Here is a 57,671-nt window from a genome sequence, read left to right on the forward strand (position 1 = left end):
ACTAAGATAGCGCCGTCCATCTGCGCAGCACCGGTGATCATGTTTTTCACATAGTCAGCGTGTCCTGGGCAGTCAACGTGTGCGTAGTGACGTGCTGGAGTATCGTACTCAACGTGTGAAGTTGAGATGGTGATGCCCCGTGCTTTTTCTTCCGGAGCATTATCGATCATTGCGAAGTCTTTCGCTGAACCGCCGTACGTTTTAGCCAAAACGGTGGTGATTGCAGCAGTCAAAGTAGTTTTACCGTGGTCAACGTGGCCGATTGTACCGACGTTAACGTGCGGCTTGACGCGGTTAAATTTTTCTTTTGCCATGACAGCCTCTCATTTGGACAACATACGGTGGTTAAACACCAAATAAATTTAAACTAATCGGGGTATAGGTTCGATGGGGGCCGTGACTGGTGCTGATAGGCGGATTTGAACCGCCGACCTCACCCTTACCAAGGGTGCGCTCTACCAACTGAGCTATATCAGCACAATACAGATTATTGGAGCGGGTAGTGGGAATCGAACCCACATCATCAGCTTGGAAGGCTGAGGTAATAGCCATTATACGATACCCGCATGCCTTGAATCGGGCCACCTCAAACCATTCTGGACTCACCGCATTTTGACATGCAAAAAAGTGGTGGAGGGGGCAGGATTCGAACCTGCGAAGGCTGAGCCGTCAGATTTACAGTCTGATCCCTTTGACCGCTCGGGAACCCCTCCAAAACCAGATTTTTTAAGTTGGTGCCGGCACCAAGAGTCGAACTCGGGACCTACTGATTACAAGTCAGTTGCTCTACCAACTGAGCTATGCCGGCACCCCGGTTAGGTGGAGCGCATTCTATTGGATCGATTTTGATGATGCAATAGGAAAACGCATTTTTTTGCCGTTTATGTGACTGATTGGTCAAATAGCAAACGGATGACGCAAAATAATGGTTTCTGCGCGGTCTGGCCCTGTTGAAATAATATCCACTGGCGTGCCAGTGAGTACTTCAATGCGCTTGATATAAGCCAGTGCTGCTGTCGGTAAATCTTTATGCTCCGTAATACCCACAGTACTGGTGTCCCAGCCTGGTAACGTCTCATAAATTGGCTCTACCGTTTCATAATCCTCAGCAGCTAGAGGAGGATAATCTGTAATAGTGCCATCTGGCAACTGGTAAGCCGTACAAATTTTCAATTCTTTCAATCCGTCCAATACATCTAACTTAGTTAAGCAGAAGCCGCTTACTGAGTTAATTTGCACGGCGCGGCGTGCAGCCACAGCATCAAACCAACCGGTACGACGTTTACGTCCGGTCGTGGCGCCAAACTCGTGGCCTTTCACACCTAAGTGCTCACCCACATCACAGCTCAGCTCAGTTGGGAACGGACCGCTACCAACACGCGTGGTGTAAGCTTTGACGATACCCAATACATAGTCGATATAACGCGGGCCAAAACCTGCGCCAGTGGACACACCGCCAGCGGTGGTGTTGGATGATGTCACATACGGATAGGTACCATGGTCGATATCCAGCAAGGTGCCTTGAGCGCCTTCGAACATCAGATTCTCGCCGTTACGGCGCGCTTGGTCCAACAACGATGGAATGTCAGCCACCATCGGCTGCAATAATTTGGCTACTTCACGGCAATAGTCGAGTACTTCTTCAACATTCACCGCATCAACCTTGTAGTAATGCACTAAGGTGAAGTTATGGAATTCGACCACTTCACGGAGTTTTTCTTCAAAACGCTCGAAATTGAACAGGTCACCCACGCGCAAACCACGGCGTGCCACTTTATCTTCATAGGCAGGGCCAATGCCACGACCAGTAGTACCGATGGCTTTGGTTCCACGGGCTAATTCACGCGCTTTATCGAGTGCAACGTGATACGGCAAAATCAATGGGCAAGCTTCGCTGATCAGCAAGCGCTCACGCACGGGAACGTCGCGTGCTTCGAGCATTTCGATTTCAGTCATGAGGGCTTCGGGTGACAACACCACACCGTTACCGATCACGCATTTTACGTTCTCACGTAAGATACCTGATGGAATCAAATGCAGGACGGTTTTCTCACCTTCAATCACTAAGGTATGACCGGCATTGTGGCCACCTTGGTAACGCACCACGAGTGATGCTTTGTCGGTTAATAAATCGACAATCTTACCCTTACCTTCGTCACCCCATTGCGTGCCGAGAATTACGACGTTTTTACCCATGATGCTGATACCGATGCTCGTCTATGATTGAGAAATTCAGAATGATTGGATCAGAAAACCTGAAACCAGTGCTGCCGAAAAAACAGGCGGCGATCTTAGCAGAAGTTCGGCGCAGGCGGTAGCCTTGCCGTGCTCGCTACGATGAATTTATCGAGACACCGACGAGTGGCAGTTTACGCCTTGAGCTGCATCAGCACGTCGCGCAACAGCGCAAAGTCCTCAACGTCATGATACATCGCAAAACCGAAGCGTAATCGATTAGCTCGATAATCCGTGGCAATGCCGCGCTGATCGAGTTGTGCCGCGAGTTCGGTAACTTGCTCAGCCGTTGGCAACCGATAGGTATAAAAGTGACCATGATGATTTAGGTCGTGATGCAATAGCTGCTCACATTGTAATAATGGATGTTGCGCTTCAGTCAATGCGTCACGGAACGCTTGTTGCAGCTGTTGCACGTGCGCATGAATGGACGCTACGGTAATACCGTCCTTCTGCCACCAATCGAGCACTGCCTGCAGTCGATATAACGCTGTGTAGTCCATAGTCGCACCGGCAAATCGGAAGCCGTCAGAGGCATACTCCACTTGCGCCTGTTGAGGCTTGGCTAGATTCGCGAAATCGGCAAACCAACCGGTATATTCGGGACGTAAAGTACAGTTGCGCGGTACTGTCATGAAACAACAGCCCTCACCTGCTTGCAGATATTTATAACTCCCAGCCACATAGAAAATACGATCAGCCACATTAACTAGTGATGTCGGTATCGCACCGCAGCCGTGATAACCATCAACAACGATGGTGGCTTCAGCATGTGCATGCGCAATCCAATCAGTCAATTCAGGCCCAATGACTCCCGAGTTGTAAAAGACTTGGCTCGCAAAAATAAGCTGATGTTGGTGCTGCTTAACCGCTTCTAACCAGCGCGTTGCAAACGTATCAAACGGCTCCGTCGGGACCACCTGAACCTTGACTGTTGGGCGCTCTGAAAGCCTTCTGACTTGGCGTGAAAAGCTATGAAACTCACTATCCGTCGTCAAAATACTGAGCGGTTGCGCGGGGTCAAAACAACTCAACACACGATACAGTAGTTCATGGGTATTGGCAGCGAATACGAACTGCGACGGATCAGGCACCGACAGTAGCTCAGCTAACTGCCGTTGCACGGCAGGCACACGTTCGCCAAAGATCTGATCCCACTTATGGTCCACACCACGCGCACTGTCATCCCAGTAGGTTAACTGCGCCTCACGCGTGACATCAGGCCAATAATGATGACTATGCGGGGCACAGTGAAGGCGCGCGGTGTGCGCTGCAAAGAACCGAGAATACTGAGCTTTGAATGACATAAAGATCCGTTGTTCGTTGTTCGTTGTTCGTTGTTCGTTGTTCGTTTATATCATGATCGCGGAAATAAAAAACCCGTCACGATGGACGGGCTTTTCACTTTCGATTAACCATTAACGATTAACGAGTAACTTGGTTTACTCAGCTCGGAGGGTCTTCAGGTATTTGAAGAAGTCACTATCCGGTTCGAGTACCAACACATCGTTGCCGTTGAAGGCCGTTTGGTAGGCTTGCATGCTACGAATGAAGGCGAAGAACTCACGATCTTGGTTGTACGTGTTCGCATAAATCCCAGCTGCTTCAGCATCACCCTGACCACGAATTTCGCGGGCTTCACGCTGTGCGTCCGCCAACATAACGGTTACCCGAGCATCGACATCTGCGCGGATGAATTCCGCTTGCTCACGACCTTCTGAACGGTGCTCTGTTGCCACAGCTTGACGTTCTGCGCGCATCCGCTGGAAGATCGATTGACTGACTTCAGTCGGCAGGTTGATTTGCATCACCCGCACGTCAATTACTTCGATGCCCAGTTCTTGCGCACTATCGGCACCACGAATCAGCGCCTCACGCATCAAGTTGTCACGCTCACCAGAAACGATTTCTTTGATGGTACGGCTACCGAATTCGGCACGTAAACCACTATTGATACGGCGTGTTAAAAGCGCTTCTGCTTGTACTTGATTACCGCCATTCGTTGACAGGTAATAATTGGCAAAATCAGAAATACGCCACTTCACATAGGTATCAACAATCAGGTCTTTCTTCTCGCTCGTTACGAAACGATCTGGATTACCATCCAACGTTTTGAAACGGGCATCAAGCGTTTTGACCTGCTCAATGAACGGCAATTTAAAATGCAAACCTGGTTCAAACACAATCGGTAATCCGGTGTCCGCATCACGTTGTACTTTACCAAATTGCACCACAATGGCACGGTCGCCCTCTTTCACAACAAATAGTGATGAGAAGCCAAGGATGACCGCAACGATGACAAGTACTCCAATTAAATTTTTCATCGTTTACCCCCGACCACCAGAACGGTCGCTAACGCGGCCCGAACTGCTCTGTTGACTACTGCTTTGATTGCTACTCGAATTCGATTGTGAACGTGAGTTCATCATCGCTTCACTATCGTTCGAACGATTCTGCGTAGGACGATTACGCTGTTGCTCAAGTATCTTATCGAGTGGCAGATACATCATGTTGTTACTACCTTCGACATCGACAAACACTTTAGCGTTTTCAGCATAAATCCGCTCCAACGTCTCGAGATACAAACGCTGACGAGTGACTTCTGGTGCTGCTTTATACTGCGGTAGTAACTCGTTGAAACGTGCGACTTCACCTTGTGCGCGAAGCACGGTTTGCTCACGATAGGCTTGTGCTTCTTGCAGCAAACGACGCACTTGACCACGAGCCAGCGGCTCAATTTCACGTGCATAAGCTTCGGCTTCACGAATAAAACGCTGCTCATCCTCTTGTGCGGCAATAGCATCATCGAATGCATCTTTAACCGCTTCAGGTGGACGCGCTGGAAGCAAGTTCACATCAACAACTTGAATACCCAACTGGTAAGGCGCAATGATGGTTTCCAAAAGTTCGAGTGTTTGGGCACGGACATTTTCACGTCCAACCGTCAACACTTCATCCATGGTTGAATGACCAACCACGAAACGCAACGCGCTGTCGGTTGCTTGTTGCAAACTGTTATCTGCATCTTCCACTGCGTACAAGTAATCACGCGGATTTACCACGCGATACTGAACGTCGAGTTCAACTTGAACCACGTTCTCGTCTTGAGTCAGCATGAAACCATCAGACTGGAATTGACGCACATTACTTACGTCGACAGTCTCGACTGAATCAATGAATACTGGGCGCCAGTGCAACCCCGACTCAACCAAGTCACTGTATTGACCGAAACGCAAAACAACACCACGCTCCGCTTCTTTGACGGTATAGAAACCAGCAATGAACCACACAACCAACGCGAGCACGGCGATAATACCGAGACCTTTGGTAGGTAATCCACCAGAGCTGCTGCCGCTAGAGCGACCTGCCCCACCTTTATTACCCCCAAAGCCAAGCTTTGCGAGCAGGTTCTTTACTGCTTCATCGAGATCAGGCGGGCCTTGTTCACGGCCGCCTTGGTTTTTCCATGGGTCGCGGTCATTGTTATTGCCGTTCCCCGGTTGATTCCAGGCCATTGATTACTCCAACTCTGGTTCTGAATAATTCGTTTTTACGGGATGCATGTGCTGCGGCTATTCTACAAAGCCCTGCAAGCTATCGCCATACTCTTCTGCCACCTGTTTGCACAAACGTTGCCAATCAACGGCTGACATCCGCACTCCCAGTGCCAATTGACCATCTTCAGTCGAACTCTCTGAGGTGACACTTTTTAACGCGTACAGCTTACCACGTAATTTGCCCATTGAGGGTGGTATGCGCAAGGATACGTTAACCATGGCAGGACGCAAGCGTTGTACCAGTGCTTGTTGTAACAATTCGATTCCTGCACCACTCTGCGCAGATAACCACACACGTACGGGTTTGCCCTCGTCATCGGTGTCAATTCGTGCTACCCCATCATCGAGCTGGTCGATCTTGTTACAAACCAACAACTGCGGCACATCTAGCGCGCCAATTTCATCTAGAACTTCAGTAACTTGATGAATATTGTCCGCTTGTCGCTCATCATTGACATCAATGACATGGAGTAGCAAATCAGCTTGCTGCGTCTCCTGCAAAGTTGCTTTAAACGCAGCCACCAAATCATGCGGTAAATGACGAATAAACCCAACAGTATCAGCCAAAATAATGATGCCAACATCTGGCAGCTCTAGTTTCCGTAAGGTTGGATCGAGCGTTGCAAAGAGTTGGTCTGCGGCGTAGACGCCGGCTTCGGTAATGCGATTAAATAACGTCGACTTTCCGGCGTTGGTGTACCCCACTAAAGATACTGTTGGGATTTCCGCGCGTTGCCGTGCCCGTCGCCCTTGTTCGCGTTGCCGCTGGACTTTCTCAAGCCGAGCCTGGATATTTTTTATACGTCCGCGGATTAACCGGCGATCAGTCTCTAACTGAGTTTCGCCCGGTCCGCGCAGGCCGATACCACCTTTTTGCCGTTCTAAGTGGGTCCAACCGCGAACGAGGCGTGTTTGGATATGACGTAATTGCGCAAGCTCGACCTGCAACTTACCTTCGTGGGTACGTGCACGTTGGGCGAAAATATCGAGAATAAGCCCGGTTCTGTCGAGTACTCGACACGAACAAAGCTTCTCAAGATTACGTTCTTGGGTAGGAGTCAATGAATGGTTAAAAATAACCACGTTGGCGCCCAGCGCCTTCACGACATCGGCAATTTCTTCTGCTTTACCCGAGCCCACAAAATAGCGCGAGCTCGGTGTGCTGCGACTGGCAGTCACTACACCAACCGCTTCTACGCCGGCTGATGACACCAGCAATTTCAGTTCAGATAAATCTTCGCGATCGATTTCTTGGGGAAAGTCGACATGCACGAGGACAGCCTGTTCACCACTTTCATACCTATCAAACAAGCTATCGCTACTCCTCTTTCAATTAGTCTATTGCCTCTTCGCTGCCATCTTGCTGCGGGAGGTAATTCTGTGGGATTCGAGCAGGCACAACTGTTGAAATAGCGTGCTTATAGACCATTTGGCTCACTGTATTTTTCAGTAAGATCACAAATTGGTCGAATGACTCGATTTGCCCTTGTAATTTAATACCATTCACTAGGTAGATTGAGACGGGTACGCGCTCACGGCGCAGCGCATTCAAAAATGGGTCTTGTAACGTTTGCCCCTTAGCCATAACTTGCATCCTTTTTTTTTGTTATTGTTTTGTGACTGACCGTTCGAAACTACCCGTCATTGCCAGCCACATTAAATATAGAACATGCCGTCGAAATTAACAGCCTGTCAACATGAATTAATTGTCCAATGACTTGAATATAGGGCTGATTTGGCTCTTTTCAAGGTAAGGATTAGGTAAAGCTGTGCGGCTCTGTCTGACAATACGCGAACGCTTGTTCAATCAGATCATCGGCTTCACTATCAAACCACTGCACGTTGGGCCATTTTCGCAACCATGTAAGTTGTCGTTTAGCCAGTTGCCGAGTGGCAAAGATGCCGCGGTCGATCATTTCATCCCAACCAAAGTCACCATCGAGATACTGCCAAACTTGCCGATAACCAACACAACGTAAAGCAGGTAAATCAAGATGTAAATCAGACCTCAGTCTCAGTTGTTCGACCTCAGCAATGAGCCCTTGTTCCACCATTATGCGAAAACGTTGTTCGATGCGCTGGTGTAAGGTTGAGCGCTCACGCGGTGCCACTGCGAGTTGCAAGACAGGATACGTGAGCGCGCCGTGGCGCTCTTGCGTGAGTGCTGTCAGTGATTGACCCGTGCTTTGATACACTTCCAACGCACGCAATAAACGTTGTGGGTCGTGCGGATGAATCCGTTCTGCGCTCACCGGGTCAATGTCTTGCAATTCCTGATGCAAGACCGTCGCACCTTCTTGTTCCAAACGTTGCTGCAACGCTGCCCGCAGTTGCGGGTTCGAACTCGGCAACTTCGACATTCCCTCTAGCAACGCTTTGAAATACAGCATAGTCCCACCCACCAGCAGTGGGATGCGTCCAGCGGAAATGATCGCGTCGATCTCTCGCTTTGCATCGCGGGCAAATTCGGCTGCCGAATAAGCCTGCGCCGGGTCGCAAATATCGATCAGACGGTGCGGAGCTTGTGCGAGTTCCGCAGCAGTCGGTTTGGCGGTGCCAATGTCCATACCGCGATAAATTAACGCCGAGTCGACCGAAATGATGTCACACGGCAAGCGTTTCGTGAGCTCAATCGCGAGCCCTGTCTTTCCGGCCGCAGTGGGGCCATAGAGGCAAATCACATGGGGCTTCATGAGCGCACCGCCGGTGGCAAGGTCGGTAGTTGCACAGGCGTTAAGAACGTTGGCGCTGCAGCAAGTTGCTGCTGCCAACTCGTCAGCCAATGCTCAGCTTGAGTGACGCTGTATTCGCGTTGCACCATATGAGTGGCGAGCCAAAGCCAAAAGCTTTGCGGTAAATCCGACTCCGCGCCAGCCTGCTCGGCTAACGTCCGAATCAGATACGGAATACTTTGACTCACGTCCGATTGTCGCAAGGCTGCCGGCACTTGTTTGATAATGACTTGTTGCCGCGTTGACTCAAGTTGTACGCCGAGTCTGGCTAGCGAATTTCCTTCCAGTTCACCAATCATGGCCAAGATTTTTGCATCGGTCAGTTGCACCGGAATCAGCAGCGGCTGACCCGCAAGTCCTGTGGTCCACTGCTGTGCCAATTGGCCAGCTATGCAATGTTGTTGAACCTGCTGTAAATCTAATAAAAACAGAGGTTGGGTTGCGCTATCTTGCTGTTGTAACAACGCCATACGTTGCTGCACTACACTCAATACTTGCCACTGACCCATTACTGCCGCTCGCGGTCCCACGGGAACTGGCGATCGTGGTGCTGTTGATGCTTGCGAATAAAACTGCTGCGTGGCTCGCAATTCCGTCGCGGACGGTTTCACTGGCGCACTCATGATTCCGGGTAACGGCGATGCATGTCGCGGCTGCAGTTGTTCCTGTTGCTGCAGAAAATCTGCAGAGACTTGCGCATTGACGTCTTGATACTGGTGCTCCGCAGCGGCATGCGCAGCCCCTTGCGAGTTATCGGCAGCCGCGAGCGCACTGCGCAACCCATGCAAAACAAAGTCATGAATTTGACGCGCTTGATGGAAACGGACTTCGTGTTTCGCAGGGTGAACATTCACATCAACATCTTGCGCAGGCAGTTCAAGATACAGCACATAGGTTGGGCTGCGCTCTTCGCCAATACCCTGCTGCAAACTCTCGCCATACGCTTGCCGAATAGCGTGAGCCAGAAGGCGATCCTTCATCATGCGGCCATTGACGTAAAAATACTGTACGTCAGCTTGATGGCGACATGCGTGCACAGGCGCAATCCAACCACTGAGGCTGACGGAGCCCGCCTGCTCCTCGACTCGTAATGCGGTATCGGTAAAGCTGCTGCCACAAACCGAGCTGATGCGCTGCGTCGCATCAGCTTCAGCGCGGATGGCTGGATACAACCGCACTTGTTTCTGATTGTGCAACAAGTGAAATTTCACATCGAAGCGCGCCAAGGCGATGCGCTTCACCACTTCTTCAATATGCGCAAACTCGGTTTTGTCGGTGCGCATGAACTTGCGCCGAGCTGGGGTGTTGAAAAACAGGTCTTCTACCGTAACCGTAGTGCCGGTGGGATGACTCGCGGGCGCTAACTCTGCTCGCATATCCTGACCTTCAACCCAAGCTTCCCAGGCGGTGGCTTGAGTAGCCGGCTTAGAAGTTAACGTCAGACGCGCAACGGAACTGATACTGGCTAATGCTTCACCGCGAAAACCTAAACTTAGAATCGCTTCGAGATCAGCCAAGCTGGTAATTTTTGATGTCGCATGCCGACTCAACGCGAGCGCTAATTCGTCGCGCGGAATACCGCTACCATTGTCACGAATCCGAATCAGACGACGACCGCCTTGTTCAATTTCAATGATGATCTGATCAGCGCCTGAATCGAGACTGTTCTCGACCAGTTCTTTGACCACGGAGGCAGGTCGCTCAATCACCTCACCTGCCGCAATTTGGTTGGCAAGGCTGACTGGCAGTATCTGAATAGGCATGGTGTTCTCTATGGCGCTGATGGAATTTCGAGTACTTGACCGATTTTCAGCACATTACTACGTAAGTTATTGCGCTCTTTTATCGCGTTCACGCTGGTATTATAGCGCTGTGCCAGCACCGAAAGCGACTCACCCGACTTGACCACGTGCCGTGCCGCACGGTTCGTCGCGAAATAGGTTCCATCGGGTGGTTTCCGCGTAAAATAACGACGCACGCCCTGATAAATAGCTCGCGCCAACTGTTGTTGATGCTTGTTGCTGAGCAACAATTGTTCTTCGGTGGGATTCGAGATAAATCCCGTTTCCACTAACATGGACGGGATATTCGCCGAGGTCAAAACCGCCAAGCTCGCATGCTGCGGCTTGGTTTTATGCATCTTGGTGACGCGCTCCATTTCATCAATGATCTCTGTAGCCGCCTCATAACCGCTCGCCATTGCATGGTCCATAGACATAGAAATCAGCGTTTCACTCAAATAGCTGCTGCTGTCATCACTCGACGCGCTGACATCAACACCACCCAGCACCTCAGACAGCCGTTCTTTATTCTCTAACAAGCGTCCCATTTCGTTATTAGCACGCCGATTCGACAGGACCCAAACCGAACCGCCTCGCGGCTGTGGCGAGGTAAATGCGTCCGCATGAATTGATAAGAACATATCAGCCTTCACTTGCTCGGCCTTGCGTACCCGCGTGAGATGCTTCAGATAATAGTCATCCGTACGCACCAAATAAGCTTGCATCGCGGGGTCCGCATTGATGACGTCAGCCAAAGCGCGAGCGATTTTGAGGACCACATTTTTTTCGTAGGTGCCGGATGGCCCGATAGAGCCCGGGTCATCACCACCATGGCCTGCATCAATAGCAATGGTGACCTTGCGTTCTTGTAATTGACTTGCACTTAGAGCGGGGCCGCTACGCTCAATCGACCGTCCGGGTAGATCGACAACGAGTCGTTCGCCATAGGTATCGTTGGCTGCCAGCGCAAACACTTGCGGGTCGACCTTCTCGGTCAACTCAAACACAATGCGGGTGCTCGATTTACTTTTTGGAGTACTGGTCCGCAATTTCTGAATCAGCAAAGAGTCGACTTTCACCTTGGTTAAATCGACCTGACGGCCTGTATTCTCGAAGTCGATGACTAATCGGTAGGGCAAATTATCGTAGATGGTGAAATAGCTAAATTCTGGCGTCGACGCCATATCGAAAACTACACGCGTATTATCTGGCGCAGGCCAGACACGCACGTTTTCGATAGTATTCGCATTGGCTTGGACCGCTGTAGAAAATACTACAACGACCAGGCTCATAATCCCCAGAATCCACTGTTTCATCACAACATCTTTCAGTTCAAGGTAAGAAGTAATTCCTTACCTCTGTTGGTTAGCGCTTTTATTGTCAACGATCGTGCGGTACCCGCAAAATCAATTGTTATCGTTATATCGGCGGCAGGAAGATAACCGAAACCGCGTTGCGGCCACTCTGCCACTATCAGTGTATTTTTTGAGCCTTCTTCCGAAAGGTAATCGCGAATGCCCATAAATTCAAGTTCTTCTGGGTCTGCAAGCCGATACAAGTCGAAGTGATGCACGGTCCAATTCGGTAACTCGTAGCTTTCCACGAGAGTGTAGGTTGGGCTCTTTACCTTGCCGTCATGACCCAGTTGCTGAATCAGTCCACGTGAAAATGTGGTCTTTCCAGCACCTAATTCCCCGTACATATAAATAGTTGTGGCAGCTGCCTGCTGATCAAGGCTGGAACCCAGCCGACCAGCTAATGCCAACAAGGCTGCCTCATCGGCTAATGCAAAGGTTTTTATATCGGTCACGAATATAATTCTCTAGCTACTAGTTAATAGTGAACAGGTAATAGTTAATAGTTGGGCGCGTTGCGTAGTTGCCGAATAATCGGTAATAAATCGCTGGCTAGTGTACCACGCTCGCCGTCCAACGCAGCTATTTCTCCCGCTCGCGCATGCAACCAAACTGCCGCTGCTGCCGCTTCTACTGGGGTTCGTCCCACCAGTAATGTTGCTATGACTCCGGTTAAAACATCACCGGTTCCAGCCGTTGCGAGCGCTGAACTGCCGCGCCGGCAAAACCACAACGATTGTTGTGGCGCCGCCACTAACGTACCTGCTCCTTTGAGCACGACGGTCGCGGAAAAGTTCTCAACCAATTGTTGAATCGCTTGAACGCGATCATTTTGAATTACCGCTGCACTGCATCCCAATAACCTTGCTGCTTCAGCGGGATGTGGCGTCAGCACCGTATGCTGCGGCAAGGGCTGTGAGCACTGGTCTGCATGCGCCAACCAATTGAGGCCGTCGGCATCAATTACCATCGGCACATTGCGCTCAACACAGTGAGACATGACCTCTCGCCAAGTGTCACGAGCCCACGCGTTTTCAAGGTTAAAACCCAAACCCGGACCCAATGCAACGACAGTAGCTTGCTCGAGACGATGACGGCCTTCAGCAAACGATTCGACCATCAGTTCTGGTTGTGCTTGAGCAATAATGGCGCGTGAATCAGGATGACATAAAACGCTGACCTTACCTGCACCAGAACGCAGTGCCGCCTGTCCAGCCAAAATAGCAGCACCCGCCATACCCGGGCCGCCGCCAACAATGACAATATGACCAAAAGTCCCTTTGTGAACATTCTGCTGACTGACTTTACTTGGATGCACTGCTGAGTCAGTCCCTGAAACTTGCAACAGCCGTTCAGCAACGCCATCCGTGAGGATATGTCCTAAGCGTGATTGCTGCTGTTCAAACGCACGACCAACATCAAGGTCAGCAAGAGTTAAGTGGCCAACATAATCCACTGCCGCGCTGGTCAGCAATCCTGGTTTCCACGCGATCATGGTGACGGTGTCTCGCGCTCGTACAGCCAACCCCTGCGGTTGACCACTATCGCTATTGAGACCACTGGGAATATCTATGCTCAGTACTGGAACGGCGGATTGATTCAGCGTTTCTACCCAACGCTGATAGTGACCACTTACTTCGCGGTTCACACCGTTACCCAATAATCCATCGACAACCCAATCAAATTCATTCAAGGATAGCGTTTCGGCTAAATCGATGACTCGTCCGTCAGCCTCACGCCATGCCACTGCAGCCTGCTTGGCTAATTCGCTTTTCGGTTCGGCTGCTACCACGGTGACCTGATAATGCGCTTGTTGGGCGTAGCGAGCGACAAACCAGGCATCCCCACCATTGTTACCGGGGCCACATAACACCAAGATTCGCGCCGGCGCTGGACACACCTGTTGTAACTTCTGTACGCAGGCTTGTGCCGCCCGTTGCATCAACTGTTTCGCATCCAAGCCACAAGCTTCTGCTGCCGCGAGTTCACAGGTTCGAATAGTCGCCGTGGTGTAGACATTGTCCCGATTCATTTTAGTCACCGTTGCCTATTAGCGGCCGACGCGCCAGTAGATCGCGTTCCGAATAGGCTATGTTATAGTGCAGTCATGTTTGGTTAAGCTTAAGCGTAATGCTATGGATTTTCATCAATTGGCTGCAGATATTAAGCAGTGGGGTGCCGAATTAGGCTTTCAGAAAGTCGGCATTACAGACCTCGATCTTGCAGCTGAACAAGAGGCATTGCAGCGTTGGCTTGATGCCGGTATGCACGGTGAAATGGACTACATGGAGCGTCATCGGGAGCTGCGAGCGAATCCGGACCAATTACACCCTGGCGCGGTTCGCGCCATTTCAGTGCGCATGAATTACCTCCCCGCAGAAGCTGGCTTTGCACGCACCCTAAAAAATCCGCGACTTGGCTATATCAGCCGCTACGCACTCGGCCGTGACTATCACAAAGTCATGCGCAAGCGCCTAAAACAATTGGGCGAGCGGATTCAAGCAGCATGCGCGGATCTCGATTTCCGTCCTTTTGTAGACTCGGCGCCAATTATGGAACGGCCATTAGCCGTCAAAGCTGGGCTCGGTTGGACCGGCAAACACACCTTAGTACTCGATGAAAATGGTGGTTCTTGGTTTTTCCTCGGTGAGCTTCTGGTCAACTTACCATTGCCTGTTGATCAGCCGGTCGAAGAAAAATGTGGCACCTGCAAAGCGTGCATGACCATCTGCCCAACCCAAGCGATTGTCGAACCTTATGTTCTCGATGCACGACGTTGCATTTCGTATCTCACCATTGAACTGAAGAATTCGATCCCAGAAGAATTCCGACCGCTCATTGGTAATCGTATATACGGTTGTGACGATTGCCAGTTGATCTGCCCATGGAATCGTTACGCCCATCTCACCGATGAAAATGACTTTTCGCCGCGCGCGAATCTCTTAGCACCTGAGCTGTTGGAGCTGTGGCAATGGGATGAAGCAACTTTCCTTAAGCAAACCGAAGGTTCGCCAATTCGGCGCATTGGTTTTGAGCGTTGGTCGCGAAACCTCGCGGTTGCGCTCGGCAATGCCCCTGCTGATGATGACATTATCCAAGCACTCGAAGCACGTCGATCAGAAGCATCAGAAATGGTGCAAGAGCACATCGATTGGGCACTAGAAAGCCAGCGCAAAGCCGAGCACAAAACAGAGAAACAAGTCCTGCGCCTCGTCCGCGCCGTTGAACGTGGCCTCCCCCGCGACGCATGATTTCAGCAGTTAGGCTTGTACTTGATTGCGGCCTTGACGTTTGGCTTCGTAGAGGAGCTGATCGACTCGACCGAGAATGGCATCAGAGGTGTGGGTTTCGTGCGGAATGAATTCCGCAAGGCCGCTGGAGATCGTAAACTGAATTGTGCGTCCATGATATTTGATGGTGAGCTTTTCCACTTGTTTGCGCAGACGTTCAACAGCATGTCTTGCTTCACTCATGGGTGTTTCCGGGAACAGGATGGCAAATTCATCGCCGCCCATTCTTGCCGCAACATCGATGTCGCGTAGGTTTTTGCGAATCAATTGAGCAAATTCTCGTAAGACCTTGTCACCCAGCGCGTGACCAAAACTGTCGTTAAACCCTTTAAAATGGTCAATATCAATCAACGCCAGTGCAAAGGCTCGGTTCATCCGTTCAGCGCGCTTCATCTCGTTTTCTAACAGCGGAATAAACAACGAACGATTTCCGAGTGTCGTTAACGCATCGTGATGCGCTCGATACTGCCAAGACTGCCGTGCTTGTACTTCGGAGAGTAAATCACGTTGATAGAGTTCGGTTCCAAGCACCAGCACAATCAACGTGTAGAGGTAAGTGAGGAGATACAATCGTGACCATTCGGCGGTGGATAACAGAAACGGACCATAGTCACTTGCTGCTAACGCTACAGTAAAACCCACAGTAGCGGCCAAAGTCACATAAACTGATTCCTTTCGCCCCTGCACTGCTAAAAACATGAGTGCAGGCAAGATCAGAAATATAAAGCCCGCAAACATATCAAACGCAAGCCAGGTCATGCCCGTGCACATGATGAATAGCCCTGTGCATCTGGACGCTTCACCTAGGCTCATCGCGCGCCGATTTGTCCACGCCTGCAGCAACGACTGCGCCAACGGGACGAGCAGTAACATGCCAAGCGAATTCGTGACGATGAGTATCAGCCAGACCATCCAACTGGACTCGATCGAAAAGAATCCCGCGCTGACTAGGTTGACGAATAAGATTGTTGAATTGGCCGCCGTACTCACCAGGCAAACACCGAAAACAAACGGGAAGATATCTTGGAAGGATTGCAGACCTTCAGGTAAAAAACGCCGCATCAAAGCTGCCGCAAGCGCACTCTCAAAACCATTGGATAGAGCTGCAATAGTAGTGTGCAACCATACATGCTCAGTCAGAACTGCTGCCATGCCTGCGCTATTTGCAATAAAACTAGCGGCCACGACAAAGGGTACAGCCCAGTAGCCAAACCGCAGTACCATCAGTAAACCAATACCCGAGGGAAGCCAAATCAGTGCAATATTGCCGGGTTCGAGAGAAAATAGCAGAACAGCAAAACGAGCACTAAGGAAATAGATTCCCGAGGCGATTAGCAAATAGAGGAAGTTACGACCGGTTAACGGCACGATGGATCCCGACGCAGCATGCATTTTATCCTTATTGTTCTAAGGATCAGCGTAGTCTGTCAGGAGATTTTTACCAGTTTATTTGGTGTCGTGGCGCGACTTCAGTTGAGCCAGCGCGGCTAACCAAAAATCATTCCCCTTGCTGCGAGCAAACTCGATATTTCGCTCTGGAATCGACTCTGGTTCTTGATAATGCTGCAGTGCTTTTTCGACGCTACCTTCCCGCAAAATATGCAGTAATGGGTATGGCGCTCGATTGGTAAAGTTGGCTGGATCGTCTGTGGGCTCGCCGGCAAAACAGTAGTCGGGATGGAACGAGGCGATTTGATAAATGCCTTCATAATCATACTCAACGATTAAATCTTCTGCCGTTTCCACCAGCTGTAAGTACTGCTGAAAATCAGCAAAACCCTTCGTCAAAATGATGATCGTCGTTTCGATTTCTGGATGTCGATCCAGCACCATGCATTCCAACACCAGTTGCTCGAGGATATCTGCGGCAGATTCCGCGTCGCATTCCTGATAACGAATTGTATTACGTTCCACTTCACGCTTCGCAAATGGGCAAATGGAATGCTTCACAATAATTTCTTGAATCCAAGATCGGATGTGTTCGGTTGCTGACATAACGCTCATTCTAATGACGATATTAAGAAAGGGGGACGCTAATCCCCCTCCGTAGAACTATTTATTTTTCAGTAAATCACGAATTTCTGTAAGTAACTCTTGTTCCGGAGTCGGCTTCGGTGGCGCTGCTGGTGGTGCGGCCTCTTCTTTTTTCTTCATCGAATTCATTCCTTTGACTACCATAAAAATAGCAAAAGCAATGATGAGGAAGTCCAACAAGGTCTGGATAAATTTACCATAAGCGACCGTCACTGCGGCTTGGTCAGCAGTCGCTTCGCGCAGCACAATGGCGAGATCGGCAAAATCGACACCGCCAATCAACATACCAATCGGTGGCATGACAATGTCGGCAACGAAGGACGACACGATTTTTCCGAAAGCCGCGCCAATGATAATACCTACAGCCATATCAACGACGTTACCGCGCATCGCAAACTTTTTAAATTCTTGCATCATGCTCATGAGTGTTTTCCTTCTCAAACTTGCGCGAACCAAAGTTAGTCCGCAGTCTCTATATAAGTGGAAAACACTAATTGCGCAAGCAACTCGATTGGGTGTGGCTTACTCGGGCTTAAAAATACCAATCAATGAGCTGCTCGGTGTCGGTTTGCTTTCTGGGGATGCTTTCTCTGCTTCGCGGTCGGCAAAGTGATGACCGCAGTGTACGCATTCAACCTGTTCGTGCTCTTGTCCGTCGCGCGTTTCAATACGCAATAATAGCGTGTCTTGCGTTTTACATTGCGGACATTGAGCGCCCGCGATAAAGCGTTTCCGTGTAGTAGCCATATTCACCTCGGTCGGCATGCGGTATAATTGTCGCAGAATTTCACACGACATGCAGCCTTTCACTGGATAGTAACCATGATCACAATTCGCGACATGAGCCTCATGCGCGGCGGCACGGCGTTGCTCCAACAAACCAATATCACCATTTTCCCGGGCCACCATGTGGGTCTGGTCGGACGCAATGGCACCGGCAAGTCGTCACTGTTTGCGCTGCTGCGCGGTGAACTCCAAGTGGAACAAGGGAATTGTGACTTACCGGCGGCTTGGCGCATTGCCAGTGTGAAGCAAGAAACCCCAGCGTTAGATCAGCCTGCCTTAGAGTACGTGCTGGATGGCGATTCGGAGCTGCGCCACATGCAGCACAAGCTTGCCGAGGCAGAGCAGAATCACGACGGCAACGGCATCGGCCATTGGGCTGACCAACTCGCTACAATTGGCGGTTATGAAGCGGAATCACGCGCTGCTAGTCTACTGAATGGTCTAGGCTTTACCCCGGAGCAAGTTTATCAACCCGTCAAATCGTTTTCGGGTGGTTGGCGGATGCGGCTCAACTTGGCACAAGCTTTGATTGCTCGTGCCGACTTACTGTTGCTCGATGAACCGACCAACCACTTGGATGTCGATGCCATATTTTGGCTCGAAGACTGGCTGCAAAAATTCCCTGGCACCCTCATGGTGATTTCCCATGACCGCGACTTTTTAGATGCTATTGCGCAACAAATCGTTCTGATTGAGCATCAAACCGCAACCAGCTATAGCGGCAATTACTCAAGTTTTGAGCGCCAGCAAGCCGAGCAAATTGCGCAACAACAAGCACAGTTCGAAAAAGAACAAGCACAGCGTAAGCACTTACAAAGCTACATTGACCGATTTCGGTACAAAGCCAGCAAAGCCAAGCAAGCACAAAGTCGAATTAAAGCGCTCGAACGCCTGCAAGCATCGGCTCCGTTGCGCGCTGCCAGCGGCTTTCAATTTGCGTTCCGACCGCCGGTAGCATTGCCAAATCCGCTCCTCACGCTGAGCAAAGTGCAGGCAGGTTATGGCGACAAGGTGGTGCTGCAAAACATTCAATTCAACTTGGTTCCGGGAAGTCGTATTGGTCTGCTGGGTCGCAATGGCGCTGGTAAATCGACCCTCGTGAAGTTATTGGCAGGCGAGTTGAAGCCGCAAGCAGGCGTCTTTGAATTGAACCCTGCTGTGCGATTGGGCTACTTTGCCCAGCACCAATTAGAAACGTTGGATCCAGCCGCAACCCCATTGCAACACCTACAACGGCTCGATGAGCGAGCGACGGAACAACAGCTTCGTGATTTTATCGGCGGTTTTGGCTTTTCAGGTGACCAAGCAACACGCACTGTTGCGCCGATGTCAGGTGGTGAGAAAGCGCGGCTTGTATTGGCACTGATTGTGTACCAAAAGCCCAATCTACTGCTGCTGGATGAGCCCACCAACCATCTCGACAGCACTATGCGTGAAGCACTGGTCTACGCGTTACAGGACTTTGAAGGCGCGATGGTGATTGTGGCGCATGATCGGCACTTGCTGCGCACCACAGTGGATGAGTTTTATTTAGTGGCGAACCAACAAGTACAGCCGTTTGCAGGCGACTTGGATGCTTATCATGACTGGCTGCAACAACAGGCGAGTCAAGCCGCATCGAGCCAACGTCAAACTGAAACGAAGGTCGATAGAAAAGCTGAAAAGCGTAAAGAAGCCGAGCAACGACAAGCGCTAAAACCGCTCAAAGACCAAATCAGCCGCGCCGAAAAGCGGATGGCGGAGTATGAACAAAAACTCACGCAGCTCAATGAGAAGCTGGCCGACACGGGGCTTTATGAGGCAGCGCGTAAAGCGGAGCTAACGGACCTACTACAGCAACAAGCAGAACTGCAGAAAGGCCTCGCACAAGCCGAAGCTGAGTGGTTAGAAGCCGAAGAAGCCCTACAAGAGGCACAAGCAAACTGATGCAAATTCCATGGCAGGCGGTTGACCCTGAAACATTAGAGAGCTTAATCGAAGCTTTTGTATTGCGCGAAGGCACCGATTACGGCGAACAAGAAAAATCCCTCGCAGAGAAGGTCGAAGACGTGCGCGCCCAGCTACAAGATGGCCGTGCCGTGCTGGTGTGGTCAGAACTTCATGAAACTGTGAATATTATGCCTGCTGGAGAGGTGGGAGCAGACACTTAGCCTTTGGCTTTGTGTTTGATGAAAACATCGCGCCATGGCACCGCAGGGTCGCCCAAAATAATAAAGTTTGGATTCCCCAAATTGGATTCTCTGTTGTAGGTCAATGGCTCAAAATCTTCGCTGACAATAGAGCCTCCCGCCTCACCAACAATAACTTCTGCGGCTGCGGTATCCCACTCGCCAGTGGGTCCCACACGTAAAAAGCAATCAGCTTTTCCTTCGGCAATCAAACAAGCCTTCAGTGAGCAGCTGCCCGCTGGGTAGGTTGCTAAATCACGATCAGCCGACATGCGTTGGAGTACCCGTTCCCGTGGCTGCCGCCGACTAATAGCGAGCATCAAAGGTTCATGTTGCGGCTCTTGCAGGCGTCGAATGGCAATGGGACGACGACCATGAATGTCTTGCTTGTATACACCAGCACCGCGTTGCGCGGAGTAGAGTGCATCACCAGCTGGCCAGTAGATAACACCCAGCACCGGCTGATTGAATTCAACTAAAGCCACAATGACGGTGAAGTCACCGCTGCGCGCGATAAACTCTTGAGTGCCGTCAATGGGGTCAATCAACCAGTAACGTGGCCACTGCTTGCGCTCGGCAAAATCGAGATGACCGCTTTCTTCGGACAGCACGGGAATGTCGGGCGTTAATTTCTGGAGGGCGTCGACAATCAATCGGTTTGCCGCTAAATCAGCACTGGTTAACGGCGATTGATCATGCTTTTCAAGGGTTTCGTAAGCTTGCTCTTCGTACAATTCGAGAATGAGGTCTCCGGCACGAATAGCAATGTCTTCCGCACCACGTTGCCACTGCGTCAATTGCTCAGGCGTGGCCGCAGGTTCGTGATACCCACTCATTCGGCAAGCTCTCGCAAGGTCATGAGCAACGCAGCAATACTGCGCGCTTCGGTAAAATCTTCTTGTTCCAACAACGCATCCGCTTTACTCAGCAACCAAGGAACCTGCTCCAGTGGCTCTGGTTCATCCCCTTCGAGAGTTTCCGGGTATAGGTCTTTAGCGATAAAGATATGCATGGTGGCCGAGAAAAATTGCGGCGCCATAGTCACACTTTTCAGCGGAATGAGTTCTCGTGCGCCATACCCAATTTCTTCTTTAAGCTCACGATTGGCGGCCTCTTCTGGGGTTTCGCCGGGGTCGATTAAACCTTTGGGGAAGCCGAGCTGGTAGTTGTGCAATCCCGCTGCATATTCGCGCACCAGCATCAGGGTATCGGCGTCAATAAATGGAACGATCATCACCGCCCCACGACCGCTGCTTTGCATCCGCTCAAACTGGCGTTCCACGCCGTTGCTAAACCGCAAATCAATGGCTTCAATTTTGAGTAAGCGACTGCGCGCTACCACTTGGCGGGTTAAAATTTCGGGAATTTGCTTTGGCGCCATGCTGTTACCGCTTCCATAACATCGGATTTGTCATCAGTTATTGGTACTATAAGCTACTATAACGTGGTTAGGGAGTAAAACGATGACAAAAACGCAGAGACAATATGATGCGGTGGTGATCGGCAGTGGTCCAGGTGGTGAAGGCGCTGCGATGCAACTTGCCAAAAATGGCCGTAAAGTGCTGATGATCGAGAAGCATCAATCCATTGGTGGTGGTTGTACCCATTGGGGCACCATTCCATCGAAAGCGTTGCGCCATTCAGTCAGTCGTTTGATTGAATACAACACTAACCCATTATTTTCCGGCGAGCGCGTGCAACGCGGCCTGACCTTTGCCGAAATTCTCAAACATGCACAAGGTGTCATTCGCAAGCAAGTGCAATTGCGCAGTGGCTTTTATCAACGCAATGGTGTCGATGTGGTGCACGGTACCGCGAGTTTCGTCGACGCCCACGAATTACAGATCAAACAAGCCGATGGCACATTGGAATTTGTCACCACCGAACAAGTGGTGATTGCCAGCGGCTCGCGCCCTTACCACCCGAAAGACGTTGATTTCACGCATGAGCGCATTTACGACTCGGATACCGTACTCGACCTGAAGCATGAGCCAAAGAGCATCATTATTTATGGTGCTGGGGTGGTGGGTTGTGAGTATGCCAGTATCTTCCGTGGTCTGGGTGTGAAAGTTGATTTGGTGAACACGCGTGACCGCTTGCTATCATTCTTAGACGCCGAAATTTCAGACGCCCTGTCCTATCACTTGCGCAATAGTGGCGTGGTTATTCGTCACAACGAGGAATATGCTTCCATCAAAGGCACTGATGATGGCGTGGTGCTGATGACCGAATCCGGCAAGCGAATTGTCGCCGATTGTTTACTCTTTGCGAATGGCCGCTCCGGTAATATCGAAGACCTCGCGGTAGAGAAAGTCGGACTCGAACCCAACTATCGTGGCCAATTGGAAGTATCCAAGCACTATCAAACGTCAGTCGACACTATCTACGCCGTCGGCGACATCATTGGTTACCCATCACTGGCTAGTGCTGCCTATGATCAGGGGCGTATTTGCGCGACAGCCATGCTGCATGGTGATTGTGAGCAACGGTTGATCAGTGATATTCCAACCGGTATTTACACCATTCCGGAAATCAGCTCAGTGGGTAAAACCGAGGAAGAGTTGACGGCACAAAAGGTACCCTATGAGGTTGGTCGTGCACAGTTTAAGCATCTCGCCCGCGCACAGATCTCAAACATGCTGGTTGGAAATCTAAAAATTCTCTTCCATCGAGATACCAAAGAGGTGCTGGGGATTCATTGCTTTGGTGAGCGCGCAGCGGAAATCATTCACATTGGGCAGGCCATCATGGAACAGAAAGGTGACGGCAATACTATCGAGTATTTCGTCAATACTACCTTTAACTATCCTACTATGGCTGAAGCTTATCGGGTTGCCGCGTTAAACGGATTGAACCGCGTTAGATAGGTTTGCTATCACTGGGTGTGACTGGAAGTTCTACGCGAACGCATAAGCCGCCGAGGCGTTCGCTACGACTGAACACGACATGCCCGTGGTGACGTTCAACAATACGCTTCACGATAGCCAAGCCGAGACCCGAGCCTTTGGTCGCACGTGCCTTATCACCTTGAGTAAAGGGTTGCAGTAAATGCTCAATTTGGTCAGCGGGAATACCCGGACCATTGTCACACACGACTACCCAGACCTTGGCAGTTTCTTCGTCATAGCCGGTATCAATAATGATCTTGTCCTTGCCATACCGTTCCGCATTTTCGAGTAAATTCAGCAATACCCGTTTAATCGAAATAGCCCGAACGGGCACATCTGGCATGGACTGATAATTGACGGTCACTTCCGCGTGCCAAGTTTCGGGCAAATGGCCGACCACATCCTCAACTAAGAAATTGAGGTTTTCGCAATCTTGGTCAGCTGAAGTGTCTACCCGCACGTAATCAATAAACTGGTCGATAATCGCGTTCATATCATCGATATCACTGATGATACCCTCGGCGAGGTAATCTTCATTCGGTGGCATCATTTCAGTGGCAAGTCGGATGCGCGTTAACGGGGTGCGGAGGTCATGAGACACACCCGCCATCAGCAGAGCGCGGTCTTGCTCCAATTGCTGCACGCCTTTCGACATCTGGTTAAAAGCGCGCGTTACCGCAATCACCTCCGTTGAGCCACGCTCAGGCAATTGTTCAGGATAGTCGCCACGCCCAATTTGCCGTGCCGCACGCTCGAGGCTTTTCAGTGGTCGGTTCTGCCAGTTCGTAAACAACATGCCACCGAGCACACTCAAAATACCAATCAGAATGAGGTAAAACAGCAAGGGTGAAAAACGTGATTCATTAAAACTATCGACTTCTACGCGCAGCCAATAGCCTGGCAATCGTTCGGTTTCCACCCAGACATAAAATTGCTCACCTTGCGAAACCCGTACTTCGGTTTCGGCACCGAGTAAATCGCGCATGCGGTTCGACAGAAAACTGTAACTGGTGGTTTGTCGTAAACCATTTTCCAGCGCATCTTCTTGTGAAAAACCTTGGATGCCGGTGGCTTCGGTATAGCGCAGCGCTAAGTCACGTTTATCTCGCGGAAAGGTATCACTTTCGCGAATCCACTCGTCCAGTATCAACGCCCCTTCAATTTGGCGCGCGATCACTGAGGTCACCTGTTGCATGCTCGGTTGCACTACGTACAAACCGACCATCACGTAGGAAATAATTTGGTTGATGAGCAGTAAGGTCGCGATCAGCGCTACGGTTCGCGCAAACGCTGATCGGGGAAACAGGCGCATAGGTTAGGAAGTAGCCTTGGTATTGCCGTCTGGAACAAACACGTAACCCAAACCCCAAACGGTTTGAATATAACGAGGATTGGCCGGATCGACTTCGAGCATGCGCCGCAACCGTGATACCTGCACATCGATACTGCGCTCTAAAGCACTGTAATCACGACCGCGAGCTTGATTCATGAGCTTGTCACGCGACATGGGTTGGCGTGGATGCGTCACCAAAGCCTTGAGTACCGCAAATTCACCGCTGGTCAGTGGCATGGGTTCGTCACCACGGAACATTTCGCGGGTGCCTAAGTTAAGTTTAAATTCGCCAAACTCAATCATTTCGTCACTGCTGGACGGCGCACCGGGTATTTCTTTGCCACGACGACGTAACACCGCACGAATGCGCGCGAGCAATTCACGTGGATTGAATGGTTTTGCTAAATAGTCATCGGCGCCTAACTCAAGGCCGATAATACGGTCGACTTCGTCACCTTTGGCAGTCAGCATGACAATCGGAATATCGTTATTCTTCTGGCGCAAGCGACGACAGATGGAGAGCCCATCCTCGCCCGGTAACATGAGGTCTAGCACCATGAGATGAAAGTTTTCGCGTTCCAGTAAGCGATCCATCTGCTCACTTTGAGCCGCAGCACGAACATAAAAACCCTGTTCGGTTAGATAGCGCTCTAACAAGCCGCGTAGCCGTGCATCGTCATCCACTACTAAAACTTTAAAGGTTTCCTGAGTCATGCGGGCGCTCTCCCATTGTTACCCGTTTCACGCTGATTGAAATTACTATAAAAGATGGTTGAAAGCGACACAAACAGCAGGGTGTAACCAGAAGGGATTGATTGCAACAAAATGTAAAAGGGCCAGTAACTGTTAGCTACTGGCCCTTTGCGACTAGCTCTTACTCGGCGTTCTTCACAAACTCGTCAAGCCAGTTGGTTTGCTCCCACAGCATATGTAATACCGACTCGCGGGCACGATACCCGTGTGACTCAAATGGCAGCATCACCAATCGTGTCGTGCCTCCTAAGCCTTTGACTGCTTGATACAAACGCTCAGACTGCATCGGGAAGGTACCTGAGTTGTTGTCATTGGCACCGTGAATCATCAGCAACGGCTCATTGATTTTGTGCGCATGGAAAAACGGTGACATTTGTACATAGAGATCAGGATCATCCCACACCGTGCGCTCTTCACGCTGAAAACCAAATGGCGTCAAGCTGCGGTTATAAGCACCGCTACGCGCAATACCGGCAGTGAATAAATCACTGTGTGCCAGCATGTTTGCCGTCATGAAGGCACCGTAAGAATGACCACCTAACGCCACGCGCTTCGGATCGGTAACGCCCAAGTCAACGCCGGCCTTAATCGCGGCTTTACCGTTCATCACTAACTGCTCGATAAAGGTGTCATTTGGTTTCGCGTCGCCCTCACCGACAATTGGCATGGTGGCGCTGTCGAGTACCGCATACCCTTGGGTCGCTAGATACTGCGGCGCCCAGTAGCTAATCCGAACGAATTCGTATGGCGAACCAGAAATCTGCGCAGCTGCCGCTGAACTCTTATACTCACGCGGATAAGCCCAGACAATCGTAGGCAGTGGCCCATCAGTTTCAGGGTTATAGCCAGCAGGTAAATACATTTCCGCTGACATCGCCAGGCCATCTTCGCGCTCATACGTAATCAACTCACGCGTAATGCCGAGTGTATGTGGCATTGGGTGCGGCGTATCGGTTAGAGCGACCAGATTATTGTCGTCGACATCTCGCACAAAGAAATCAGCTGGGTCATTCACGCCTTCACGCTGGGTCAGGAAGGTCATTTCAGCTGGATCGAGCAACGCACGTGGCGATTCATAATAAGGTGCTTCACTGCGCCATAACCGCTCGGCCTCACCAGTACTCAGTGTATAACGATCGATAAACGGACGATCACCCTCAGAAGAAGCGCCGTTCCCGCTCAACAACATTGCGCCATCGTCGAGGTAAAGAAGTCGGCGACCATCTGCTTGGACGGTAAACGGTGTACCTGGGTCATTGTAGCGATCTTCCCACGAGCGCTCCCAAACGAGTTGAGTCTCACGCTGTCCGGTTGCATCAAGCAGCCATAGTTTTTCATCGCGGTCGGCCCACCAACGCTCCCAAATCAACACATGCTCAGCATCCGCAGCCAACAAACGACCATAGCGTTTGGTTAAGTCGGCAAGCTTCTGTGGCTCTTCGGTAAATGGTGCGGCTTGTTGGAATACTTGATCGCGAATTTCTGCTTCAACAGCAGGATCACCTTGGTCAGTTGCTTGCGCCCACACCAACGTCGCATCGGCATCATTGCGCCAGCTGACATCGCGACGACCTTGCACTACCGCATCAAAAGCAATCGGTAGATTATCGGCAAGCGGTTGCTCGACCACGGTGTAGACGACTTCACCTTGTTGATTCCAGACGCGGGTCGTTTGCGGGAAGCGATAATGAGGTACGGCATAAGAATAAGGCCGCTCAATCACTGAGGTTAGCAAATACTCGTCATTTGGAGACAAACTGAGGCCGTTATAAATGGCGGCATCACCCAACACTCTTTCATCACCATTCAAACCGAAATACGTCACTCGGCTGGTGAAATAGTAATCAAATAATGATTCATCATATTTGTTCTGGAGAAGATCTTGGTAGGTCCGGCCCGGCGCTGTGCGCCCGCGGCTTTCAGTAATCACTGGACCACTTGGCACGACTGCTGCTTCGGGTTTGGTTAAGCCAGATGCAACAGTGTAGCTGTACAGACCGGCACTATCATGACGCCATTCTAACCGCGCACCCCACACTGCATTCAGCGGTGTGCTTGACCATAGGCTCGCTTCGGCTTTACGAACATCAACCAACCATAACTGCACCTGATCCAGTTCTTGTTGCGCGACCGCGATGTAATTTCCATCTGGTGACCAAGCGGCACCCAAAGCCTTGAGATCGTCTGGCAATCCAGAGATAGCGCGACTATCGCCACTTGCTACATCGACAAGTTTCACATCACTGATGTAACGCGCTTGGCTCACGGTATAGTTGGCGGGGTTGATTCGACGTCCAGCAAGTTTAATTTCTTCGGCTGCCAAGTCGTAAATGTCGGGTAGCGCTGGATAGCCAGTAACCAACAACAACGAACCGTCTGGACTCAGACTTGCACCCGGCGATGGCGCAGCGTCGACAATATCAATGATCTCTTGCGCCGGCTCTTGGTAGTCGATTTTGACTGGGTTCGCTGCGCTCAAACTCGGCGCTAAGCTAACCGTCAGGGTTGCCGCACAAAGGGTCGCGACTTTGAAAAAAGATTGCATGACCTTGTTATCCTCTGCTGATGTTGATCAACAACTTATCCCGTTGAAAAGCAGCGATCAATGATGGCTTGTCTATTTATTCCAATAGGTAACGTACCATAATTTTGCCCCCAATCGGCTCCTAAACGACTGACACAGAACGCATCAGAAATGGCGTTCGGCGCATGTTGCAGCAACAATGCGCCCTGTAACGTTACAGCAAGTTGATCAACGATTCGCCTTGCTTGGCTCTGCCGTTCATCGGCACTCAATCGCTGTCCGAACCATTTGTGTACTTGATTTATAGAACGGTCAAGAGCACTGTGCTGACCCTGTGCCAGACCGACTTCAGCAAAATAAGCTTCTAGTGTTTCTGGTTGCTTCTCGATAGCGCGCAAAACATCTAAACATTGAATATTGCCACTTCCCTCCCAAATCGCATTGATGGGGGCCTCACGGTATAAACGCGGCATCATGCAATTTTCCATGACACCGTTGCCACCAATACATTCCATAGCTTCATACGCGTGCTGGGGCGTTCGTTTACAAATCCAATACTTGCCTATTGCTACCGCCAGTCGTGCTAGTGCCTGTTCATGCGGTTGATCTTGGTTATCCAGCGCACGAGCCATTCGCATCGTCAAGGTCAACGCAGCTTCACTCTCAAGCGCGAGGTCAGCAAGCACATTACTCATGAGTGGTTGATCAACCAGGGTACGACCGAACGCTTGCCGGTGCTGGCTATGATGAATAGCCTGCACCACCGCTTGTCGCATACCTGCCGATGAGCCAATCATGCAATCAAAGCGAGTCATCGCGACCATCTCGATAATGGTACGTACGCCTTTACCCTCGTCACCAATCAACCAACCGTGAGCGCCACGTAACTCCACCTCACTCGATGCATTGGCGACATTACCCATCTTGTCCTTTAAACGAACCAGCTCGAGCGGATTTTTGGTGCCATCGGATCGCCAGCGTGGCACGAGGAAGCAGCTTAAGCCGTTGGTCGTTTGTGCCAGCATTAAAAAGGCATCACACATAGGCGCTGACAAAAACCACTTATGTCCAATCAGCTCGTAAAGTTCGCCAGACCCCGACGCTGTTAGTGGTTCAGCTCGAGTGGTGTTGGCACGCACATCTGAACCGCCTTGTTTTTCGGTCATCCCCATACCAAAGGTAACCCCACGCTTTTCTGTGGCGGGAATATTTCTTGAGTCGTACTCATTGGTCAGCACCCTTGGCAGCCATTTCGCAGCAATATCGGGTTGCTGCTTGAGCGCAGGGACAACGGCAAAAGTCATAGTAATTGGGCAACCGTGTGCAGCCTCCACCTGAGTATGCAGATAATACTTGGTTGCTCTGGCCACATGTGCTCCAGCACGTGGCTGTTGCCAAGGACTGGTATGAAGTCCCTCAGCAATGGCTATTTGCATGAGCTGATGATAAGCCGGATGAAACTCGACTTCATCGAATCGATGCCCAAACCGATCATGGGTATGTAATTGCGGTTTGTGTGAATTGGCTTGATATCCCAAGGCTATCGTCTCAGCACTTCCTGCCTTGACTCCAAACCGTTCAATATCGGCACAAGCCCAACTTGCGCCCTCACGATGCACAGCATCTTGTAGCGCTTGATCACGGCGGAAACTATTGTAGTTCTCAAGTACTGGCGGTTGATTGACTACATCATGGGTATTGAACTTCATCACTTACCTGCCTTCATTGGCTCTGGTTGATCATCTGACAGCGACCTGACGTATAGGTCAGCACTTTCTTTTAAACAATAACCTTCTATACCATAACGCGAGTTAGGCCGAGATGACACAGACCATAAATCGTTCAGAAATTGATGCCATGCCGTCGCGCTACCGTGCTCAGTTTATTAATAGTTTATCGGGATTTAAGAGTGCCAATTTGATTGGTACTGCTGATGCAGAGGGTGCAACCAACTTAGCCATGCTAAGTTCGGTTGTGCATCTGGGCGCGAATCCCCCGCTATTTGCCCATGTCACGCGGCCGACGACCGTTGCTCGGCACAGCTTGGATAATCTGCAAGCCACCGGAGTGTACACCTATAACCATGTCAGCCCGAGAATGTTGCCCGCAGCACATCAAGCCGCAGCAAAATATCCTCGCGATGTGTCAGAGTTCGATGCAGTCGGCCTCACAGCCGGCTATGTCGAGGCGTTTGCTGCGCCCTACGTCGCTGAAAGCGAATTGAGTATCGGCATGCGACTGGTTGAGGTACTCCCCATCAAACACAATGGTACTTTGTTTGTGATTGGTGAAATTGCTTGGGTTCGCTGTCCACAAAAAGTTATCGAAACCGATGGCTATGTGGATATTGCCGAACTGGACGCAGTGGCCATCAGCGGTTTGGATAGCTACCACCCAGTGCTATCTGGCACGCGCTACGGCTACCCTGAGCCGGATTAAACCTATTCAATTTAGGGCATCCTCAGTACACTAATGCGCTCTATCGTTTCAGGGTATTGTTTAAGTTGCTATGAGAACCAATCTAATCACGCGAGCAGGCTACCTACAGCTGCAACAAGAGCTCGACCAACTGTGGCGCGTTGACCGTCGCGAAACCACTGAAAAAGTGGCCTGGGCGGCGAGTTTAGGCGACCGTAGCGAGAACGCAGACTACAAATATAACAAGCAGAAGCTACGCCAAATTGATAAGCGCATCCGCTTTTTACGCAAGCGCTTGGAAGTTCTTAAGATTGTCGATTATGCGCCACAACAAGAGGGCAAAGTCTTCTTCGGTGCGCAGGTAACCATAGAAAATGATGCAGGTGATACGCGCACGTTTCGCATTGTTGGGCCGGATGAAATTTATGGTCGCAACGATGTCATCTCTATTGATGCGCCTATGGCGCGAGCCTGTCTAGGCAAAGCAGTCGACGATGAGGTGGCAGTGCCAACGCCAACCGGCATCAAACAATGGTATTTGGTCACTATCCACTATCCTGACCGAACCGCATAATCATCCCTGTTCCACCCCTCGCTAAAGTTTTTCACAGCATGACTTCGCTTCGTCGCAGAGGCTGATATACTTGTGCCCACTTTTTTGGGTATGAGACTAGGCGAGAGAGAAGTTATGAGCTGGATTACACAGCAAATCGCAACAGAATTATCGGTACAACCACAACAAGTCCAAGCGGTTGTAGCGCTGCTCGACGACGGTTCTACGGTGCCCTTTATTGCCCGTTATCGAAAAGAGGCCACCGGCGGCCTCGATGACACACAGTTGCGGAACCTGGCACAACGCCTCACCTATTTGCGCGAGTTAGATGACCGCCGTCAGGTTATCTTGGCCAGTATCAAAGACCAAGGGAAGCTCTCCGACGACCTCCGTGATGCCATTCTCACCACACAATCGAAAACCGAGCTCGAAGACTTATACCTACCGTTTAAACCGAAACGTCGCACGAAAGGTCAAATTGCAATCGAAGCCGGACTCGAGCCGTTAGCTGATACCTTACTGGCAGACCCGACGACCGATCCAGAAGTAGCCGCTGCGGAATTCATAAACGTTGATGCTGGCTTTGCTGACACCAAGTCGGTGTTAGAGGGTGCGCGCTTCATCCTGATGGAGAAGTTCGCCGAAAATGCTGCATTATTGAAGAAGATACGCGAATATTTATGGAATAACGCCGAAGTTACCAGCACAGTTGCAACCGGTAAAGAAGTGGAAGGCGCGAAGTATCGCGATTATTTTGAGTTCAGTGAAGCGGTTAAGAAAATTCCTTCGCATCGCGCTCTAGCACTGTTCCGCGGGCGCAATGAGGGGATCCTGCAACTCAAACTCAATCCAGATCCACAACAAGACGACCCGAAAGCGCGTAGCTACGGTGAACAGCTGATTGCCGCTCACTTGTCGATTCAAGACAGTGGCCGCGCCGCCGATCCATGGTTACAACAAACCGTGGCATGGACCTGGCGCATCAAGATTTTGCTGCATATGGAAACCGAGTTATTCGCCAGTATTCGCGAGCGTGCAGAAGCCGACGCCATTCAGATTTTCGCGAACAACCTAAAAGACTTAATGATGGCAGCGCCCGCTGGTGCCAAAGTGACGATGGGACTGGACCCGGGTGTTCGTACAGGTATTAAAATTGCGGTTGTCGATAACACCGGTAAGGTTCTTGGTACCAACACGGTGTTCCCATTCCAGCCACAGAATCAAGTCGATAAGTCCATGCGGACTCTGGCGGGAATGTGCAAACAACATAAAGTCGAGTTGATCTCGATTGGTAACGGCACCTATTCGCGTGAAACTGATAAGCTGGTTGCAGAAATGCTGAAGGCGAATCCAGATATTAAGGCTAGCAAAGTCATCGTGAATGAAGCGGGAGCCTCGGTCTATTCGGCATCTGAGTTAGCCGCACAAGAATTCCCCGATTTAGATGTGTCGTTGCGCGGTGCGGTGTCTATTGCCCGTCGTCTGCAAGATCCCCTCGCAGAACTCGTGAAAATTGAGCCAAAGTCTATTGGTGTAGGCCAATACCAACACGATGTGAGTCAAGCGCAACTAGCGCAAAGCCTCGATGCAGTGGTTGAGGACTGTGTAAACGCCGTTGGTGTTGATTTGAACACGGCTTCCGTTGCATTGCTTGCGCGGGTGGCTGGTTTAACGCGGACGATGGCGCAGAATATCGTTGCCCACCGCGATACTAACGGTCGCTTCGCCACGCGTCAGCAATTATTGAAAGTGGCACGCATGGGACCAAAGTCATTCGAACAGGCCGCAGGCTTCTTGCGCATCATGCACGGTGAGACTCCCCTAGATGCCTCCGCAGTGCACCCGGAAGCCTACCCTGTGGTTGAGCGAATTGCGCAGCAAGCGAATAAGCAGGTTGCTGAGCTCATTGGTGATTCCAGTTTTCTCAAGCAACTGCGTGCTGAAGACTACACCGATGACAAATTTGGCATACCGACGGTGCAAGATATCTTGCGCGAACTCGACAAGCCGGGCCGCGACCCGCGTCCTGAGTTCAAAACAGCATCGTTCAAAGATGGCGTCGATACCATGGCTGACCTAAAACCTGGCATGACTCTCGAAGGTGTGGTGAGTAACGTGGCAGCGTTTGGTGCGTTCGTGGATATTGGTGTGCATCAAGATGGTTTGGTCCACGTATCGGCATTGTCTGATAAATTCATTTCAGACCCGCGTGAAGTGGTAAAGGCTGGGGATATCGTCAAAGTCAAAGTACTGGAAGTGGACTTGCCGCGGAAACGTATCGGATTGACGATGCGGTTGACTGATGAAGTACCTACGGCAACTGCAGCGCCAGCAGCTCGAACCGAGAAGCGCTCCAGTGCACCAGCCCAACACAAACAAAAGCCGGCAACGAAGCCGGCTCCAGTAGCAAATTCTGCAATGGGTTCTGCTTTTGCAGATGCGTTTGCCAAGGCGAAGAAGTCATAACGACTTCTTCGCAGTTTCAATTGAAGATTACGCGATAGAGCGTTGCTGAATTACGGTCTGCATTAAGCGGCGGAAATCACGCTTGTGCGTCTGCAACGCTTCACGCATTTCAATCACTTTTTGTTGCAGTTCGGCCAAGGTGATCAAATGCATTTGATCTGCCAATGCCTTTGCTTTGGTGTCGAGCAACTGCTTCCGTACCTGATAATACTCACGTAACCGCAGCATCAGCGCGTCATATTCTTCGTGTAACCGCTCACGCGTAGTTTCACAAGAAATGGGAGCTTGGTCCTGCAGGCGCTTAAACTGCATCGCCAACCGTGCCTTTTCAATTTGATAACCGTTCGTACGCTTCAGGTTTTTCGTTAAGCCTAACCACGAACAACTGCGAATGAGCCACTTAGTCGGATCGAACTGCCACCAGCGAATACCATTCCGATAGTCAGCTGAGAAAATGTGGTGATAGTTATGATAGCCCTCACCAAACGTCAGCAATGCTAAGAAGCCGTTGTCACGTGCAGTGTTACGGTCGGTGTAAGTTTGCTTACCCCAAATGTGTGCCAACGAGTTGATGAAGAACGTGGTGTGATGGTTAATCACCAAGCGGGCAAAACCAACTAATAAGACGGCACCCCAAACATCACCCAGCATAAAGCCAATCGCAACCGGCCAGCCAATAGTGGTGAGTAGCGTGAGCAACAGATAGTGACGATGCTGCCACATCACAATAGGATCTTGCTGCAGATCTTTGACGTTATCGTAGTTGCTGTATTTCGATGCCTGATATTCACGTAGCATCCAGCCAATATGCGAGTACCAAAAACCACGCTTTGCCGAATACGGGTCGTGATCATTGTCATCAACATGTTTGTGATGCTCACGGTGATCAGACGACCAGTGCAGCGCACTGTTCTGCACTGCAAGCGCGCCACCTAAAGCGAATAAAATACGCAGTGACCAATGTGCGTCGTAGGTTTTATGCGCCCACAAGCGGTGATAGCCAGCAGTAATCGAGATACCCGCGAACGCGATGGTTCCGAGTAGCGCAATAATCATGCCGGTAGAGAAACCATAGGTAATGCCATACCAAGGCACACCAATTGCAGAGATTGCAAAGGTAATGGCAAAAACTAAGGTGTTTAACCAAATAATCGGGGGCTTACCAGACGTTTCTGGCGCAGATGACACGGACATAAAACCAACCAAATAACTGAGAAAAAGAATCACGCGGTACTAAAAACTCATTTTAGCGAACACGTGTACGCTGAATGTACTTGGCTTCACCATGAAAGTAAACCCAAAATGCGACGAATGGACTTCAATTACGGTGTACGTCACAGACTATTTGCAGCTCTGAAGTGAGACTGCAATAATGCACGCCAGTTCAACTCTTTACACAAGGTAAGCCATGGCAGGTATCCGCGCGGCACAAAAGGAAAAAACTCGACGAGCATTGATTCAAGCAGCGATGAATCAGCTCAGTGCTGAGCATGGCTACGCGAGCTTGAGTTTGCGTGAAGTTGCGCGTGAAGCAGGTATTGCCCCCACCTCGTTCTATCGCCATTTCCAAAATATGGACGAACTCGGTTTAACTTTGGTTGATGAAGGCGGCTTAGCCCTACGCCAATTGTTGCGGCAGTCGCGGCAGCAAATCGCCAAAGGTGGCTCGATCATTCGCGCTTCGGTGATGACATTCATGGCGTTTGTGGCGGATCATCCAGCTATCTTTCGCTTATTACTGCAAGAAAAATCGGGCAACTCACGTGAGTTTCGCTTAGCAGTGCAGCGCGAAGTTGAACATTTTGCTGCTGAGCTGGTTGACTACTTGGTGGCTGAGCAGCAATTTTCACGTCACTTAGCAGAACTCCAAGCTGATGCGATTGTTCGGATTGTCTTCAGCGCTGGTGCCGATGTGATTGATGCGAGTAATGACGAGCGGGAGTGCATTACGGAGCGAACCATTCAGCAAGTCCGCCTCGTCGCCCGAGGCGCAGCAGCTACGCGTTCAACGGCCACATCCATAGAATAAGAGGCACCGACATGGCTACCACAAGCACGGTCAGTGGTAATCCCAACTTCCAATAGTCACTGAAGCTGTAGCCGCCTGGACCCATCACAAGAATATTCGATTGATGCCCAATAGGCGTTAGAAATGGTAATGCTGCACCTATAGCAACGGCCATTAAAAATGGATCAATTGATGCTCCTAGCGAACCCGCCATACTGATCCCAATCGGCGCCATAAGTACTGCAGCCGCAGCATTGTTAACAATATTAGATAGTAAAATAGTCACTACCATCAACACAATGATCGCTACTGCGGCAGGAGCATCTAAACTGATGGCCAGTGCCGCATTGGCTAACGTATCGGCAGCACCACTTCGCTCAAGCGCACCACCGAGCGGTATGGTTGCGCCAAGTAGGACAATGATTGGCCACTCGATATTCTCGTAAAGCTCGCGTAGCGGCATGACGTTAGTAACGACCATCAGTCCAGCTGCCAAAGTGAAGGAAACGGGCACCGATACTAGACCTAACGCACTGAGTAAAATTGCAGACGCAAAAATAGTGATGGGTAAAATAAACTGCTTTTGGCTGCCGATACGCAGGCTTCGCTGCGCCAACGGAAAACAACCAAAGCGCACGAAGACATCATTCAGTACTTCACTGTCGCCTTGCAATAACAAGACGTCGCCGGGCTTAAAACGGACATTCGATAAACTCGGTTTGAGCGTCTGACCATGACGAGCAACCGCCAGCACATTCACGCCAAACCGATGGCGCAAGCGTAAATCAGCTGCCGAGCGACCGATCAATCGGGAGTCATGCCCAACAATCCCCTCGATAACCTTAATTTCATCCGACACCAGAAAGCGTTCGTCAATTTCCTCGTCAGCATTGAGCTCAAAATTAGTGATATCCAAGATTTGTTGCAAGGTGTCCGCATCAGCCTCAACAATCAGAACGTCTTCGGCTTTAAAACGCTGATAGCGTGGTGGTGCAGTAATCTGATTTTTGCCACGTTTGAGCGCGACCACAGCAAAGTTCTCTTTGACCTTAGATTCCAGTTCAAACAGCGTACTGCCGATTAAATCGTTCTCAGGCGGGATGTAGATTTCGGTCAGATAAGACGTTAAATCATAGGGTGAGTTTGATGTGTTTCTACCGGCTTTGTCAGGGACCAGCCAACGGCTGACCAACCACATCAACACTAATCCGCCCAATGCAACAGACAGTCCAACCGGGGTGAAATCGAAGATACCAAAGCTTTCTCCGGTGGCTTGCGCACGGATATCCGAAATAATAATGTTGGGCGGCGTACCTATCATGGTTATGGTTCCACCCAGCAATGAACCAAATGCCATTGGCATCAATACTCTCGATGCACTGCCATTGTTTGCGCGAGCCAGCTGCAGCGCCACTGGAATCATAATGGCCATAGCGCCGGTGTTACTAATAAATGCCGAGACAAAGGTTGTTAAGCTGGTGAGAACAAGCATTTGCACCCAAGGGCGATCGCCGGCTTTCTTAACCAAGGTAGCAAGGGCATCGACAACACCAGAACGCCACAACGCATGACTGATCACGAGTACCGCAGCAACGGTAATGACCGCAGCATTTCCAAAGCCAGAAAAGACCTCTTGCGCAGGAACAAGGCCGACAATGGCTGCTAGCAGCAAAGCGCCCATACCGACAATGTCATAGCGCCACCGGTCCCACACAAAAAAGACCAGCGCAATTATCAATATGGCGCCTATTAATAGTTGATCAATCATCGGTAAACCTGTTTCACCCAAATCGGCGTATAGAACAGCATAGAGTGGCTTGATTTCGTGGGAAGTCAACAGTTTTACTGCTAAGATTGAGTCGAAAAATTAACAGAACAAGGAGAATTCAATGGCTAGCACATTGTTGCGTAACCTTTTGGTTGCGACCACTGCGCTTACGTTAAGTGCGCCACTATTCGCGCGTGACATCACAATAGAAGAGACCATCACGGTACAATCCATTACCAGTGCCGCCGTCTCCGCTGATGGACAACTGGCAGCGTTTACGCGCAACGTTCCACGCACCCCCTACGTTGATGACGACGGTAGTAACTATACCGAGTTGTTTACGGTTACCGGTGAAAATGACCCGGTGCCTTTCATCACAGGTAAACATAGTTTGGGTTCAATCCAAGTGCATGGTAATGCCATTTACTTTCTCGCTAAGCGCGGCGAAGACAAACACACTAGTCTCTATCGTATTGCTACCACCGGTGGTGAAGCGCAACGCGTCTTAGCACATGAGAATTCAATTAGTAGTTATGCATTGAGCGCTGACGGTCGTTACATTGCGTTCCGTGCCCGTGCAAAAGCCGATGATAATGACGAAAAATTAAGCAAAAAAGGCTTTAAGGCAGAAATCTACGAAGAAGAGTTTGAGTTCACCCACGCTTGGCTGTTCGATACGCAAGCCGATGCTGCAGAACCGGTTCAAGTAACTGACAACGAGCAAATTTACTCAGTTGATTTCCGTCCGGGTCATGAACAATTACTGGTTCGCGCTGCCCCTACAGCACTGGTTGATGACAACTACATGAGCAGCAGCTATCGACTTATCGATTATACGGGCGAGACGGTTAGTTCCTTCGAGTCGGTCGGTAAATTAGGCAAAGCGGAGTTTTCTCCAGATGGTCGCTATGTCGCAGTGATTGGTGCTGCGGATTATAACGACCCGGCGGATGGTCGCTTGTATGTCTACGACACACAAAAAGAAAACGAGCGCGTTGAAGTACTGCCGAATTACATGGGTCATGTACAAGACATCGCTTGGCGTCGTAACGACGAACTCGTTTGGCTAGGCCATCGTGGTACCGAGAGTGAAGTGCAAGCACTGACCATGCAATGGTTAGAGAGCCGCACCTTATTAGAGCTTGGTAAAGCGATTGTGGTCGACATTGAAGTGGCTGAAGGGCAAAGCGACGTTTATGTTCGAGCGCATACCGCCGCACATCCAACAGAATTGTTCCGGTTACAGAATCAGCAGTTGATTCGATTGACCGACTCGAACCCGTGGTTAGCGGACATCACGCTACCGCGCCAAGAGACCATTACTTACAAGGCGCGCGACGGTCTCGATCTTGAAGGGATCGTGATCTACCCGACTGACTATCAAGAAGGTCAGCAATACCCTTTGATTATGGTCGTTCATGGTGGTCCAGAGGCACATTACAGCAACGGTTGGTTGGACCGCTACGCCAGCCCGGTTAAACATGCCGCGCAGCAAGGCTATGCTCTGTTCTTCCCGAATTATCGTGGCAGCACTGGTCGTGGCGTTGAATTCTCAAAGCTGGGTCAAAATGACTATGCTGGGAAAGAATTCGATGACCTCGTTGATGGTAAAGATCACCTCGTGGAAATGGGCTTAGTCGACAGCACTAAGGTCGGCATCACCGGCGGTTCATATGGTGGTTTTGCGTCGGCTTGGGGTGCAACTGCACTGACTGAGCACTTTGCGGCTAGCGTCATGTTTGTCGGCATCAGCGATAACATTTCTAAGTTTGGTACCACCGATATTGCGAAAGAAATGCATGCTGTTCATGCGCGCAGCTATCCGTGGGAAAAATGGCAATGGTACCTAGAGCGTAGCCCTATTTATCATGCCGAGAAAGCCCGCACGCCAATCCTGATCTTACATGGTAAGGAAGACACTCGCGTACATCCAAGCCAGTCGATGGAGCTGTATCGCTACCTGAAAACTCACGGTAATGTGCCAGTGCGGTTAGTGCTCTATCCAGGCGAAGGTCACGGCAACCGCCGAGTCGCGTCACAGCTCGACTACGGTATGCGCATGATGCGTTGGATGAACCACTTCTTGGTAGAAGGTGGTACTGAAGCTCCAGCACATGAGTTACCTCACGCTGAGAATTTGAAATAACAGCAACAAAAAAGGCGCCATCAGGCGCCTTTTCTTTTACTCGAAACTCTTGAGTAGCTATGCGTTACAGCTGTGGACCTGCTGCAACCAATGCTTGCCCTTCGGCATTGTCGGTAAACTTCTCAAAGTTAGCGACAAAGCGCTGTGCTAAATCTTTCGCACGAACGTCCCACTCAACCGCATCGTCGTAGGTGTTCCGCGGATCCAAAATTGAGGTGTCTTCAACGCCCGGCAGACTGGTTGGCATCGCCAAGTTGAAGTATGGCAACTGCGCAAAATCTGCATCTTCAATACTACCGTCAAGAATGGCATCAATGATGGCGCGCGTGGCTTTAATCGAAATACGTTTGCCAGTGCCGTTCCAACCGGTGTTGACCAAATAAGCTTCAGCGCCAGACGCTGCCATACGCTTACCTAATACTTCAGCGTACTGCGTGGGGTGCAAACTGAGGAAGGCCGCACCGAAACAGCTTGAGAATGTTGGCGTCGGTTCTGTGATACCACGCTCAGTACCTGCCAATTTGGCGGTGAAGCCAGACAAGAAGTGGTACTTCGCTTGCGCATCAGTCAATTTCGAAACTGGTGGTAACACGCCGAACGCATCCGCAGTTAAGAAGATAACTTTCTTCGCGTGACCAGCTTTTGAAACAGGCTTCACGATGTTATCGATGTGATAAATCGGATAAGACACACGAGTATTTTCAGTTTTCGAGCCGTCATTGAAATCAACGGTACCGTCATCTAATACCGTCACGTTCTCAAGCAATGCATCGCGACGAATGGCATTGTAGATATCTGGCTCAGCTTCTTGCGACAAGTTGATGGTTTTGGCGTAACAGCCACCTTCAAAGTTAAACACGCCATCGTCATCCCAGCCGTGCTCGTCGTCACCAATGAGCTCACGCTTTGGATCGGTCGACAAGGTCGTTTTACCGGTGCCTGATAAACCGAAGAATACTGCGACATCGCCATCTTTACCGACGTTCGCCGAACAATGCATAGAAGCCACACCGCGCAATGGTAAAAAGTAGTTCATCATTGAGAACATACCTTTCTTCATTTCGCCGCCGTACCAAGTACCGCCAATTAACTGAATGCGCTCAGTTAAGTTGAACGCTACAAAGTTTTCAGAGTTGAGACCGTGTTCTTGCCACTTCGGATTAATACATTTCGCACCGTTCATGACCACGAAATCAGCCTTGAACGTTTTCAGTTCTTCAGCAGTTGGGCGAATAAACATGTTTTTGACGAAATGTGCTTGCCACGCCACTTCAGTGATGAAACGCACGGCTAACCGCGTGTCTTCATTGGCGCCACAGTAGGTATCGACAACAAACAAGCGCTTGCCCGATAACTGTGAAGTGACCGTGCCTTTCAAATCAGCCCAAATAGCTGGCGAAATAGCTTTGTTATCGTTCTTACCTTGATCAGACCACCACAATGTATTTTCAGTGGTCTCGTCACGCACAATATATTTGTCTTTCGGTGAGCGTCCGGTAAAAATTCCGGTGTCTACGGCGACAGCGCCAAGGTTTGTCACCGTACCCTTTTCGTAACCATGCAGGTCACTGCGGGTTTCTTCTTCGAACAACAGTTCGTAGGAAGGATTGTGGACAATTTCGGTGACGTCTGTGATGCCGTATTGGCTCAAATCCAGATCGGCCATGTGCTGGACTCCTGCGGGTCTGATCAGTGCGAATGAATAGAAAACGGTTAATGGGTCGCGATATTACATCGAAACACACAAAATTCCTAGTCTAACGGGCGTTATAAGCTGCGCTTTGTCGCACTTAGCTGCGTTTCGATTGCTTAATTTTTGCTTCTAGCGCCGCGGTCACTTCTGCAGCGGTAAACTGCCGGACATCGCCATGATGTAGCGCAACCTCTTTGACCAAAGTGGAGGAAATGAAGGAGTTTTCTTCTGCGGGGGTCAGGAACACGCTCTCCAAATCAGCGTACAAACGTCGATTCATGTTGGCCAGTTGGAATTCATATTCAAAATCACTGACTGCACGTAAGCCGCGAATTAACACCGTTGCTTCATGTTCTTTGGCAAAATCAACGAGCAAGCCACTAAAACCAACGACTTCCACATTCGGTAAGTCGCGCGTGACCTGACGCACTAATTCAACGCGTTCGGCTAGGGTAAACATCGGTTGTTTACTCGGACTTGCGGCTACACCCACAATAATTTCGCTAAAGAGGTTAGCTGCACGCTCGATTAAATCGGCATGCCCATTGGTGATGGGATCAAAGGTACCGGGATAAATAGCGCGTTTGTGCATGATTTTTCTCCAGTTCCGCAAATGAGGATGCGGATTGCCCCTCGGATCAGTTAAACTATGCGGTATAGATCTGACCGAGACCAAGTTTGGTCTGAATGAGCGGAGAATTACATGAAGCAAGATTTTTATCAACAACTTGAACAGCAGCTTGACGAGCTGCGTGAAGAAGGTTTGTACAAGAACGAACGGATTATTCTCGGCGAGCAAGCTGCAGAAATTCAGGTCGGCGACGGCGAATCGGTTCTGAACTTTTGTGCCAACAATTACCTCGGTTTAGCCAATGCCGATGAATTGATTGAAGCCGCTAAGCAAGGCCTTGACGAGCATGGCTTCGGTACCGCCTCGGTGCGCTTTATTTGTGGTACGCAAAATATCCATAAAACATTAGAAAGCAAACTCAGCGACTTTTTAGGAACTGAAGATACTATTCTGTATTCATCGTGCTTCGACGCGAATGGCGGCTTGTTTGAAACCTTGATGGGTCCAGAAGACGCGATTATCAGCGATGAGCTCAACCACGCCAGTATTATCGATGGCATTCGGTTAAGTAAATCCAAGCGCTATCGTTACAAAAACAATGATATGTCCGACCTCGAAGCTCAGCTAAAACAAGCGAAAGCTGATGGCGCTCGTCACATCCTCATTGCAACGGATGGTGTGTTCTCCATGGACGGCGTCATTGCCAACCTCAAAGGCATTTGTGATTTAGCCGACGAATACGGCGCTTTGGTTATGATGGATGATTGTCATGCCACCGGTTTCTTAGGTAAAAATGGTCGCGGCACCCACGAATACTGCGACGTTATGGGTCGTGTTGACATTATTACCGGTACTCTAGGTAAAGCATTGGGCGGAGCCTCTGGCGGCTACACCTCAGGTAAGAAGCATGTGATTGATTGGCTGCGTCAACGTTCACGTCCTTATTTATTCTCTAACTCTGTTGCGCCAGCGATCGTTCAAGCATCGATTCGCGTACTGGAGATGCTCGAACAAGGCGACGAATTGCGCGCGCGGCTATGGGACAACGCAGCCCATTTCCGCAATAAGATGACTGCTGCAGGTTTCACTCTCAGTGGCGCCGACCATGCCATCATCCCGGTCATGATTGGAGATGCGCGGTTAGCGAGCGAAATGTCTGATCGTCTGTTGGCCGAGGGAATTTATGTAGTCGGTTTTTCATTCCCAGTGGTTCCACGTGGCAAAGCACGCATTCGGACACAAATGTCAGCGGGTCATTCACGCGAACAACTCGATCGCGCAATCGATGCCTTTATTCGTATCGGTAAAGATTTGAACATTATTTAGTGGTTTGGTTTCCGCTAGCGGAGACCAATGAGTCACGGCCATCAGAAGGAGGTCGAACATGAAAGCTTTAGCAAAATTGCACGCCGAACCCGGCATTTGGATGACAGAAGCAGAGAAGCCTGAGTACGGTTACAACGACCTGCTGATCCGCATCAAAAAAACCGCTATTTGCGGTACAGACGTCCATATTTTCAAATGGGACGAATGGTCACAGAAAACCATTCCAGTACCGATGATTGTCGGTCATGAATATGTTGGTGTGGTCGAAGCCATGGGTGACGGTGTGCGCGGTTTCGAAAAAGGCGACCGCGTATCGGGTGAAGGTCATATTACTTGTGGTCACTGCCGCAATTGTCGCGCCGGACGTCGACATTTGTGTCGCAATACCGTTGGTGTAGGTGTGAATCGCCAAGGTTGTTTTGCAGAATATTTGGTTATTCCTGCGGACAATGCGTTCAAATTACCGGACGATATTAGCGATGATCTTGCTGCTATTTTCGATCCATTTGGTAACGCTGTGCATACCGCCCTCGCCTTTGATTTGGTCGGCGAAGATGTCTTAATTACTGGCGCCGGTCCAATCGGTATTATGGCTGCTGCGGTTGCCCGACACGTTGGCGCACGCCACGTTGTCATCACCGATGTAAACCCGTATCGCCTAGAGCTCGCCGAAAAAATGGGCGCGACTCGTGCAGTGGATGTGACCAAGACTAATTTACGCGATGTCATGTCTGAGTTAGGCATGAAAGAGGGCTTCGACGTTGGCTTGGAAATGTCTGGCGTACCATCTGCACTCTCAAGTATGTTGGAAACCATGAACCATGGTGGCAAGATTGCCATGTTGGGTATTCCACCGACTGCAGTCGCGATTGATTGGAACCAAGTTATATTCAAAGGTTTGGTGATCAAAGGGATCTACGGTCGCGAGATGTTTGAAACTTGGTACAAAATGGCTAGTTTGTTGCAGTCTGGTCTCGATTTATCACCGATACTGACGCACCAAATGCCGGTCGATGACTTCCAGAAAGGCTTCGACATTATGACCTCAGGTCAATCAGGCAAAGTTATCTTAAACTGGGATTAAAGCATGGCGGATTTTTCGCGCATCAATACCACGACAGCGCATCAACTCTGGGAAGCGGGAACTGCCCGCTTCGTAGATATTCGTGATGAACGCTCATTTGCCGCGGGGCACATTCCGCGTTCATTACGTCTGACCGATGCAAATGTCGTTGAGTTCTTAGACTCGCTCGAGGATGATGAAGCTGTGGTAGTGGTCTGTTATCACGGCAACAGCAGCCAAGGTGCCGCGCAGTATTTGGCGCATCAGGGTATTGAGCAAGTCAGCAGTTTAGATGGCGGGTTTACCGCTTGGGGCCAACTTTTTCCAGAGGCAGTGGAGCGCGGTTAAATGCAAAAATTACTGGCGACGTCGAATGCAGCCATGATGGCAGAACTTCATGCTTACCTTCGGCAACGTGGCATCCCAGTCACCGTCAGTGAGAATGGCAACCAGCTCGAACTTTGGTTAACGCAGTCCAGTTACAAAGCACTCGCGAAAGAGTTGATCACCGAGTTTAAAAACAATCCGCAGCCCCTCGAACCCGTCGAAAGTTCATCACCATCACAACCCACCCGCTCATCTGTAAACCGCGCCGGACCCTCGCTCTGGCGTCAATTACGAAGTCAGGCTGGTGCAGTCACTTTTGGCTTTGCTGTATTGGTCGTCGCGGTCTATTTAGGCCTGCAAACACCTGCTGCAGAGGCGCTCTTTGCGACCTTACGCATCAGCGATTATTTTGATGTATTGCCGTGGACACAACCCTGGCGACTCGTGACTCCTGCATTACTCCATTTTAGCCTGCTGCATATTCTGTTCAATGTGTTCTGGTGGTGGTACCTCGGCGGCCGTTTCGAAAAGCTCTACGGTTCCGTGTGGCTAGTGCTAGCGCTGCTGGTCACTGCAATTATTTCGAACGTCTCACAGTTCTTGGTGAGCGGTCCGTACTTTGGCGGCCTGTCTGGTGTGGTCTATGGCCTGTTTGGTTGCGCCGTCGTGCTGGCGTGGCAACGTCCTTCGCATCCGTTATTTTTACCACCTGGGCTTATTGGCTTTATGATTGTTTGGTTGGTACTTGGCTATACCGATTTGCTCTGGGTCAACGTAGCCAATACCGCGCATACAGCTGGCCTTATTTCCGGCCTCGTTTTTGGTGCAAGCATGCGGTTACTCGCGTTACGCAAGCGATAACACATGTCGACTACTCCGTTTCCAGCCATCACATTTCCGGTTGTCAGCACAGGAGGCGAAGCGCAATGGCTCGCCCCATCCGAAGTGCGTACGCCGCTGAGTCAACAACACGCAAATTGGTTACTCGACCCCGGCTCGCTAACGGCGAAGCTAAAAGCACTCAGTGCCGACTTCAAAGTACAAGTGTTGGGTCAACGCGAAACGACGTTGCTGGCTGATGAGAAGCCGTGGCTCGGTGACGTTGAACGCGCCGCAGTACGGGAAGTAATTTTATGGTGTGATGGGAAACCTTGGGTGTTTGCCCGCAGTGTGTTTCCACCGAGCGCATTGGCTGCACAACAACTCAGTTTGGGTACGCTCGGTGACAGCCCGTTGGGCGAACATCTATTTCGACAACCCGACCTAGCGCGCAGTGCCATCGAGCTGTGCCGCTTCGCGCCGACCTCGCAAGTCGGTCAGTTACATCAGCAACTTGGGTTTCCCGCACACGAACTCTGGGGCCGCCGCAGTTGCTTCTACGCAGCCAATCAAACTGTACTGGTAGCGGAAGTATTTCTTGGCGCTGCTAAACTGTATTCAGAATCACCATCACAAGGATAGCTATGCGTTGGTTTTCACCTGATCGTTTACATGCCTACTGGCGCTTGATGCGCGCAGATCGCCCCATTGGTACCTATTTATTGGCCTGGCCAACCCTCATGGCATTGCTCATTGCCGGCTCAGGTGAGCCCTCACTGCGCGTCGTTGTGCTGTTTATGATTGGTGTGTTTGTCATGCGCTCCGCGGGGTGTGTGATTAACGACTTTGCCGACCGTAAAATTGACGGTCATGTCACCCGCACACAGTTGCGTCCGCTCGCTACCGGCGAGTTGGTCGCATGGCAGGCGCTCCTCCTGTTTGTTCTGTTACTGACCATCGCGTTGTTTGTTGTCCTCCAATTTAACCAGCAAACCTTTTGGCTGAGCATTGGAGCTGTTGCTGTCGCAACCTTATATCCGTTTTGTAAACGCTTCACCCAGCTCCCTCAACTGGTGCTAGGAATTGCCTTTAGTTTTGGCATTCTGATGGCGTTCACGGCTCTCGAGCAGGGCTTGCCGGTAGCCGCTTGGATACTCTTCGTCACCAATGTTGTGTGGACCACGGCATATGATACCGAATACGCCATGGCAGACCGCGCTGATGATGTGAAAATTGGCGTTAAATCAACAGCGATTTTATTTGGCGGTTATGACCGCGCCATGATTGCGCTGTTGCAATTACTGACGCTAAGTGGGTTTGCAGGGCTGGGCTGGCATTTGCAGTTTGGCTGGAGTTTTTGGTTAAGCTTGATCATTGTTGCCGCACTCTTTGCTTGGCAACACAAAATGATCTGGTGGCGAGAACCGCCGCGCTGTTTCGCGGCGTTCCTACACAACAATCATGTGGGCTACGTGCTGACGTTAGGTATTGCTATCGACTACTGGTTCTGAGCCTAACGCTTTTAATTGCAGTACCTGTTGTACAGACTGGCGAATAGTTTGCAGCACCGCAGGCTCTAACATGCAGTCAATCCGATCACTAAATGGACCCACACGCGCGTCCGCCTCAAACTGACCATCCGCATTCACCTGAATGAAAGCTTCCGATTTGAGCGTGCTGATAAGGCCGCTGATAACCTTGCGATCAAAGAATTCCGGCGCGTTGACACCATGCATCGCGCTCAATCGCTCAGCCAACTGCACCGCATGGCTCTCTAAATCACTGCGGCTAATTGCACCAGCTTGCTGCAGTAGTTCCAGCACAATGGCATAGCGCTGCAACGTTTCACCTGCAGAGCGAGCGAGAAGCTGCAACTGGAAATAGGCTTGGCTATCACGACTTGGTGCCGCATAGACAACCTCGCCTTGTTGCGATTCGGTGCGGGTCAATAATTGCATCTCATGCAGCTGTTCAATCAAGGCGTGCGCCCACAATTGCATCCGATCACGCGAGTGACTCACAAACAATTCGTCTTGCAAGAGTGGTTGCATTTGCTCCAATAGATCAGCGACTTCAGCAACGGTAAAACGACTGTATGCAGTTGCATATGCAGCGATTACACAGGGTACAATCATCATATGCATGATGTTGTTGCGGTAGTAGGTCATGGCGATCGCGTTGGTGCCTTCCAACTTGATCATCTCGCCCAGATCATCTTGCTCAACTGAAAACTTGTCGTGAATACTTGCGAGCTGCCACAACTCCGCCCCACTTTGATGTGGCACGTAGGAGCCTTTGCTGTAAGGCACTTCTCTGAGTATCTGGGTATAGATATCGAGCTGCGCAATAAGCTCTTCACGCGTTAACGCGTATTGCTCGGCACTGAGTAAAGCCAACGCAGATAAGTTCACACTGTTAAGTGCAGCCGCATCATTAATACGATGCATGATCTGCTCAGCTAAAATATTGACAGTTGGCGTTAACCACTTGGGTCGTGACGGCTCTTCAGCACCGTGGGTAATCGCGTCACGCCAATTTGGCTGCAATGTATCAAGGGTTTCACCTAAATTAATCGGCTCACCAAAAGTCACAAAACCGTGTCCGAAATTTCGCAAATGACGCAAAGTGCTGAGTACTTGAAAGACGGATTCTTTTTCCTTCGACTTCCCTTTCAGCTCTTTTAAGTAAGTACCCACTTCCATGACATGCTCGTAGCCTAGATACACTGGTACAATAGAGAGCGGTCTAGTCTGGCCGCGCAACATACCCTGCACGGTCATCGCGATCATGCCCGTTTTCGGAGACAGCAAACGACCGGTGCGGCTACGCCCACCCTCAGTGAAATACTCGACTGGGTAGCCCTTTTGGAAGAGCCGATTGAGATACTCACGGAATACGGCCGAATAGAGTTTATTGCCCTTAAAGCTGCGGCGAATAAAGAACGCGCCGCCACGACGGAAGAGCGGGCCCGCTGGGAAGAAATCGAGATTTACGCCAGCAGCAATATGCGGCGGCACTAGGCCTTCTTTATAGATCACGTAGCTTAATAGCAGGTAGTCCATATGGCTGCGGTGACACGGAACATAAATGACTTCGTGCCCAGCCTGTGCCAACGCTCGAATTCGCTCGCCACCTTCTATATGGATACCGTTGTAAATTCGACTCCACAGCCACGCCATAAAACGGTCAAGAATACGAACCAGTGTTTCGCTGTAGTTCGCAGCAATTTCATCGAGATACTTATAGGCAGTTTTGCGTGCTTGCTCGATGGAGATCTTTTTGCTCTTGGCTTCATCTTCTATCGCTTTTTGCAGCGCTGCAGAATTGAGTAGATTCTCAATAACGAGTTCGCGGTCCGTTACTTTAGGCCCCGCAACGGCGTGTCGGAGGCGCACAAAATGTACGCGTGCAACCCGCGCTAATTTATGAGCAATAGTGCGGCTGCTACCGAACTTATCCGCCATGTCTCGAAGTTGCACTGGGCGACTGGCGCGAACCAAAATATTGCGACCAGAAAACAGCACTAACCAGAACTTTCGCCACATGCCGGGGTTGTCTAAGTCACCAACCATGGGCTTGCCCTCACGGCGCTCTTGCCCAGACTTTCGGCCCCAGAACACACCGACCGGCACGAGCTGCACCGCAACACTGGAGTCACGCTCATGAGCTTGGAGTAATTGCTGGAACTCATCGACAGCGGCTTCAGCTTGCTGTGTTTCTGAAGGAGCCACGTACATGAGTCGCGCAAAAGATTGCCCATTAATCAATAACGGCTCATCGATGCTTGGCAAGTTCGCTTGCACAAGAGCTGCGCGTGCTACCAGGTGGTCAGCGGCGGACGTCGAACGCATGATATAAACCACTTGTTTAGTGCCGACTACTGATTGTTCGGTATCACGATCAAGAATAATCTCAAATCGAGTTAACAACCGAATCGGCCAATACAGTACTGTTCGCCAAAAAGCCTGCAACCTCATTCAACATCCTCATCCAAGTAGACGGTGATAGCATAGCACCAATAGCCGGCTATTCTGCCAGAAAAACCGCCGCGACTAAATATTTGGCAATTTACTAGAAAAAAAGTTGCGAAATGAAAACACCTGTATATACTCACAGTATCACTGTATAGATAAACAGGTAATCACATGCGTCCTTTAACACCGCGTCAGCAAGAAATCTTGACCCTTATCAAAGATAACCTTGATGCCACTGGTATGCCGCCAACGCGGGCTGAAATAGCAACACGTTTGGGGTTCAAATCAGCAAACTCTGCTGAAGAACACCTGAAAGCGCTCGCTAAGAAAGGTGTGATTGAGATGCTACCCGGTATGTCGCGAGGTATTCGCGTTATTGGCGATGAAGACGAGATGCCAGAAGGTTTGCCATTAATTGGTCAGGTGGCTGCAGGTGAACCTATCTTGGCACAGCAACATATCGAAAGTCATTATCGTGTCGATGAGAATTTATTTAGACCTCATGCTGATTTCCTATTACGAGTACAAGGCATGAGTATGAAAGATATTGGTATTTTGGATGGTGATTTGCTCGCCGTGCATAAGACTCAAGAAGCTCGAAATGGTCAGATCATCGTTGCCCGTGTGGATGATGACGTTACCGTGAAGCGGTTCGAGCGCAAGGGAAATACCATTTTATTACACCCAGAGAACGAAGAGTTTTCGCCAATTCAAGTGGATTTAACCCAGCAATATTTTACGGTCGAAGGGTTAGCGGTTGGCGTGATTCGCAATGGAGCTTGGTTATGAGAAACTTTGATTCAGCTTACACAGCACAACAATTTTTAGAAACCGTTGAAAGTACGCCTTGGAGTGGACAAGAGTCAGCACAGTTAGCTACTCATCAGTTTAATGATGTATTGCCACGCATTCAGGCATTAGCCATGCGCACAAGCGAATGGATTACCGTCATCGGCGGTACCCGCCAAGTCATCGATGCGATGGTACAAAGCGGCATCAGCCGTGCTCGCATTCGCTGGGTAGCAGGTAAAACGCAAGACCAGCGCGAATGGGCGACTGAACAAGCTTTACTGGCAAGCACCAGCAGCGTCGTATTGAGCTGGTTAGAAGAATTATCGCCACGCATGCAGCAACGTTTGAAGATGGCGAGCAAAGTAAGTCATACCCACAGTTTTGTGTTTAACGCGCTTCCTTCACTTACCCCACTCCACTAAGTCTGCGAGTGAAGGTTGTCCTTCGGGCTGCTTCGGCAGCCCTTTTTTATGCATGTTTTTTCTCTTATCCTTAAATTTTCTTAACTTTGGCGGTGGCTTTTTCGTCACGTCATGGTATTTTGTTCCAGCAGCTTACTGCTAACACAAAAACAAATAATAAGACTGATACAAAACAACAAAGGGTTAGTGGGGAAAGCGATTTTTCCTTTACCAGAAATGCTGTTCCTTTTTCTGCTCACCTCTTTGTTCTTCAGGCTCGCACTTCGGTGTTTTCGTGGTAGTCCACGTCGGAAGAATGAGAGGAGATGTCGCGTGAGAACGAGACTCATCACCGCGCTCGTAGCAGGTTTACCCCTGGCTGCTAGTGCACAATCGCAATTTAATTTGACCCAAGGTGTCACAGATATAAGTAATCGTGTGTATGACCTACACATGACCATCTTCTATATTTGTTGCATTATCGGGGTCATCGTTTTTGGGGCCATGTTTTGGTCTATGTTCCGCCATCGCAAGTCGAAAGGCCGTAAACCTGCGACCTTCCACGAGAACGTGAAGGTTGAGATCGCTTGGACCATAGTCCCCTTCCTGATTTTGGTGGGTATGGCTATTCCTGCTACATCCACTTTGATCGCTATGGAAGATGTCAGCGAATCTGATGTCACCGTATTAGTGACCGGCTCACAGTGGAAATGGCACTACCGGTATTTCGACCATGACGTTGAGTATTTTAGTCTACTTGCCACACCTCGAGATCAGATCACCAATCGACTCGATAAAGGCGAGAATTATTTACTTGAGGTCGATCGTCCGCTAGTCATCCCAACGGGCCAAAAGGTTCGTTTCCTAATTACTTCTGACGACGTTATCCATTCATGGTGGGTACCCGCATTTGCTGTGAAGAAAGATGCCAACCCTGGCTTTATTAATGAAGCCTGGACTCGGGTTGATGAGCCCGGCATCTATCGTGGCCAGTGCGCAGAGTTGTGTGGTAAAGACCATGGTTATATGCCAGTAGTGGTTATTGCGAAAGAGCCTGCCGAGTACGAAGCTTGGATTACCGAGCAAGAAACTATTCAGCGCGAAGCCAAAGAAGAAGAACAACGTCTCCTGTCGATGTCAATGAGCATGGACGAGTTGATGGAGCTTGGCGAACGTGTGTACCTGGGTAGTTGTGCTGCATGTCACCAAGCCAACGGACAAGGTATTCCGGGTGTATTCCCAAGCCTAGTCGGCACGGAAATGGTTAAGAACGACATCCCAGGCCACATCGACATTGTCGTGAACGGTAAAAACGGCACCGCAATGCAGGCATTCGCTAACCAGCTTTCGTTGCGTGAAATCGCTGCGGTTGTCACCTACGAGCGAAATGCTTGGGGCAATGACACCGGAGACATGGTGCAAGCCGCCGATGTCAACGAATACGTGAATCAATAAGGGAGACTCGACTATGAGCACAGTAGTTGGCGAGATGGATCATCACGATCATCACCACCATGCGCCGTCGGGCATTACCCGTTGGCTATTTACCACAAACCACAAAGATATCGGTTCACTATATCTGTGGTTTAGTTTCATCATGTTCTTGGTTGGCGGCTCCATGGCGATGGTTATTCGCGCTGAGCTATTCCAACCCGGATTACAATTAGTAGAACCGCACTTCTTTAACCAGATGACGACCGTTCACGGTCTGATCATGGTATTCGGTGCTGTTATGCCTGCCTTTACAGGCCTAGCAAATTGGATGGTGCCGCTGATGATCGGCGCACCTGATATGGCGTTACCACGAATGAACAACTGGTCATTCTGGATTCTGCCGTTCGCATTTGCCATTTTGTTAGCATCACTGTTTATGGAAGGTGGTGGTCCAGCGTTCGGTTGGACGTTCTACGCACCGCTGTCGACCACTTATAGTGGCGATTCAACCGCATTGTTCGTGTTCTCAGTGCATATTATGGGTATCTCATCGATTATGGGGGCGATTAACGTAATCGTGACCATTATGAACATGCGTGCACCCGGTATGACTTACATGAAGATGCCGTTGTTCGTATGGACTTGGTTTATTACCGCTTTCCTCCTCATTGCGGTTATGCCAGTTCTGGCCGGCGCTGTAACTATGGTGTTAACTGATAAGTACTTCGGTACCAGCTTCTTTGATGCAGCTGGCGGCGGCGACCCTGTTATGTTCCAGCATATATTCTGGTTCTTTGGTCACCCCGAAGTTTACATCATGATTCTGCCGTCATTCGGTATCGTCTCAGCTATCATCCCAGCATTCTCGCGCAAACCATTGTTCGGTTATGCGTCGATGGTTTACGCCACCGCCGCTATCGCCGGACTATCGTTCTTGGTTTGGGCGCACCACATGTTCACAACGGGCATGCCGGTGGCCGCTGAGCTATTCTTTATGTACTGTACGATGCTGATATCCGTGCCGACTGGGGTAAAAGTATTTAACTGGGTTGCCACCATGTGGCGTGGTTCGATTTCATTCGAAACACCCATGCTATTTGCACTAGCCTTCGTTATTTTGTTCACCATTGGTGGTTTCTCAGGCCTGATGCTTGCCATCACACCGGTTGACTTCCAGTACCACGACACCTACTTCGTAGTGGCTCACTTCCACTATGTATTAGTCAGTGGCGCGATCTTCTCCATTATGGCAGCAGCGTATTACTGGTTGCCGAAGTGGACTGGACACATGTATGACGAAAACTTAGGTCGTTGGCACTTCTGGTGCTCGCTGATCTCCGTGAACGTGTTGTTCTTCCCAATGCACTTTGTTGGTTTAGCAGGTATGCCGCGCCGGATCCCTGATTACGCCCTGCAGTTTGCAGACATTAACCAAATAGTCAGTATCGGTGGTTTTGCCTTCGGTCTGTCGCAGTTGATCTTCCTGTGGGTTGTGATCAAGTGCGTACGCGGTGGCGAAAAGGCAGCTGCGAAACCGTGGGAAGGTGCAGAAGGTTTGGAATGGACGGTCGATTCTCCAGCTCCATATCACACCTTTGAAACACCACCACAGGTTAAGTAAGAAGGAATTGACGTATGACTGATACCAACTCGAATCCAGCTCCACAGCGGCCAGATAATGGCCGCGTTGTGCGGCGCCTACTGCTCACTGTGGTGTGTATGTTTGCGTTTGGGTACGCGTTGGTACCGCTGTATGAAGTGTTTTGTGATATCACTGGGTTTAATGGCCGCACTAATAATGAGCAAGCTGCGGCCAATACTCGTGCAGTGGATACCTCGCGAACCGTCAACGTTCAATTTATTACGCGTACGAATAGCGGAATGCCTTGGGGTTTTGCACCGGAAGTGAAAAGTGTTCGCGTGCATCCTGGTGAGACAAAAGTCGTGAACTTTCTCGCCAACAACCCCACTGGTGGCAACATGGTGGCGCAAGCTATCCCTTCTGTTGCACCGGGTGAAGCCGCATTGTATCTCAATAAAACGGAGTGCTTTTGCTTTAATCAGCAACCACTCAAAGCAGGTGCAAATACCGCCATGCCGATGCAGTTTTATTTAGATCCGGATATTCCCGACCATATTCATACGCTGACCTTGTCATACACGCTGTACGATATGACAGCCAATGCTACACCGGATGTGCTGGCGCAAATGCAGCCGGCAAACTAAGGAATTGTTATGGCAGAGAAACACGAAAAATATTACGTCCCCGCGTCCAGCCCGTGGCCCATTATTGGTGCTGTTGGTCTCGGTTTAATTGCGTTTGGTGCTGGACACACCGTTATCGAAAATAGTAAAGGCATTGACGGCTGGGGCAGTAATGTCCTCACCGCAGGCTTACTGGTCATTGCATTCATGTTGTTTGGTTGGTTCCGTGACCAAATTAATGAATCAATGTCTGGAATGTACAGCAAACAGCTGAGCGCCTCATATCGGCAGGGAATGAGTTGGTTTATTTTCTCTGAAATCATGTTCTTTGCGGCTTTCTTCGGTGCGTTGTTTTACGCCCGTGTGATTGCAGTTGAATGGCTTGGTGGTGCCGGTAATAATGCGATGACCAATGAAGTGCTGTGGCCAGAATTTAGTGCGCATTGGCCACTCACCGAAACGCCAGGTGGTACCGCCTCTGGTGAAATGGGTTGGTTTGGCTTACCGCTGTATAACACCATTATTTTGATTATCTCTTCCTTTACCTGTCACTTTGCTCATGTAGGTCTTGAGAAAGGTAAGCGAACGCAATTAAAAGTATGGTTGGGTATCACCATTATTCTGGGTTGTATCTTCTTGTATCTGCAGGGCGTTGAATATGTTCATGCCTATCAAGATCTTGGATTGACCTTAGACTCAGGTATTTATGGCAATACCTTCTACATGCTCACTGGCTTCCATGGCATGCACGTTACGTTGGGTACGGTGATGTTAATCATTATGTTCCTGCGCGTCATGAAAGGTCACTTTACCCATGACAATCACTTTGCATTCCAAGCGACCAGCTGGTATTGGCACTTTGTTGATGTAGTTTGGGTATGCTTGTTTATCTTTGTTTATATTCTTTAAACCCAGCGAGCGCCCGTTAATACGGGCGCTCATTCGGTGCAATAACACCGGACAGTAGTAACGCCACAATGATAGCCATGGCAATACCGGACCACATCACCCGTTTGCCCAAGTAGTGTGTCATTGAGGGCTTGGTCGGATCATCGCGTAACATCGCAAATAGTGCGCGAAACAGATTCACGACCATAAAAAGCATGAGTAGTACCAAAATGACTTTAGCAGTAAAAACCATGACATCTTCCTTTCGAGGAGCAGCAGAATGAATCGGGGCAAATTAGTTGCCGTGACGCTCACTGTGCTGGCAATTTTCATTTTGGTCAACCTCGGATTGTGGCAACTCGAACGTGCCGACGAAAAACAAGTTTTGTTCGATGATTTTGCGCAGAATCAATCGGAGGCTGTCGATCTAACGCTGCAACCAAACCCCTTACCTGCCCGCTATCAATCCGTCGAAATTACCGGAACCTTTGCCGATAATCGGTACTTCTTACTGGATAATCAGATATGGCAAGGACGTGTCGGTTATCAAGTCATCGGCTTACTTGAAGTGACAGAGCTACCGTATTTGGTGCCGGTGAATATGGGTTGGGTAACTGCTGGAATCGATCGCAGCTACCTACCGGATTTAGACCTCCCTGAGGGCGAAGTGCAGATTAGTGGGTTGTTCTACACGCCTGCCGATGATGCCTTTATGCTCGGTGACCAGGTCATCGAAGCGGGCAGTTGGCCGCAACGAATTCAGCAGCTCAAACTTGACGCCTTAAGTGAAGCAACACAACTTCCTTTAGCCCCCTATGTGGTGCTACTCTCGGCAGGTTATCAGACCGCAACAGCTGACTCTGCCACTGCTGAATTTGGCTGGCCGCGCCAATGGCAACCGCAGGTCATGACTCCACAAAAACACCGCGCTTATGCGTGGCAGTGGTTCTCATTGGCTATCGCTTGCGGATTAGTCTTTTGGTTTGCTAGTCGCTCCAGAAAAACAAAAACAGAGGATCGGACATGACATCGGTGAAGAAATCACGCGCCACATTTGTTGGCGTTGTCATTGCATTTTTGATTCCAGTACTTGGCGCATACCTAGTACTGCAGGGGAATTGGTATCAAGGCGCAGCGACCAATAAAGGTACGATGCTGGTACCCCCGTTTGAATTAGGTGAATTAAACGCACAACTACCTGAAGGTTGGCGAATAGTGTTGCGTGATAGCGGTCAATGTTCAGCGGCCTGCATTCAGGGACTTTATGCCATTAATCAATTAGACATTGCACTTGGAAAGGAAACCGATCGAGTCACACCGGTATTCATTAGTGCAACAGAAACTACTGTCGACCTTGAACAAATGCCGATAGTTCGTAGCGTTATCAGTGCAGACCTCATTGAAGCTTTGGCCGACCTGCCTGCAGAGCAGCTATTTATTGTCGATCCGATGGGAAATGTAGTGCTGTATTACCCTACTCATGCCGACGAAGAGGCTATGCGGTTAGAGGCAAAGAATTTGTTATCTGATTTACGCACCCTTCTGAAATTGTCAAAGATTGGATAAGCCCATGCGTAACCTTGTCAAATTTAGTCTGGTTTTAGTGGTTATCGTGATTGTATTGGGATCCTACACGCGTCTCACTGATGCCGGTTTAGGCTGTCCCGATTGGCCCGGTTGCTACGGCACCCTAACTGTTCCTAAAAGTGAAGAACAGATATCTCGCGCGGTCGAACTATGGCCCGATGCGCCTATTGAATACAACAAAGCATGGAACGAAATGATCCATCGCTACGCTGCGGGTTTGCTTGGCTTAACCATTCTCGCGATAGCTATTTGGTCGGTGGCGCGAGTTCGTAAGCATCCAGAACAGCCCGTCAAATTACCGTTGCTATTATTAGTAATGGTGACATTCCAAGCCCTGCTGGGTATGTGGACTGTCACTAAAAACTTGCAACCATTGATTGTTATGGGGCATTTGCTCGGTGGTTTCACCACATTTTCATTGTTGGCGTTGCTGCATTTAAGGCTGAAGCGCATTCATTTACCGATGGGCGATCCGCAAGTTCGCAAACTCGCAGGATTAGCATTCATAGCCTTACTTGCAGTAATCGGACAAATAGCACTAGGTGGTTGGGTCGCGGCCAATTACGCAGCAATGGCGTGCACTCAATTACCAATCTGTGAAGTCGACTGGGTGAACAAACTCGATGTAGCCGGCGCGTTTTCAGTTCCAGATGCTGAGACCTACCAGTATGGTGCTCATGATTATGATGAACGGGTAACCATGCATGTTGCTCACCGTATCGGTGCTATAGTGGTTACTGTTATTGTCGGATTGATGCTCTTTTCGGGGTACCGGAAGGCCCGTTCGGCGGTTATTCGAACCAGTCTGCATTGGGTGAGTGTGCTGCTCGTTGTTCAGCTGCTACTCGGTCTTGCCAATGTCTTATTTTTGCTACCTTTAGGGGTAGCTGTCGCGCACAATCTGTTTGGAGCTTTACTCTTAGTGAGTTTGGTTGCACTCAATTATAAAATCGCGCGCAACGCATAGCACCTGCATAAAAACGAGAACAAGGGTGCGCACTTAGTATTAGAAAGGAAGTAAAGATGACAGAACCGACTTCAATGCAAGCCGCCGATGAGGCTCTTGCGGCGACCTATAAACGCAGCGCCAACTGGCGTGACTATTTGGAGCTGACCAAGCCCCGCGTCGTAGCATTATTACTACTGACTGCTGTGGTAGGTATGTGTCTAGCGACCACCTCTTGGGTACCTTGGCAAATTATGGTGCCCGCAATAGTCGGCATCGGTTTGATGTCGGGTTCGGCTGCAGCTGTCAATCATCTAGTTGATCGGCATATCGATGCACGTATGGCGCGCACATTGCGCCGTCCATTGCCAGCGGGTTCTCTCTCGCCGCGCCGCGTATTGGCATTCGCAACCATAGTTGGCGCACTCGGGTTTGTCGTTCTTGCTCTCTTTGTCAACATGCTGACCGCTTGGCTGACCTTCGCCAGCTTGGTCGGCTACGCCATTGTCTACACCATGTATCTAAAACGCGCGACACCACAAAATATTGTGATTGGCGGCCTTGCTGGTGCCGCACCACCTTTACTGGGTTGGACGGCAGTGACGAATGAAATTCATCCGTTTGCTATTTTACTGGTCATGATTGTGTTTACCTGGACGCCACCTCATTTCTGGGCGCTAGCGGTCCATCGCGCGAAAGACTACGCCAAAGCTGATATTCCAATGCTGCCAGTCACGCACGGTATCGAGTTCACCAAGACTTGTATTCTGCTCTATACCATTCTGCTTGGGGTTATCTGTTTGTTACCCTATGTAGTGGGAATGTCAGGCGTGGTCTATCTCATTGGTTC

The 57,671-nt window shown here is 50.1% G+C and carries 53 protein-coding genes and 4 tRNA genes (1 of these 57 running past the window's edge); 25 read left to right on the top strand and 32 right to left on the bottom strand.

The genetic code is table 11. From position 1 onward, the window contains the following. The 16 genes from ACN0S4_RS07115 to ACN0S4_RS07190 form a co-directional block, all read right to left on the bottom strand. The coding region (locus tag ACN0S4_RS07115; RefSeq protein ID WP_417657005.1) for a GTP-binding protein at positions 1-314 on the bottom strand (314 nt) is incomplete at its 3' end. An 87-nt stretch (positions 315-401) separates the two neighbouring features. Further along, positions 402-477 (bottom strand) — tRNA-Thr (locus ACN0S4_RS07120). 14 nt (positions 478-491) lie between these two features. Next, positions 492-566: transfer RNA gene (locus ACN0S4_RS07125), tRNA-Gly, on the bottom strand. A gap of 62 nt (positions 567-628) precedes the next feature. Beyond that, positions 629-713, bottom strand: a tRNA-Tyr gene (locus ACN0S4_RS07130). Positions 714-732: 19 nt separating this feature from the next. Next, a tRNA-Thr gene (locus ACN0S4_RS07135) sits at positions 733-808 on the bottom strand. A gap of 89 nt (positions 809-897) precedes the next feature. Continuing rightward, entirely contained in the window at positions 898-2,196 is a 1,299-nt protein-coding gene (locus ACN0S4_RS07140) for an adenylosuccinate synthase (RefSeq protein WP_417657006.1), read from the bottom strand. Positions 2,197-2,369: 173 nt separating this feature from the next. Then, complete coding sequence (locus ACN0S4_RS07145) at positions 2,370-3,542, bottom strand: aminotransferase class V-fold PLP-dependent enzyme (protein ID WP_417657007.1); 1,173 nt, start codon at positions 3,540-3,542, stop codon at positions 2,370-2,372. Positions 3,543-3,677: 135 nt separating this feature from the next. Next, complete coding sequence (hflC, locus tag ACN0S4_RS07150; RefSeq protein WP_417657008.1) at positions 3,678-4,559, bottom strand: protease modulator HflC; 882 nt, start codon at positions 4,557-4,559, stop codon at positions 3,678-3,680. 3 nt (positions 4,560-4,562) lie between these two features. Beyond that, a complete protein-coding gene (hflK, locus tag ACN0S4_RS07155; RefSeq protein ID WP_417657009.1) occupies positions 4,563-5,750 on the bottom strand; it encodes an FtsH protease activity modulator HflK in 1,188 nt (395 codons plus the stop codon). Between the two features lie 57 nt (positions 5,751-5,807). Further along, a complete protein-coding gene (hflX, locus tag ACN0S4_RS07160; protein ID WP_417657010.1) occupies positions 5,808-7,103 on the bottom strand; it encodes a ribosome rescue GTPase HflX in 1,296 nt (431 codons plus the stop codon). A gap of 22 nt (positions 7,104-7,125) precedes the next feature. After that, positions 7,126-7,377 (bottom strand): RNA chaperone Hfq, encoded by a 252-nt coding sequence (hfq, locus tag ACN0S4_RS07165; RefSeq protein ID WP_169930596.1) that lies wholly within the window; start codon positions 7,375-7,377, stop codon positions 7,126-7,128. A 172-nt stretch (positions 7,378-7,549) separates the two neighbouring features. Continuing rightward, positions 7,550-8,485 (bottom strand): tRNA (adenosine(37)-N6)-dimethylallyltransferase MiaA, encoded by a 936-nt coding sequence (miaA, locus tag ACN0S4_RS07170; RefSeq protein WP_417657011.1) that lies wholly within the window; start codon positions 8,483-8,485, stop codon positions 7,550-7,552. Continuing rightward, positions 8,482-10,287, bottom strand: a complete 1,806-nt coding sequence (gene mutL, locus ACN0S4_RS07175; protein ID WP_417657012.1) for a DNA mismatch repair endonuclease MutL — start codon at positions 10,285-10,287, stop codon at positions 8,482-8,484. The genes miaA and mutL overlap by 4 nt, the downstream gene beginning before the upstream one ends. Positions 10,288-10,295: 8 nt before the next feature. Next, positions 10,296-11,621 carry an N-acetylmuramoyl-L-alanine amidase gene (locus ACN0S4_RS07180; protein ID WP_417657013.1) on the bottom strand — a complete coding sequence of 442 codons (1,326 nt, stop codon included), beginning with the start codon at positions 11,619-11,621 and terminating at the stop codon, positions 10,296-10,298. Between the two features lie 11 nt (positions 11,622-11,632). Then, a complete protein-coding gene (tsaE, locus tag ACN0S4_RS07185) occupies positions 11,633-12,115 on the bottom strand; it encodes a tRNA (adenosine(37)-N6)-threonylcarbamoyltransferase complex ATPase subunit type 1 TsaE (RefSeq protein ID WP_417657014.1) in 483 nt (160 codons plus the stop codon). A 44-nt stretch (positions 12,116-12,159) separates the two neighbouring features. Then, entirely contained in the window at positions 12,160-13,692 is a 1,533-nt protein-coding gene (locus ACN0S4_RS07190; RefSeq protein WP_417657015.1) for an NAD(P)H-hydrate dehydratase, read from the bottom strand. A gap of 103 nt (positions 13,693-13,795) precedes the next feature. On the opposite strand from ACN0S4_RS07190, the gene queG reads away from it, so the two are divergent. Further along, on the top strand, positions 13,796-14,911 hold the full coding sequence (gene queG / locus ACN0S4_RS07195; protein WP_417657016.1) for a tRNA epoxyqueuosine(34) reductase QueG: 1,116 nt from the start codon (positions 13,796-13,798) through the stop codon (positions 14,909-14,911). A gap of 9 nt (positions 14,912-14,920) precedes the next feature. Here the strand turns inward: queG and ACN0S4_RS07200 are convergent, their stop codons facing one another. The 4 genes from ACN0S4_RS07200 to ACN0S4_RS07215 form a co-directional block, all read right to left on the bottom strand. After that, positions 14,921-16,342, bottom strand: a complete 1,422-nt coding sequence (locus ACN0S4_RS07200; RefSeq protein WP_417657017.1) for a diguanylate cyclase domain-containing protein — start codon at positions 16,340-16,342, stop codon at positions 14,921-14,923. 54 nt (positions 16,343-16,396) lie between these two features. After that, the gene (locus ACN0S4_RS07205; RefSeq protein ID WP_417657018.1) at positions 16,397-16,945 is read right to left on the bottom strand and encodes a DUF1415 domain-containing protein; all 549 of its coding nucleotides are present in this window, start codon (positions 16,943-16,945) and stop codon (positions 16,397-16,399) included. Between the two features lie 57 nt (positions 16,946-17,002). After that, positions 17,003-17,407: a large-conductance mechanosensitive channel protein MscL gene (gene mscL, locus ACN0S4_RS07210; RefSeq protein ID WP_417657019.1), complete on the bottom strand. Its 405-nt coding sequence runs from the start codon at positions 17,405-17,407 to the stop codon at positions 17,003-17,005. Positions 17,408-17,506: 99 nt separating this feature from the next. Continuing rightward, positions 17,507-17,731: a YheV family putative zinc ribbon protein gene (locus ACN0S4_RS07215; RefSeq protein WP_417657020.1), complete on the bottom strand. Its 225-nt coding sequence runs from the start codon at positions 17,729-17,731 to the stop codon at positions 17,507-17,509. A 75-nt stretch (positions 17,732-17,806) separates the two neighbouring features. On the opposite strand from ACN0S4_RS07215, the gene ACN0S4_RS07220 reads away from it, so the two are divergent. Further along, positions 17,807-19,696, top strand: a complete 1,890-nt coding sequence (locus tag ACN0S4_RS07220; protein WP_417657021.1) for an ATP-binding cassette domain-containing protein — start codon at positions 17,807-17,809, stop codon at positions 19,694-19,696. Beyond that, on the top strand, positions 19,696-19,920 hold the full coding sequence (locus ACN0S4_RS07225; protein WP_417657022.1) for a YheU family protein: 225 nt from the start codon (positions 19,696-19,698) through the stop codon (positions 19,918-19,920). The genes ACN0S4_RS07220 and ACN0S4_RS07225 overlap by 1 nt, the downstream gene beginning before the upstream one ends. Here the strand turns inward: ACN0S4_RS07225 and cysQ are convergent. Then, positions 19,917-20,774 (bottom strand): 3'(2'),5'-bisphosphate nucleotidase CysQ, encoded by an 858-nt coding sequence (gene cysQ, locus ACN0S4_RS07230; protein ID WP_417657023.1) that lies wholly within the window; start codon positions 20,772-20,774, stop codon positions 19,917-19,919. The genes ACN0S4_RS07225 and cysQ overlap by 4 nt on opposite strands. After that, positions 20,771-21,319 (bottom strand): ADP compounds hydrolase NudE, encoded by a 549-nt coding sequence (nudE, locus tag ACN0S4_RS07235; RefSeq protein WP_417657024.1) that lies wholly within the window; start codon positions 21,317-21,319, stop codon positions 20,771-20,773. Before nudE ends, cysQ begins: the two co-directional genes overlap by 4 nt. Before the next feature lie 82 nt (positions 21,320-21,401). Here nudE and sthA point away from each other — a divergent pair, with 82 nt between their 5' ends. Continuing rightward, positions 21,402-22,805: a Si-specific NAD(P)(+) transhydrogenase gene (gene sthA / locus ACN0S4_RS07240; protein WP_417657025.1), complete on the top strand. Its 1,404-nt coding sequence runs from the start codon at positions 21,402-21,404 to the stop codon at positions 22,803-22,805. Here the strand turns inward: sthA and envZ are convergent. From envZ to ACN0S4_RS07260, 4 genes are all read right to left on the bottom strand, one after another. Next, positions 22,798-24,138, bottom strand: a complete 1,341-nt coding sequence (gene envZ / locus ACN0S4_RS07245; protein WP_417657026.1) for a two-component system sensor histidine kinase EnvZ — start codon at positions 24,136-24,138, stop codon at positions 22,798-22,800. The genes sthA and envZ overlap by 8 nt on opposite strands. A 3-nt stretch (positions 24,139-24,141) precedes the next feature. Then, positions 24,142-24,873 carry a two-component system response regulator OmpR gene (gene ompR, locus ACN0S4_RS07250; protein ID WP_169930610.1) on the bottom strand — a complete coding sequence of 244 codons (732 nt, stop codon included), beginning with the start codon at positions 24,871-24,873 and terminating at the stop codon, positions 24,142-24,144. A gap of 160 nt (positions 24,874-25,033) precedes the next feature. Further along, positions 25,034-27,457: a prolyl oligopeptidase family serine peptidase gene (locus ACN0S4_RS07255; RefSeq protein ID WP_417657027.1), complete on the bottom strand. Its 2,424-nt coding sequence runs from the start codon at positions 27,455-27,457 to the stop codon at positions 25,034-25,036. 35 nt (positions 27,458-27,492) lie between these two features. Then, positions 27,493-29,145 carry an isovaleryl-CoA dehydrogenase gene (locus tag ACN0S4_RS07260; protein WP_417657458.1) on the bottom strand — a complete coding sequence of 551 codons (1,653 nt, stop codon included), beginning with the start codon at positions 29,143-29,145 and terminating at the stop codon, positions 27,493-27,495. Between the two features lie 112 nt (positions 29,146-29,257). Here ACN0S4_RS07260 and ACN0S4_RS07265 point away from each other — a divergent pair, with 112 nt between their 5' ends. The 3 genes from ACN0S4_RS07265 to ACN0S4_RS07275 all read left to right on the top strand — a co-directional run bounded on the left by ACN0S4_RS07265 (position 29,258) and on the right by ACN0S4_RS07275 (position 32,873). Next, positions 29,258-29,875: a flavin reductase family protein gene (locus ACN0S4_RS07265; protein WP_417657028.1), complete on the top strand. Its 618-nt coding sequence runs from the start codon at positions 29,258-29,260 to the stop codon at positions 29,873-29,875. A 70-nt stretch (positions 29,876-29,945) separates the two neighbouring features. Then, positions 29,946-30,428 carry a transcription elongation factor GreB gene (gene greB, locus ACN0S4_RS07270; RefSeq protein ID WP_417657029.1) on the top strand — a complete coding sequence of 161 codons (483 nt, stop codon included), beginning with the start codon at positions 29,946-29,948 and terminating at the stop codon, positions 30,426-30,428. A gap of 114 nt (positions 30,429-30,542) precedes the next feature. Continuing rightward, positions 30,543-32,873, top strand: a complete 2,331-nt coding sequence (locus ACN0S4_RS07275) for a Tex family protein (RefSeq protein WP_417657030.1) — start codon at positions 30,543-30,545, stop codon at positions 32,871-32,873. A 27-nt stretch (positions 32,874-32,900) separates the two neighbouring features. Here the strand turns inward: ACN0S4_RS07275 and ACN0S4_RS07280 are convergent, their stop codons facing one another. Continuing rightward, positions 32,901-34,067, bottom strand: coding sequence for a fatty acid desaturase (locus ACN0S4_RS07280; RefSeq protein ID WP_417657031.1), 1,167 nt, complete (start codon positions 34,065-34,067; stop codon positions 32,901-32,903). A 214-nt stretch (positions 34,068-34,281) separates the two neighbouring features. Here ACN0S4_RS07280 and fabR point away from each other — a divergent pair, with 214 nt between their 5' ends. Beyond that, a complete protein-coding gene (fabR, locus tag ACN0S4_RS07285; protein ID WP_417657032.1) occupies positions 34,282-34,902 on the top strand; it encodes an HTH-type transcriptional repressor FabR in 621 nt (206 codons plus the stop codon). Here fabR and ACN0S4_RS07290 read toward each other — a convergent pair. Then, positions 34,871-36,649: an SLC13 family permease gene (locus ACN0S4_RS07290; RefSeq protein ID WP_417657033.1), complete on the bottom strand. Its 1,779-nt coding sequence runs from the start codon at positions 36,647-36,649 to the stop codon at positions 34,871-34,873. The two genes, fabR and ACN0S4_RS07290, sit on opposite strands and share 32 nt — an antisense overlap. 121 nt (positions 36,650-36,770) lie before the next feature. Between ACN0S4_RS07290 and ACN0S4_RS07295 the strand changes: the two genes are divergently transcribed. Continuing rightward, the gene (locus ACN0S4_RS07295) at positions 36,771-38,795 is read left to right on the top strand and encodes a prolyl oligopeptidase family serine peptidase (RefSeq protein WP_417657034.1); all 2,025 of its coding nucleotides are present in this window, start codon (positions 36,771-36,773) and stop codon (positions 38,793-38,795) included. A 64-nt stretch (positions 38,796-38,859) separates the two neighbouring features. Here ACN0S4_RS07295 and pckA read toward each other — a convergent pair whose 3' ends face one another. Then, the gene (gene pckA / locus ACN0S4_RS07300) at positions 38,860-40,461 is read right to left on the bottom strand and encodes a phosphoenolpyruvate carboxykinase (ATP) (protein WP_417657035.1); all 1,602 of its coding nucleotides are present in this window, start codon (positions 40,459-40,461) and stop codon (positions 38,860-38,862) included. Between the two features lie 124 nt (positions 40,462-40,585). Next, positions 40,586-41,080: a pantetheine-phosphate adenylyltransferase gene (gene coaD / locus ACN0S4_RS07305; protein ID WP_417657036.1), complete on the bottom strand. Its 495-nt coding sequence runs from the start codon at positions 41,078-41,080 to the stop codon at positions 40,586-40,588. 111 nt (positions 41,081-41,191) lie between these two features. On the opposite strand from coaD, the gene ACN0S4_RS07310 reads away from it, so the two are divergent. From ACN0S4_RS07310 to ubiA, 6 genes are read left to right on the top strand one after another with little or no spacing between them, the layout of a single operon-like run. Continuing rightward, positions 41,192-42,385 (top strand): glycine C-acetyltransferase, encoded by a 1,194-nt coding sequence (locus ACN0S4_RS07310; RefSeq protein ID WP_417657037.1) that lies wholly within the window; start codon positions 41,192-41,194, stop codon positions 42,383-42,385. A gap of 58 nt (positions 42,386-42,443) precedes the next feature. Then, positions 42,444-43,469, top strand: a complete 1,026-nt coding sequence (gene tdh, locus ACN0S4_RS07315) for an L-threonine 3-dehydrogenase (RefSeq protein WP_417657038.1) — start codon at positions 42,444-42,446, stop codon at positions 43,467-43,469. Between the two features lie 3 nt (positions 43,470-43,472). After that, positions 43,473-43,796: a thiosulfate sulfurtransferase GlpE gene (gene glpE, locus ACN0S4_RS07320; protein ID WP_417657039.1), complete on the top strand. Its 324-nt coding sequence runs from the start codon at positions 43,473-43,475 to the stop codon at positions 43,794-43,796. After that, positions 43,797-44,636, top strand: coding sequence for a rhomboid family intramembrane serine protease (locus ACN0S4_RS07325; protein WP_417657040.1), 840 nt, complete (start codon positions 43,797-43,799; stop codon positions 44,634-44,636). A 3-nt stretch (positions 44,637-44,639) separates the two neighbouring features. Beyond that, on the top strand, positions 44,640-45,236 hold the full coding sequence (locus ACN0S4_RS07330; RefSeq protein ID WP_417657041.1) for a chorismate--pyruvate lyase family protein: 597 nt from the start codon (positions 44,640-44,642) through the stop codon (positions 45,234-45,236). Positions 45,237-45,238: 2 nt separating this feature from the next. Beyond that, positions 45,239-46,105, top strand: coding sequence for a 4-hydroxybenzoate octaprenyltransferase (gene ubiA, locus ACN0S4_RS07335; RefSeq protein WP_417657042.1), 867 nt, complete (start codon positions 45,239-45,241; stop codon positions 46,103-46,105). On the opposite strand, the gene plsB is transcribed toward ubiA, so the two are convergent. After that, positions 46,076-48,571: a glycerol-3-phosphate 1-O-acyltransferase PlsB gene (gene plsB / locus ACN0S4_RS07340; protein ID WP_417657043.1), complete on the bottom strand. Its 2,496-nt coding sequence runs from the start codon at positions 48,569-48,571 to the stop codon at positions 46,076-46,078. The two genes, ubiA and plsB, sit on opposite strands and share 30 nt — an antisense overlap. Before the next feature lie 168 nt (positions 48,572-48,739). On the opposite strand from plsB, the gene lexA reads away from it, so the two are divergent. From lexA to ACN0S4_RS07370, 6 genes are all read left to right on the top strand, one after another. Next, a complete protein-coding gene (gene lexA / locus ACN0S4_RS07345; RefSeq protein ID WP_417657044.1) occupies positions 48,740-49,357 on the top strand; it encodes a transcriptional repressor LexA in 618 nt (205 codons plus the stop codon). After that, complete coding sequence (locus ACN0S4_RS07350) at positions 49,354-49,782, top strand: hypothetical protein (protein ID WP_417657045.1); 429 nt, start codon at positions 49,354-49,356, stop codon at positions 49,780-49,782. The genes lexA and ACN0S4_RS07350 overlap by 4 nt, the downstream gene beginning before the upstream one ends. Positions 49,783-50,109: 327 nt before the next feature. Next, positions 50,110-51,216, top strand: coding sequence for a cytochrome c oxidase subunit II (coxB, locus tag ACN0S4_RS07355; RefSeq protein ID WP_417657459.1), 1,107 nt, complete (start codon positions 50,110-50,112; stop codon positions 51,214-51,216). Between the two features lie 13 nt (positions 51,217-51,229). Continuing rightward, positions 51,230-52,816 carry a cytochrome c oxidase subunit I gene (gene ctaD, locus ACN0S4_RS07360; RefSeq protein WP_417657046.1) on the top strand — a complete coding sequence of 529 codons (1,587 nt, stop codon included), beginning with the start codon at positions 51,230-51,232 and terminating at the stop codon, positions 52,814-52,816. A 14-nt stretch (positions 52,817-52,830) separates the two neighbouring features. Beyond that, positions 52,831-53,421: a cytochrome c oxidase assembly protein gene (locus tag ACN0S4_RS07365; protein ID WP_417657047.1), complete on the top strand. Its 591-nt coding sequence runs from the start codon at positions 52,831-52,833 to the stop codon at positions 53,419-53,421. Between the two features lie 9 nt (positions 53,422-53,430). Then, entirely contained in the window at positions 53,431-54,309 is an 879-nt protein-coding gene (locus ACN0S4_RS07370) for a cytochrome c oxidase subunit 3 (RefSeq protein WP_417657048.1), read from the top strand. Positions 54,310-54,325: 16 nt separating this feature from the next. Here the strand turns inward: ACN0S4_RS07370 and ACN0S4_RS07375 are convergent, their stop codons facing one another. Next, a complete protein-coding gene (locus ACN0S4_RS07375; RefSeq protein ID WP_169930634.1) occupies positions 54,326-54,541 on the bottom strand; it encodes a DUF2909 domain-containing protein in 216 nt (71 codons plus the stop codon). A 27-nt stretch (positions 54,542-54,568) separates the two neighbouring features. Between ACN0S4_RS07375 and ACN0S4_RS07380 the strand changes: the two genes are divergently transcribed. The 4 genes from ACN0S4_RS07380 to cyoE all read left to right on the top strand — a co-directional run. Next, positions 54,569-55,315: an SURF1 family protein gene (locus ACN0S4_RS07380; protein WP_417657049.1), complete on the top strand. Its 747-nt coding sequence runs from the start codon at positions 54,569-54,571 to the stop codon at positions 55,313-55,315. Then, complete coding sequence (locus ACN0S4_RS07385) at positions 55,312-55,854, top strand: hypothetical protein (RefSeq protein WP_417657050.1); 543 nt, start codon at positions 55,312-55,314, stop codon at positions 55,852-55,854. Before ACN0S4_RS07380 ends, ACN0S4_RS07385 begins: the two co-directional genes overlap by 4 nt. A gap of 4 nt (positions 55,855-55,858) precedes the next feature. After that, positions 55,859-56,842 (top strand): COX15/CtaA family protein, encoded by a 984-nt coding sequence (locus ACN0S4_RS07390; RefSeq protein ID WP_417657051.1) that lies wholly within the window; start codon positions 55,859-55,861, stop codon positions 56,840-56,842. 74 nt (positions 56,843-56,916) lie between these two features. Further along, positions 56,917-57,671: the 5' portion of a heme o synthase gene (gene cyoE / locus ACN0S4_RS07395; protein ID WP_417657460.1), read on the top strand. It continues 175 nt past the right edge of the window; only the first 755 of its 930 coding nucleotides appear in the window; the start codon lies at positions 56,917-56,919; its stop codon lies beyond the right edge, outside the window.

This window comes from Pseudidiomarina aestuarii, assembly GCF_048263735.1.
In the GTDB taxonomy this organism is placed as follows: Bacteria; Pseudomonadota; Gammaproteobacteria; order Enterobacterales; family Alteromonadaceae; genus Pseudidiomarina; species Pseudidiomarina aestuarii_B.

What these genes read in the sequence shown, in the direction of transcription:
- ACN0S4_RS07140 (WP_417657006.1), bottom strand. Translation starts at nt 2,196, where the DNA reads ATGGGTAAAAACGTCGTAATTCTCGGCACGCAATGGGGTGACGAAGGT.
- ACN0S4_RS07145 (WP_417657007.1), bottom strand. Translation starts at nt 3,542, where the DNA reads ATGTCATTCAAAGCTCAGTATTCTCGGTTCTTTGCAGCGCACACCGCG.
- hflC (WP_417657008.1), bottom strand. Translation starts at nt 4,559, where the DNA reads ATGAAAAATTTAATTGGAGTACTTGTCATCGTTGCGGTCATCCTTGGC.
- hflK (WP_417657009.1), bottom strand. Translation starts at nt 5,750, where the DNA reads ATGGCCTGGAATCAACCGGGGAACGGCAATAACAATGACCGCGACCCA.
- hfq (WP_169930596.1), bottom strand. Translation starts at nt 7,377, where the DNA reads ATGGCTAAGGGGCAAACGTTACAAGACCCATTTTTGAATGCGCTGCGC.
- miaA (WP_417657011.1), bottom strand. Translation starts at nt 8,485, where the DNA reads ATGAAGCCCCATGTGATTTGCCTCTATGGCCCCACTGCGGCCGGAAAG.
- mutL (WP_417657012.1), bottom strand. Translation starts at nt 10,287, where the DNA reads ATGCCTATTCAGATACTGCCAGTCAGCCTTGCCAACCAAATTGCGGCA.
- ACN0S4_RS07180 (WP_417657013.1), bottom strand. Translation starts at nt 11,621, where the DNA reads ATGAAACAGTGGATTCTGGGGATTATGAGCCTGGTCGTTGTAGTATTT.
- ACN0S4_RS07190 (WP_417657015.1), bottom strand. Translation starts at nt 13,692, where the DNA reads ATGAATCGGGACAATGTCTACACCACGGCGACTATTCGAACCTGTGAA.
- queG (WP_417657016.1), top strand. Translation starts at nt 13,796, where the DNA reads ATGGATTTTCATCAATTGGCTGCAGATATTAAGCAGTGGGGTGCCGAA.
- ACN0S4_RS07200 (WP_417657017.1), bottom strand. Translation starts at nt 16,342, where the DNA reads ATGCATGCTGCGTCGGGATCCATCGTGCCGTTAACCGGTCGTAACTTC.
- ACN0S4_RS07205 (WP_417657018.1), bottom strand. Translation starts at nt 16,945, where the DNA reads ATGTCAGCAACCGAACACATCCGATCTTGGATTCAAGAAATTATTGTG.
- mscL (WP_417657019.1), bottom strand. Translation starts at nt 17,407, where the DNA reads ATGAGCATGATGCAAGAATTTAAAAAGTTTGCGATGCGCGGTAACGTC.
- ACN0S4_RS07215 (WP_417657020.1), bottom strand. Translation starts at nt 17,731, where the DNA reads ATGGCTACTACACGGAAACGCTTTATCGCGGGCGCTCAATGTCCGCAA.
- ACN0S4_RS07220 (WP_417657021.1), top strand. Translation starts at nt 17,807, where the DNA reads ATGATCACAATTCGCGACATGAGCCTCATGCGCGGCGGCACGGCGTTG.
- ACN0S4_RS07225 (WP_417657022.1), top strand. Translation starts at nt 19,696, where the DNA reads ATGCAAATTCCATGGCAGGCGGTTGACCCTGAAACATTAGAGAGCTTA.
- cysQ (WP_417657023.1), bottom strand. Translation starts at nt 20,774, where the DNA reads ATGAGTGGGTATCACGAACCTGCGGCCACGCCTGAGCAATTGACGCAG.
- nudE (WP_417657024.1), bottom strand. Translation starts at nt 21,319, where the DNA reads ATGGCGCCAAAGCAAATTCCCGAAATTTTAACCCGCCAAGTGGTAGCG.
- sthA (WP_417657025.1), top strand. Translation starts at nt 21,402, where the DNA reads ATGACAAAAACGCAGAGACAATATGATGCGGTGGTGATCGGCAGTGGT.
- envZ (WP_417657026.1), bottom strand. Translation starts at nt 24,138, where the DNA reads ATGCGCCTGTTTCCCCGATCAGCGTTTGCGCGAACCGTAGCGCTGATC.
- ompR (WP_169930610.1), bottom strand. Translation starts at nt 24,873, where the DNA reads ATGACTCAGGAAACCTTTAAAGTTTTAGTAGTGGATGACGATGCACGG.
- ACN0S4_RS07255 (WP_417657027.1), bottom strand. Translation starts at nt 27,457, where the DNA reads ATGCAATCTTTTTTCAAAGTCGCGACCCTTTGTGCGGCAACCCTGACG.
- ACN0S4_RS07260 (WP_417657458.1), bottom strand. Translation starts at nt 29,145, where the DNA reads ATGAAGTTCAATACCCATGATGTAGTCAATCAACCGCCAGTACTTGAG.
- ACN0S4_RS07265 (WP_417657028.1), top strand. Translation starts at nt 29,258, where the DNA reads ATGACACAGACCATAAATCGTTCAGAAATTGATGCCATGCCGTCGCGC.
- greB (WP_417657029.1), top strand. Translation starts at nt 29,946, where the DNA reads ATGAGAACCAATCTAATCACGCGAGCAGGCTACCTACAGCTGCAACAA.
- ACN0S4_RS07275 (WP_417657030.1), top strand. Translation starts at nt 30,543, where the DNA reads ATGAGCTGGATTACACAGCAAATCGCAACAGAATTATCGGTACAACCA.
- ACN0S4_RS07280 (WP_417657031.1), bottom strand. Translation starts at nt 34,067, where the DNA reads ATGTCCGTGTCATCTGCGCCAGAAACGTCTGGTAAGCCCCCGATTATT.
- fabR (WP_417657032.1), top strand. Translation starts at nt 34,282, where the DNA reads ATGGCAGGTATCCGCGCGGCACAAAAGGAAAAAACTCGACGAGCATTG.
- ACN0S4_RS07290 (WP_417657033.1), bottom strand. Translation starts at nt 36,649, where the DNA reads ATGATTGATCAACTATTAATAGGCGCCATATTGATAATTGCGCTGGTC.
- ACN0S4_RS07295 (WP_417657034.1), top strand. Translation starts at nt 36,771, where the DNA reads ATGGCTAGCACATTGTTGCGTAACCTTTTGGTTGCGACCACTGCGCTT.
- pckA (WP_417657035.1), bottom strand. Translation starts at nt 40,461, where the DNA reads ATGGCCGATCTGGATTTGAGCCAATACGGCATCACAGACGTCACCGAA.
- coaD (WP_417657036.1), bottom strand. Translation starts at nt 41,080, where the DNA reads ATGCACAAACGCGCTATTTATCCCGGTACCTTTGATCCCATCACCAAT.
- ACN0S4_RS07310 (WP_417657037.1), top strand. Translation starts at nt 41,192, where the DNA reads ATGAAGCAAGATTTTTATCAACAACTTGAACAGCAGCTTGACGAGCTG.
- tdh (WP_417657038.1), top strand. Translation starts at nt 42,444, where the DNA reads ATGAAAGCTTTAGCAAAATTGCACGCCGAACCCGGCATTTGGATGACA.
- glpE (WP_417657039.1), top strand. Translation starts at nt 43,473, where the DNA reads ATGGCGGATTTTTCGCGCATCAATACCACGACAGCGCATCAACTCTGG.
- ACN0S4_RS07325 (WP_417657040.1), top strand. Translation starts at nt 43,797, where the DNA reads ATGCAAAAATTACTGGCGACGTCGAATGCAGCCATGATGGCAGAACTT.
- ACN0S4_RS07330 (WP_417657041.1), top strand. Translation starts at nt 44,640, where the DNA reads ATGTCGACTACTCCGTTTCCAGCCATCACATTTCCGGTTGTCAGCACA.
- ubiA (WP_417657042.1), top strand. Translation starts at nt 45,239, where the DNA reads ATGCGTTGGTTTTCACCTGATCGTTTACATGCCTACTGGCGCTTGATG.
- plsB (WP_417657043.1), bottom strand. Translation starts at nt 48,571, where the DNA reads ATGAGGTTGCAGGCTTTTTGGCGAACAGTACTGTATTGGCCGATTCGG.
- lexA (WP_417657044.1), top strand. Translation starts at nt 48,740, where the DNA reads ATGCGTCCTTTAACACCGCGTCAGCAAGAAATCTTGACCCTTATCAAA.
- ACN0S4_RS07350 (WP_417657045.1), top strand. Translation starts at nt 49,354, where the DNA reads ATGAGAAACTTTGATTCAGCTTACACAGCACAACAATTTTTAGAAACC.
- ctaD (WP_417657046.1), top strand. Translation starts at nt 51,230, where the DNA reads ATGAGCACAGTAGTTGGCGAGATGGATCATCACGATCATCACCACCAT.
- ACN0S4_RS07365 (WP_417657047.1), top strand. Translation starts at nt 52,831, where the DNA reads ATGACTGATACCAACTCGAATCCAGCTCCACAGCGGCCAGATAATGGC.
- ACN0S4_RS07370 (WP_417657048.1), top strand. Translation starts at nt 53,431, where the DNA reads ATGGCAGAGAAACACGAAAAATATTACGTCCCCGCGTCCAGCCCGTGG.
- ACN0S4_RS07375 (WP_169930634.1), bottom strand. Translation starts at nt 54,541, where the DNA reads ATGGTTTTTACTGCTAAAGTCATTTTGGTACTACTCATGCTTTTTATG.
- ACN0S4_RS07380 (WP_417657049.1), top strand. Translation starts at nt 54,569, where the DNA reads ATGAATCGGGGCAAATTAGTTGCCGTGACGCTCACTGTGCTGGCAATT.
- ACN0S4_RS07385 (WP_417657050.1), top strand. Translation starts at nt 55,312, where the DNA reads ATGACATCGGTGAAGAAATCACGCGCCACATTTGTTGGCGTTGTCATT.
- ACN0S4_RS07390 (WP_417657051.1), top strand. Translation starts at nt 55,859, where the DNA reads ATGCGTAACCTTGTCAAATTTAGTCTGGTTTTAGTGGTTATCGTGATT.